This window comes from Yoonia sp. 2307UL14-13, from assembly GCF_037572755.1.
Classification (GTDB): Bacteria; Pseudomonadota; Alphaproteobacteria; order Rhodobacterales; family Rhodobacteraceae; genus Yoonia.
The window spans coordinates 1-54518 of the sequence record NZ_JBBIFZ010000009.1 but is presented as its reverse complement, the minus strand read 5'-3'; the positions used below and the strand labels follow the sequence as shown (position 1 = coordinate 54518).

Annotated in this window: 63 protein-coding genes and 1 tRNA gene (1 of these 64 running past the window's edge); 34 read left to right on the top strand and 30 right to left on the bottom strand. The window is 59.3% G+C overall.

Annotated features, from left to right (window positions below; all coding sequences use genetic code 11):
- The 4 genes from V8J85_RS17840 to V8J85_RS17825 form a co-directional block, all read left to right on the top strand.
- On the top strand, positions 1-111 hold the end of the coding sequence (locus V8J85_RS17840) for a F0F1 ATP synthase subunit gamma (RefSeq protein ID WP_339955132.1). The gene continues 762 nt to the left of window position 1, outside the view; 111 of the gene's 873 nt are visible here — the last part of the coding sequence; its start codon lies off the left edge, out of view; the stop codon is at positions 109-111.
- 18 nt (positions 112-129) lie between these two features.
- On the top strand, positions 130-1554 hold the full coding sequence (atpD, locus tag V8J85_RS17835; RefSeq protein WP_339955131.1) for a F0F1 ATP synthase subunit beta: 1425 nt from the start codon (positions 130-132) through the stop codon (positions 1552-1554).
- A 9-nt stretch (positions 1555-1563) separates the two neighbouring features.
- A complete protein-coding gene (locus tag V8J85_RS17830) occupies positions 1564-2001 on the top strand; it encodes a F0F1 ATP synthase subunit epsilon (protein ID WP_339955130.1) in 438 nt (145 codons plus the stop codon).
- A gap of 117 nt (positions 2002-2118) precedes the next feature.
- On the top strand, positions 2119-2469 hold the full coding sequence (locus V8J85_RS17825; protein ID WP_339955129.1) for an H-type lectin domain-containing protein: 351 nt from the start codon (positions 2119-2121) through the stop codon (positions 2467-2469).
- Positions 2470-2551: 82 nt separating this feature from the next.
- On the opposite strand, the gene V8J85_RS17820 is transcribed toward V8J85_RS17825, so the two are convergent.
- Positions 2552-3571, bottom strand: a complete 1020-nt coding sequence (locus V8J85_RS17820; RefSeq protein ID WP_339955128.1) for a ribose-phosphate pyrophosphokinase — start codon at positions 3569-3571, stop codon at positions 2552-2554.
- Positions 3572-3682: 111 nt separating this feature from the next.
- Between V8J85_RS17820 and V8J85_RS17815 the strand changes: the two genes are divergently transcribed.
- Together V8J85_RS17815 and V8J85_RS17810 are read left to right on the top strand one after the other, a co-directional pair.
- A complete protein-coding gene (locus V8J85_RS17815) occupies positions 3683-4279 on the top strand; it encodes a 2-hydroxychromene-2-carboxylate isomerase (protein ID WP_339955127.1) in 597 nt (198 codons plus the stop codon).
- Positions 4279-5082, top strand: coding sequence for an alpha/beta fold hydrolase (locus tag V8J85_RS17810; RefSeq protein ID WP_339955126.1), 804 nt, complete (start codon positions 4279-4281; stop codon positions 5080-5082). The genes V8J85_RS17815 and V8J85_RS17810 overlap by 1 nt, the downstream gene beginning before the upstream one ends.
- Here V8J85_RS17810 and V8J85_RS17805 read toward each other — a convergent pair.
- From V8J85_RS17805 to V8J85_RS17780, 6 genes are all read right to left on the bottom strand, one after another.
- Positions 5021-6067, bottom strand: coding sequence for a threonine aldolase family protein (locus V8J85_RS17805; protein ID WP_339955125.1), 1047 nt, complete (start codon positions 6065-6067; stop codon positions 5021-5023). The genes V8J85_RS17810 and V8J85_RS17805 overlap by 62 nt on opposite strands.
- The gene (locus tag V8J85_RS17800; protein WP_339955124.1) at positions 6068-6535 is read right to left on the bottom strand and encodes a YcgN family cysteine cluster protein; all 468 of its coding nucleotides are present in this window, start codon (positions 6533-6535) and stop codon (positions 6068-6070) included.
- Positions 6528-7466, bottom strand: coding sequence for a bifunctional riboflavin kinase/FAD synthetase (locus V8J85_RS17795; protein WP_339955123.1), 939 nt, complete (start codon positions 7464-7466; stop codon positions 6528-6530). The genes V8J85_RS17800 and V8J85_RS17795 overlap by 8 nt, the downstream gene beginning before the upstream one ends.
- Positions 7467-7504: 38 nt before the next feature.
- Positions 7505-7948 carry a MaoC family dehydratase gene (locus V8J85_RS17790; RefSeq protein WP_339955122.1) on the bottom strand — a complete coding sequence of 148 codons (444 nt, stop codon included), beginning with the start codon at positions 7946-7948 and terminating at the stop codon, positions 7505-7507.
- A 90-nt stretch (positions 7949-8038) separates the two neighbouring features.
- Positions 8039-8914: a TIGR01459 family HAD-type hydrolase gene (locus V8J85_RS17785; protein ID WP_339955121.1), complete on the bottom strand. Its 876-nt coding sequence runs from the start codon at positions 8912-8914 to the stop codon at positions 8039-8041.
- A gap of 110 nt (positions 8915-9024) precedes the next feature.
- Positions 9025-9942 carry a manganese-dependent inorganic pyrophosphatase gene (locus tag V8J85_RS17780; RefSeq protein ID WP_339955120.1) on the bottom strand — a complete coding sequence of 306 codons (918 nt, stop codon included), beginning with the start codon at positions 9940-9942 and terminating at the stop codon, positions 9025-9027.
- A 270-nt stretch (positions 9943-10212) separates the two neighbouring features.
- Here V8J85_RS17780 and V8J85_RS17775 point away from each other — a divergent pair, with 270 nt between their 5' ends.
- Positions 10213-10386 carry a hypothetical protein gene (locus tag V8J85_RS17775; RefSeq protein ID WP_339955119.1) on the top strand — a complete coding sequence of 58 codons (174 nt, stop codon included), beginning with the start codon at positions 10213-10215 and terminating at the stop codon, positions 10384-10386.
- 40 nt (positions 10387-10426) lie between these two features.
- On the opposite strand, the gene V8J85_RS17770 is transcribed toward V8J85_RS17775, so the two are convergent.
- A complete protein-coding gene (locus tag V8J85_RS17770) occupies positions 10427-11368 on the bottom strand; it encodes a transferrin-binding protein-like solute binding protein (RefSeq protein WP_339955118.1) in 942 nt (313 codons plus the stop codon).
- Positions 11369-11487: 119 nt separating this feature from the next.
- Between V8J85_RS17770 and V8J85_RS17765 the strand changes: the two genes are divergently transcribed.
- Positions 11488-12147 (top strand): DUF2161 domain-containing phosphodiesterase, encoded by a 660-nt coding sequence (locus V8J85_RS17765; protein ID WP_339955117.1) that lies wholly within the window; start codon positions 11488-11490, stop codon positions 12145-12147.
- On the opposite strand, the gene V8J85_RS17760 is transcribed toward V8J85_RS17765, so the two are convergent.
- The 5 genes from V8J85_RS17760 to mutL all read right to left on the bottom strand — a co-directional run bounded on the left by V8J85_RS17760 (position 12148) and on the right by mutL (position 17583).
- On the bottom strand, positions 12148-13140 hold the full coding sequence (locus V8J85_RS17760) for a TraB/GumN family protein (RefSeq protein ID WP_339955116.1): 993 nt from the start codon (positions 13138-13140) through the stop codon (positions 12148-12150).
- Between the two features lie 53 nt (positions 13141-13193).
- Entirely contained in the window at positions 13194-13505 is a 312-nt protein-coding gene (locus V8J85_RS17755) for a hypothetical protein (protein ID WP_339955115.1), read from the bottom strand.
- A 219-nt stretch (positions 13506-13724) separates the two neighbouring features.
- The gene (locus V8J85_RS17750) at positions 13725-14534 is read right to left on the bottom strand and encodes an alpha/beta fold hydrolase (protein WP_339955114.1); all 810 of its coding nucleotides are present in this window, start codon (positions 14532-14534) and stop codon (positions 13725-13727) included.
- Positions 14534-15778, bottom strand: a complete 1245-nt coding sequence (locus V8J85_RS17745) for a DNA recombination protein RmuC (RefSeq protein WP_339955113.1) — start codon at positions 15776-15778, stop codon at positions 14534-14536. Before V8J85_RS17745 ends, V8J85_RS17750 begins: the two co-directional genes overlap by 1 nt.
- Positions 15775-17583, bottom strand: a complete 1809-nt coding sequence (gene mutL / locus V8J85_RS17740; RefSeq protein WP_339955112.1) for a DNA mismatch repair endonuclease MutL — start codon at positions 17581-17583, stop codon at positions 15775-15777. Before mutL ends, V8J85_RS17745 begins: the two co-directional genes overlap by 4 nt.
- Before the next feature lie 90 nt (positions 17584-17673).
- On the opposite strand from mutL, the gene V8J85_RS17735 reads away from it, so the two are divergent.
- From V8J85_RS17735 to V8J85_RS17725, 3 genes are all read left to right on the top strand, one after another.
- Entirely contained in the window at positions 17674-18003 is a 330-nt protein-coding gene (locus V8J85_RS17735) for an ArsR/SmtB family transcription factor (protein WP_339955111.1), read from the top strand.
- Positions 18000-18476, top strand: a complete 477-nt coding sequence (locus V8J85_RS17730; RefSeq protein WP_339955110.1) for an SRPBCC domain-containing protein — start codon at positions 18000-18002, stop codon at positions 18474-18476. Before V8J85_RS17735 ends, V8J85_RS17730 begins: the two co-directional genes overlap by 4 nt.
- Positions 18477-18590: 114 nt before the next feature.
- A complete protein-coding gene (locus V8J85_RS17725; RefSeq protein ID WP_339955109.1) occupies positions 18591-19589 on the top strand; it encodes an NAD-dependent epimerase/dehydratase family protein in 999 nt (332 codons plus the stop codon).
- A 92-nt stretch (positions 19590-19681) separates the two neighbouring features.
- Here the strand turns inward: V8J85_RS17725 and V8J85_RS17720 are convergent, their stop codons facing one another.
- The 7 genes from V8J85_RS17720 to V8J85_RS17690 form a co-directional block, all read right to left on the bottom strand.
- Positions 19682-20989: a M16 family metallopeptidase gene (locus tag V8J85_RS17720; protein WP_339955108.1), complete on the bottom strand. Its 1308-nt coding sequence runs from the start codon at positions 20987-20989 to the stop codon at positions 19682-19684.
- On the bottom strand, positions 20989-22311 hold the full coding sequence (locus tag V8J85_RS17715; RefSeq protein ID WP_445285926.1) for a M16 family metallopeptidase: 1323 nt from the start codon (positions 22309-22311) through the stop codon (positions 20989-20991). Before V8J85_RS17715 ends, V8J85_RS17720 begins: the two co-directional genes overlap by 1 nt.
- Positions 22312-22403: 92 nt before the next feature.
- Complete coding sequence (locus V8J85_RS17710; RefSeq protein WP_339955106.1) at positions 22404-23033, bottom strand: DUF3035 domain-containing protein; 630 nt, start codon at positions 23031-23033, stop codon at positions 22404-22406.
- Positions 23034-23086: 53 nt separating this feature from the next.
- Positions 23087-23572 carry a signal peptidase II gene (lspA, locus tag V8J85_RS17705; RefSeq protein ID WP_339955105.1) on the bottom strand — a complete coding sequence of 162 codons (486 nt, stop codon included), beginning with the start codon at positions 23570-23572 and terminating at the stop codon, positions 23087-23089.
- Between the two features lie 9 nt (positions 23573-23581).
- The gene (purH, locus tag V8J85_RS17700) at positions 23582-25171 is read right to left on the bottom strand and encodes a bifunctional phosphoribosylaminoimidazolecarboxamide formyltransferase/IMP cyclohydrolase (RefSeq protein WP_339955104.1); all 1590 of its coding nucleotides are present in this window, start codon (positions 25169-25171) and stop codon (positions 23582-23584) included.
- A gap of 9 nt (positions 25172-25180) precedes the next feature.
- Positions 25181-26911: a heparinase II/III family protein gene (locus tag V8J85_RS17695; protein WP_339955103.1), complete on the bottom strand. Its 1731-nt coding sequence runs from the start codon at positions 26909-26911 to the stop codon at positions 25181-25183.
- Between the two features lie 54 nt (positions 26912-26965).
- Complete coding sequence (locus V8J85_RS17690; RefSeq protein ID WP_339955102.1) at positions 26966-28240, bottom strand: RsmB/NOP family class I SAM-dependent RNA methyltransferase; 1275 nt, start codon at positions 28238-28240, stop codon at positions 26966-26968.
- Positions 28241-28309: 69 nt separating this feature from the next.
- Between V8J85_RS17690 and V8J85_RS17685 the strand changes: the two genes are divergently transcribed.
- Both V8J85_RS17685 and V8J85_RS17680 read left to right on the top strand, forming a co-directional pair.
- Positions 28310-28483, top strand: coding sequence for a DUF1674 domain-containing protein (locus V8J85_RS17685; protein WP_339955101.1), 174 nt, complete (start codon positions 28310-28312; stop codon positions 28481-28483).
- Positions 28484-28510: 27 nt separating this feature from the next.
- The gene (locus V8J85_RS17680; RefSeq protein ID WP_339955100.1) at positions 28511-28774 is read left to right on the top strand and encodes a hypothetical protein; all 264 of its coding nucleotides are present in this window, start codon (positions 28511-28513) and stop codon (positions 28772-28774) included.
- A gap of 78 nt (positions 28775-28852) precedes the next feature.
- Here the strand turns inward: V8J85_RS17680 and V8J85_RS17675 are convergent, their stop codons facing one another.
- Complete coding sequence (locus tag V8J85_RS17675; protein ID WP_339955099.1) at positions 28853-29782, bottom strand: glutathione S-transferase C-terminal domain-containing protein; 930 nt, start codon at positions 29780-29782, stop codon at positions 28853-28855.
- Positions 29783-29918: 136 nt separating this feature from the next.
- Between V8J85_RS17675 and V8J85_RS17670 the strand changes: the two genes are divergently transcribed.
- The 10 genes from V8J85_RS17670 (at position 29919) to V8J85_RS17625 (ending at position 38188) form a co-directional block, all read left to right on the top strand.
- On the top strand, positions 29919-30257 hold the full coding sequence (locus V8J85_RS17670; RefSeq protein WP_339955098.1) for an ArsR/SmtB family transcription factor: 339 nt from the start codon (positions 29919-29921) through the stop codon (positions 30255-30257).
- Positions 30244-30528 carry an SRPBCC family protein gene (locus V8J85_RS17665; RefSeq protein WP_339955097.1) on the top strand — a complete coding sequence of 95 codons (285 nt, stop codon included), beginning with the start codon at positions 30244-30246 and terminating at the stop codon, positions 30526-30528. Before V8J85_RS17670 ends, V8J85_RS17665 begins: the two co-directional genes overlap by 14 nt.
- Positions 30515-30754 (top strand): SRPBCC domain-containing protein, encoded by a 240-nt coding sequence (locus V8J85_RS17660; protein WP_339955096.1) that lies wholly within the window; start codon positions 30515-30517, stop codon positions 30752-30754. Before V8J85_RS17665 ends, V8J85_RS17660 begins: the two co-directional genes overlap by 14 nt.
- A 161-nt stretch (positions 30755-30915) precedes the next feature.
- Positions 30916-32208, top strand: a complete 1293-nt coding sequence (locus tag V8J85_RS17655) for an ABC transporter substrate-binding protein (RefSeq protein ID WP_339955095.1) — start codon at positions 30916-30918, stop codon at positions 32206-32208.
- Positions 32209-32347: 139 nt separating this feature from the next.
- Positions 32348-33286 carry a carbohydrate ABC transporter permease gene (locus tag V8J85_RS17650; RefSeq protein WP_339955094.1) on the top strand — a complete coding sequence of 313 codons (939 nt, stop codon included), beginning with the start codon at positions 32348-32350 and terminating at the stop codon, positions 33284-33286.
- A 4-nt stretch (positions 33287-33290) separates the two neighbouring features.
- On the top strand, positions 33291-34127 hold the full coding sequence (locus V8J85_RS17645; protein WP_339955093.1) for a carbohydrate ABC transporter permease: 837 nt from the start codon (positions 33291-33293) through the stop codon (positions 34125-34127).
- Complete coding sequence (locus tag V8J85_RS17640; protein ID WP_339955092.1) at positions 34124-34876, top strand: SDR family oxidoreductase; 753 nt, start codon at positions 34124-34126, stop codon at positions 34874-34876. Before V8J85_RS17645 ends, V8J85_RS17640 begins: the two co-directional genes overlap by 4 nt.
- Positions 34877-34881: 5 nt before the next feature.
- Positions 34882-35763 carry an AraC family transcriptional regulator gene (locus V8J85_RS17635; RefSeq protein ID WP_339955091.1) on the top strand — a complete coding sequence of 294 codons (882 nt, stop codon included), beginning with the start codon at positions 34882-34884 and terminating at the stop codon, positions 35761-35763.
- Positions 35760-37172, top strand: coding sequence for a mannitol dehydrogenase family protein (locus V8J85_RS17630; RefSeq protein ID WP_339955090.1), 1413 nt, complete (start codon positions 35760-35762; stop codon positions 37170-37172). The genes V8J85_RS17635 and V8J85_RS17630 overlap by 4 nt, the downstream gene beginning before the upstream one ends.
- Complete coding sequence (locus V8J85_RS17625) at positions 37160-38188, top strand: ABC transporter ATP-binding protein (RefSeq protein WP_339955089.1); 1029 nt, start codon at positions 37160-37162, stop codon at positions 38186-38188. Before V8J85_RS17630 ends, V8J85_RS17625 begins: the two co-directional genes overlap by 13 nt.
- Before the next feature lie 55 nt (positions 38189-38243).
- On the opposite strand, the gene V8J85_RS17620 is transcribed toward V8J85_RS17625, so the two are convergent.
- The 5 genes from V8J85_RS17620 to yidC form a co-directional block, all read right to left on the bottom strand.
- A complete protein-coding gene (locus tag V8J85_RS17620; RefSeq protein ID WP_339955088.1) occupies positions 38244-38858 on the bottom strand; it encodes a hypothetical protein in 615 nt (204 codons plus the stop codon).
- A 141-nt stretch (positions 38859-38999) separates the two neighbouring features.
- Entirely contained in the window at positions 39000-39854 is an 855-nt protein-coding gene (argB, locus tag V8J85_RS17615; RefSeq protein ID WP_339955087.1) for an acetylglutamate kinase, read from the bottom strand.
- A 17-nt stretch (positions 39855-39871) separates the two neighbouring features.
- Complete coding sequence (yihA, locus tag V8J85_RS17610; protein ID WP_339955086.1) at positions 39872-40519, bottom strand: ribosome biogenesis GTP-binding protein YihA/YsxC; 648 nt, start codon at positions 40517-40519, stop codon at positions 39872-39874.
- Positions 40520-40521: 2 nt separating this feature from the next.
- Positions 40522-41259, bottom strand: coding sequence for an MOSC domain-containing protein (locus V8J85_RS17605; protein ID WP_339955085.1), 738 nt, complete (start codon positions 41257-41259; stop codon positions 40522-40524).
- Positions 41260-43059 (bottom strand): membrane protein insertase YidC, encoded by a 1800-nt coding sequence (gene yidC / locus V8J85_RS17600; protein ID WP_339955084.1) that lies wholly within the window; start codon positions 43057-43059, stop codon positions 41260-41262.
- Between the two features lie 204 nt (positions 43060-43263).
- On the opposite strand from yidC, the gene V8J85_RS17595 reads away from it, so the two are divergent.
- The 5 genes from V8J85_RS17595 (at position 43264) to V8J85_RS17575 (ending at position 46889) form a co-directional block, all read left to right on the top strand.
- The gene (locus V8J85_RS17595; protein WP_339955083.1) at positions 43264-43617 is read left to right on the top strand and encodes a hypothetical protein; all 354 of its coding nucleotides are present in this window, start codon (positions 43264-43266) and stop codon (positions 43615-43617) included.
- Positions 43618-43620: 3 nt separating this feature from the next.
- Positions 43621-43974: a hypothetical protein gene (locus V8J85_RS17590; RefSeq protein ID WP_339955082.1), complete on the top strand. Its 354-nt coding sequence runs from the start codon at positions 43621-43623 to the stop codon at positions 43972-43974.
- The gene (locus tag V8J85_RS17585; protein ID WP_339955081.1) at positions 43971-45071 is read left to right on the top strand and encodes a LysM peptidoglycan-binding domain-containing protein; all 1101 of its coding nucleotides are present in this window, start codon (positions 43971-43973) and stop codon (positions 45069-45071) included. Before V8J85_RS17590 ends, V8J85_RS17585 begins: the two co-directional genes overlap by 4 nt.
- 16 nt (positions 45072-45087) lie before the next feature.
- Complete coding sequence (locus V8J85_RS17580) at positions 45088-46140, top strand: hypothetical protein (RefSeq protein WP_339955080.1); 1053 nt, start codon at positions 45088-45090, stop codon at positions 46138-46140.
- A gap of 179 nt (positions 46141-46319) precedes the next feature.
- Positions 46320-46889: a DUF3592 domain-containing protein gene (locus tag V8J85_RS17575; protein WP_339955079.1), complete on the top strand. Its 570-nt coding sequence runs from the start codon at positions 46320-46322 to the stop codon at positions 46887-46889.
- A gap of 14 nt (positions 46890-46903) precedes the next feature.
- Here V8J85_RS17575 and ttcA read toward each other — a convergent pair whose 3' ends face one another.
- A complete protein-coding gene (gene ttcA / locus V8J85_RS17570) occupies positions 46904-47728 on the bottom strand; it encodes a tRNA 2-thiocytidine(32) synthetase TtcA (protein ID WP_339955078.1) in 825 nt (274 codons plus the stop codon).
- 44 nt (positions 47729-47772) lie between these two features.
- Here ttcA and V8J85_RS17565 point away from each other — a divergent pair, with 44 nt between their 5' ends.
- Complete coding sequence (locus V8J85_RS17565) at positions 47773-48342, top strand: DUF1353 domain-containing protein (protein WP_339955077.1); 570 nt, start codon at positions 47773-47775, stop codon at positions 48340-48342.
- 91 nt (positions 48343-48433) lie between these two features.
- Positions 48434-48970, top strand: coding sequence for a DUF3833 family protein (locus tag V8J85_RS17560; protein WP_339955076.1), 537 nt, complete (start codon positions 48434-48436; stop codon positions 48968-48970).
- 12 nt (positions 48971-48982) lie between these two features.
- Here the strand turns inward: V8J85_RS17560 and yidD are convergent, their stop codons facing one another.
- From yidD to rpmH, 3 genes are read right to left on the bottom strand one after another with little or no spacing between them, the layout of a single operon-like run.
- Positions 48983-49204, bottom strand: a complete 222-nt coding sequence (gene yidD / locus V8J85_RS17555; RefSeq protein WP_339955075.1) for a membrane protein insertion efficiency factor YidD — start codon at positions 49202-49204, stop codon at positions 48983-48985.
- Entirely contained in the window at positions 49201-49590 is a 390-nt protein-coding gene (gene rnpA, locus V8J85_RS17550; RefSeq protein WP_339955074.1) for a ribonuclease P protein component, read from the bottom strand. The genes yidD and rnpA overlap by 4 nt, the downstream gene beginning before the upstream one ends.
- A gap of 14 nt (positions 49591-49604) precedes the next feature.
- On the bottom strand, positions 49605-49739 hold the full coding sequence (gene rpmH / locus V8J85_RS17545; protein ID WP_007204042.1) for a 50S ribosomal protein L34: 135 nt from the start codon (positions 49737-49739) through the stop codon (positions 49605-49607).
- 302 nt (positions 49740-50041) lie between these two features.
- Here rpmH and V8J85_RS17540 point away from each other — a divergent pair, with 302 nt between their 5' ends.
- The 4 genes from V8J85_RS17540 to V8J85_RS17525 all read left to right on the top strand — a co-directional run bounded on the left by V8J85_RS17540 (position 50042) and on the right by V8J85_RS17525 (position 53740).
- A complete protein-coding gene (locus tag V8J85_RS17540; protein WP_445285925.1) occupies positions 50042-50764 on the top strand; it encodes a TVP38/TMEM64 family protein in 723 nt (240 codons plus the stop codon).
- A gap of 3 nt (positions 50765-50767) precedes the next feature.
- Positions 50768-52186 carry a dihydrolipoyl dehydrogenase family protein gene (locus V8J85_RS17535; protein WP_339955072.1) on the top strand — a complete coding sequence of 473 codons (1419 nt, stop codon included), beginning with the start codon at positions 50768-50770 and terminating at the stop codon, positions 52184-52186.
- A gap of 15 nt (positions 52187-52201) precedes the next feature.
- Positions 52202-53602: a sensor histidine kinase gene (locus tag V8J85_RS17530; RefSeq protein WP_339955071.1), complete on the top strand. Its 1401-nt coding sequence runs from the start codon at positions 52202-52204 to the stop codon at positions 53600-53602.
- 61 nt (positions 53603-53663) lie between these two features.
- Positions 53664-53740 (top strand) — tRNA-Arg (locus V8J85_RS17525).
- Positions 53741-54518: the final 778 nt, after the last annotated feature.

Below are 54518 nucleotides of genomic sequence, written 5' to 3'. Positions count from 1 at the left end.
CGCAACGCTGGCGAAATGATCGACAAACTGACGATCGAGTACAACCGTTCGCGTCAGGCCGTGATCACCAACGAGCTGATTGAAATTATTTCGGGCGCGGAAGCGCTCTAGACCCCCGGAGAGACACAAATGGCAAACGCAAAAGGCAAGGTCACGCAGATCATCGGCGCCGTCGTCGACGTGCAGTTCGATGACCATCTGCCCGAGATTTTGAACGCTCTGACAACCGACAACAACGGCAAGCTGCTGACGCTGGAAGTGGCGCAGCACCTGGGTGAAAACACCGTCCGCGCCATCGCCATGGACGCCACCGAAGGTTTGGTGCGGGGTCAGGAAGTGACCGACACCGACGGCCCGATCAGCGTGCCGGTCGGTGATGCGACGCTTGGCCGGATCATGAACGTCGTGGGTGAGCCTATCGACGAAAAAGGTGCGATCGAAACCAAAGAGACCCGCACGATCCACGGCGAGGCCCCAACATTCGAGGCGCAGTCGACATCTTCGGAAATTCTCGTCACCGGTATCAAGGTGATCGACCTGTTGGCCCCTTACGCGAAGGGCGGTAAAATCGGCCTCTTCGGGGGTGCCGGCGTGGGCAAGACGGTTCTGATCCAGGAGCTGATCAACAACATCGCCAAGGTTCACTCTGGCTACTCGGTCTTCGCCGGTGTGGGTGAGCGGACCCGTGAAGGCAACGACCTTTACTACGAATTCATCGAATCCGGGGTTATCAACGCCGATGACCTGACCAAATCCAAAGTTGCGCTGGTCTATGGCCAGATGAACGAACCTCCGGGTGCCCGTATGCGTGTGGCCCTGTCCGGTCTGACGATGGCAGAACAGTTCCGTGACCAATCCGGGACAGACGTTCTGTTCTTCGTCGACAATATCTTCCGCTTTACCCAAGCGGGCTCTGAGGTGTCGGCGCTGCTTGGCCGTATCCCATCCGCTGTGGGCTACCAGCCGACGCTGGCGACCGACATGGGCCAGATGCAGGAACGGATTACATCGACCAAAAATGGCTCGATCACCTCCGTACAGGCGATCTACGTACCTGCGGACGACCTGACCGACCCCGCGCCAGCGACATCGTTTGCACACTTGGATGCGACGACCGTTCTGAACCGCGCGATTTCCGAGCTGGGGATTTACCCCGCTGTTGACCCGCTCGATTCCACATCGCGTTTGATGGACCCGGCAGTTCTGGGTGAAGAACATTATCGCGTTGCGATGGATGTGCAGAACACGCTGCAGCGTTACAAGTCCCTGCAGGATATCATCGCCATCCTCGGCATGGACGAATTGTCGGAGGAAGACAAACTGACCGTGGCCCGCGCCCGGAAAATCCAGCGCTTCCTGTCGCAACCGTTCGACGTGGCCGAAGTCTTCACCGGGTCGCCCGGCGTGCAGGTGCCGCTCGAGGATACGATCGCGTCGTTCAAGGCCGTCGTGGCCGGTGAATACGACCACCTGCCCGAAGGTGCGTTCTACATGGTCGGCGGCATCGAAGAAGTGAAAGCCAAAGCCGAAAAAATGGCTGCAGCCGCAGCGTAAGGAGCCGATATGGCAAACCTACAATTCGATCTGGTCTCGCCCGAGCGCCGTTTGGCATCGGTCGAGGCGTCCGAGGTGCAGATCCCCGGTGCCGACGGCGATATGACGGCCATGGCCGATCATGCGCCGACGATCACCACATTGCGCCCCGGCGTTCTGACCGTGGTTCATAAAGGCGGTAGCGACGAATATGTCGTGTCCGGCGGCTTTGCCGAGATTACGGCGGAAAGCGTATCGGTGTTGGCCGAGCAGGCTCTGCCGCGGGGTGAGATGACGCAGGACGTCTTTGACAAAATGCTGGAAGATGCCAAATCGGTTCACAACAAGGCAAAAGAGACGTTCAAGAACGAACCCGGACCGGTGGATGATGCGGCCAAGCTGATTGCGGATATGGTTGCGATGGGTACGCATATCGGTCTGGATCCGAAACAATCCAATTTTGGCTGAACGCCAAAAAATCCGATAGAGGCCTCGCAATGCGGGGCCTTTTTCTTTTGCGGCTTCTTTTGACGCATCAGCTGCGATACACCCGATGCATGAATTGCCAAGGCGACATTTAGGCATATGCGCAGGTTACAGAGTGGGATGGTTGGGGTCGATCACGGCGACGTGGTCATGTTTTCCGACTTCGAGCATGATGGTGCGATGTGGCGCGGTGAAGGGCCGCGGCAAAGTCGTGCGGCTGTGACATTCAGCCAGCCATACCTGTCGCCTCCGCATGTGCAGGTGTCCATTTCGATGTGGGATATCTCGAACAACAGCAATATCCGCGCGGATGTGCAGGCGGAAAACATCACCAATGCCGGTTTCGACATCGTCTTTCGGACTTGGGCCGATACGCAAGTCGCGCGCGTGCGGGTGGCTTGGACGTCGATTGGGGAATTGGCGAATGATGAAGGGTGGGAGCTTTATTAGGCCGCCGCAGTCCCGGACTTGATCCGGGACCCCTTTGCCAACGCAGCTTAAGGTCCCGGACCAAGTTCGGGACTGCGTCACGCTATTCGGCTGCGTAAAGCCCCTCATAAATCGGCCCCAGCGTTTTGTGATCAAACAGCGACGACACCGACGTCCCGTTCCACGTATTCAGGATTGCCTGCGCAAACATCGGGGCGGTTGGGACGATGCGAATATTTTTGCAACCCTTGACGGCCTCGGTCGGTGCGATGGTGTCGGTGATCACGAGGCTTTTCATCACCGATTTCGATACTCGATCCACTGCCGGACCGGATAGGACACCGTGTGTGATGTAGGAATGCACTTCCTTCGCGCCGTTCTCCATCAGTACCTCTGCCGCCTTGCAAAGCGTCCCGGCGGTATCCACGATGTCATCCACGATTACACAGACCTTGTCCTTGACCTCGCCGATCACGGTCATCTCGGCCACTTCGCCGGGTTTCCCGCGTCGCTTGTCGACGATCGACAAAGGTGCCCCGATCCGCTGGGCCAGATCGCGGGCGCGGGCCACGCCGCCGACATCCGGTGATACGATCATCACCTCATCCATCTTGCCGCGGAAATTGTGCATCGCATCAAGGGCATAGATCGGCGACGCATATAGGTTATCGACCGGGATATCGAAAAAACCCTGGATCTGCGTGGCGTGCAAATCCAGGGTCAAAACGCGCTCGATGCCGGACTCGACCAGCATATTGGCCACGAGTTTCGCCGTAATCGGCGTGCGCGCCTTGGACCTGCGATCCTGCCGGGCATAGCCAAAGTACGGGATCACCGCGGTGATGCGTGCAGCCGAGGACCGGCGCAATGCATCGGCGATGATCAAGAGTTCCATCAGGTTGTCATTGGCAGGGTTTGAGGTCGGCTGGACGATGAACATGTCCTCGCCCCGCACGTTCTCGAACACTTCGACGAAAATCTCACCGTCATTGAACCGCTCCACCCGTGCATCGCACAGCCCGACCTCCATCCCCCGGTGCATCGACATGCGGCGGGCAATCCCGTTCGCCAGAGGTTGGTTCGCGTTGCCGGAAATCAGCTTGGGTTCGATGATTGTGGGCATGGGGTCGTCCTTTGGCAGCCGGGCGGGCACATGTAACAGATTCGTGGCGTTGACACCTGCTAGCACAGGGTTACCGTCCCGCAAAGAATGCACACAGCCCCGAGGTGACAAATGGCCCATATTGATTACTACTTCGCGACCCTTTCGCCCTTTACCTACCTGTCGGGGACCCGCCCGGCTGAGATCGCGGCGAAGCACGGGGCAACCATTACGTATAAACCCCTTGATATCATGGCACTTTTTGCACGTACCGGTGGTGTTCCGCCCAAGGATCGTCACCCGAACAGGCAGGAATATCGCCTGCAGGAATTGCGGCGTCGGTCGCAGCTGGCTGGGCTGAAACTCAATCCAAAGCCGGCGCATTGGCCGACTAACGGGGCGCCGTCGGCCTATGCGATCATTGCTGCGCAGAACGAAGGTGGCGATGTCGGCCAACTGGTTCATAATTTCGGTGCCGCCTGCTGGGCCGAGGATCGCGATATCGCTGAAGATACCGTCGTTCGCGACGTGCTCGAAAAATCCGGGTTCTCACCTGATCTGGCCGACAAAGGGCTGATGAGCAGCGCGGATACCTTTGCCAAGAACCTCGAAGATGCGGTCTCTGCCGGGGCATTCGGCGCACCGTTCTTCATCACCGACGGGGATCAACGGTTCTGGGGGCAGGACCGGCTCGACGATCTGGATGCGCATCTAGCGGGCAACATCTAATGTCCGCCAATCCCGTGCATGTGGCGCGCGTTGGGAATGCTGATCAGGCACTGATGATCCATTGCGCATTGGCCCGGCACGAAGCGCTGTTGCCTTTGGCCAACGCGCTGGGCGGTGCTACGCTGTTCGATATGCCGGGACACGGGCTTAGCGTTGATTGGGATGGAAAGACTGAATATCAAGGCTTGGTTGCCGATATCGCGATCTCACTATGTGATGGCCCTACCCACCTGATCGGCCACTCTTTCGGCGCGACAGCCGCACTGCGACTGGCCGTGATACGTCCCGACCTTGTCAGCCGCCTGACTTTGATCGAGCCGGTCTATTTCGCCGCCGCGAAGGGAACAGAGGCGCATAGGGCCCACGCACGGGTCTTCCGCCCTTTCGTGATGGCGATGCTGGCAGGGGATGAAGAGAAAGCCGCGCAGGTGTTCAACGACCTTTGGGGAGAGACGGCGTGGGCTGATCTGTCAGAAAGACGGCGCGCTGACCTGACCAACCGCATCCATCTTATTGTCGCGGGGGCCGCCGCGATCGAAGAAGATGCGGACGGGATTACGTCGGCTGAACGGCTGGCGGAATTGCGGATGCCGGTGACGATGGTCCGCGGCAGTGAGACCCAAGATGTGATTGTGGCCATTCATGAAGTGCTGGCGTCACGTTTGCCGGATGTGACCGATCGTGTTGTGCCCGGGGCGGGGCACATGTTGCCGCTCACTCATACCGAACAGGTCGCCGACATCATCCGCGCAGCAGGTTCAGAAAACCGCCAACCCTATCCTTTGTCACCGACCAATCCGTGACCAACCGACCGGTCAGCATTTCGTCTGGGTCGCCTTCTGACGCATCGCCATCCATCACATAATAGACAGCTCCGCCGCTCAGCATTCGCTGATGCTCGGCTCTTGGCATCTGGAAAAAGATAATGTTGGCCTGTGGGTCGAACAGCACATGCACTGCATTATGGCCGCTCAGACCATCGGCGAGTTGTGCGCATCGCGCGTTCGCCGCGCGCGCCATGTCAAGCCATAGACCATCGGCAAGATAGGCCTGCATCTGCGCTGACAAATAACGGTGTTTCGATAACAGATGCCCGCCACGCTTGCGCCGTAGCTCAAACTCCCACGCGAGGTCCGGGTCAAAGATGACACACGCCTCGACCCCCATGGCGCCGTTTTTCGTCGCGCCAAAGCTAAGCGTGTCGATGCCAGCCTGCCATGTCATCTCGGCCGGTGCGCAATCGAGTGCCACAAGGGCATTGGCAAACCGCGCACCGTCCATATGGGTTTTAAGGCCAAATCCACGGGCAACCGCGGTCAGTGCATTTATCTCATCAACGTCATAAAGTGTCCCCTTTTCCGTGGCTTGGGTCAGCGACAACGGGCCGCGCTGTGGGCCATGCACGCCACGGTTTTCTTCGGCGGTAATTTTGGCATGTAGGGCGTCTGCACTCATCTTGCCGTTTTCTGTCTGTACCAAAGTTAGCTTGGCCTGCGTGTAAAACTCTGGCGCGTTGCATTCGTCTTCGTGGATATGGGCGCAATCGGAACAAAAGATCGTTTGCCATGGCTGCGCCATCGTGGCGAGCAGGACGGAATTTGCAGCCGTTCCGTTAATAATCAGATAAACCGCCGCGGCGGGGGCCTCGAAAATGCGGCGAATGTCGTCGCGCACCTGCTCCATGATTGGGTCCGCACCGTAGGCCATGGCGTACCCTTCGTTGGCGACGCGCAAGGCCTCCATGACATTTGGGTGTGTCGGTCCGCCATTGTCTGAGGCAAAGAACATCTAGGTCGGCTCCTCTATGACGTAATCGTCCCAATCGTCTTCATCGATATCGATCTCGGACACGGTGCGGTTCTGGATCGACACGCCTGCCCGATGGACCGATTGTGGATCGCCAGAGATCAGCGGGTGCCAGTCGTAAAGCTGGCGGCCTTCGTAGATCAGCCGATAGCCGCAGGTTTGCGGCAGCCAATACATATGTTTTTCAAGGTTCTTTGGCGTCAGCGCGATGCATTCCGACACGAATTCATGTCGCATGGTGTAGTTGCTACAGAGGCAAGTTGAGTCGTCCAAAAGGCGGCAGGCAACGCGGGTCAGGGCGACGTCGCCACTGTCGTCATCCTCCAGCTTGTTCAGGCAGCATTTGCCGCAACCGTCGCAAAGGGCTTCCCATTCCCGCTGGTTCATTTGGTCGAGTCGCTTGGTTTCCCAGTAGCGTTCGCCAAGGCCCGTGCGATCGATCTCAGACATCTGCCAGAATCTTTCGTGCCTTGTCGCAATCTGCGTCCATCTGGGTGATCAGGGCGTCCAGACCGTCGAACTTCAGCTCGGGCCGCAGGAAATCGACCAATGCGACCGAAAGCGTCGCGCCGTAAAGATCACCTTTGAAATCAAGGATGTAGGTTTCGCAATTTGGCAGGTTTTCCCCGAACATGGGCCGGACGCCGATGGAGGCTGCCCCGTCATAGCTGCCCTGATGCGGCCCGTCGAGAACGTCGACTTTCACCGCATAGACACCATATTTCGGCGGATGCAGTTCGGTAATGGACATGTTGGCGGTCGGGTAACCAAGGTCTCGGCCGCGTTGGTGGCCACGGATGACCTCACCTTCGATCCGGTGCCAATGGTCCAGCATTGCGGCGGCATCGCGCGGGCGGCCTTCGGTCAGCGCTTGCCTTATCGCGGTTGAGGAAACGGCACCGGTGCCGTTTGTGATAATGTCGGCGATGGTGACGCCGAACCCCATCTGTGCGCCGTAATCCTGCAGATGCTGAGTGGTCCCGGCACGGCCTTTGCCAAAGCAGAAATCAGCGCCGACGACGACATGGGCAAGGCCCAACTGATCATGGATCACTTGCCGCGCGAACTCTTCGGGTGAAAGGCTCGCGAGCGCTTCGTTGAAGGGCACTTCGTAGAGCTTTTCGACGCCGAGCTTTTCCAAACGGTGCGCTTTGGCATCAGCGTTCATCAAGCGGAACGGATTGGAATCTTTCGAGAAATAAGTGCGCGGATGGGGTTCGAACGTCATGATGCCAAGTGGTGCGCCAGAGCTTTCTGCGATCTCGCGCGTCAGGTCGATGACGGCCTGATGACCGATATGCACCCCGTCGAAATTCCCGATCGCCGCCGCTGCGCCGCGGTCGTTCGGGTCCATGAACATGGTGTCTCGGATGATGCGCATGGACCACTGCGTAGCGTGGCCCTTGCGGTGGTGCAAGATCAGTCGAACTTGCGCGACGGGGCGAGGACTGTGGCCTCACCCGCCAGGACCTTTTTGTCATTCACGATGCAGCGCGTGTCCATCTTGACCCGCCGTTTGGCGTGGTCGATTTCCGTCACCTCGACCTCTGCCAGGACCATGTCGCCAGGGCGGACGGGGGCGAGGAATTTGAGGCTTTGCCCAAGATAAACGGTGCCGTGACCGGGAAGTTGTTCACCGATGACCGCGCTGACCAAACCGGCGGTCAGCATGCCATGGGCAATGCGCCCGCCGAATATAGTGTCGTGCGCGTATTCGTCATCAAGATGTACGGGGTTTCGGTCGGTCGAGACCTCGGCGAACATTTCGATATCCCGATCGGTCACGACCTTTCGCAGCGATCGGACCATGCCGATTTCGATATCTTCGATACAGATCGTTCCGCGAGGGGCATTGTCCAACATCTTGTGCTCCGTCAGGTAACAAAAATCCAAAGTCAATCATAAGTTTGAAATTTAATTACTTTGCAAACGCAGAAAGATCAAGTGATTCCGTTAGCGGAGATGTCCGATGGTGTATTGCGGGCTCATCTGCGCGAAATCGAGGTATTTGGTTAATGCATCGGGCTGCGGTTGCCCGTTGGTCTGTGTTTCCTTTGCCGCCAACCCGCCCGAGATGAAAAGCGCGTCGATATCTTCCTGTATGGCGCCAAGGATATCGGTGCCGATCCCGTCGCCGATGGCCACGATACGCGGATCGGATGGGGCATTGGTTAATGCGGCGAGCCTGCGTCGCGCGAGGTCGTAGATGGGCGGGTGCGGTTTGCCGAAATAGAGGCTTTCACCGCCCATTTCGGTATAGAGCGCCGCCAGCGCCCCGGCGCACCATTCCCGCACCTCACCACGGTCCACGACGATGTCGGGATTGGCGCAGAGCAGCTTGAGCCCTTTCTGTTTGGCGTAGAGGAATTCGGGTCGGTTCACGTCCACATCGGCAAGCGGATCGAAGGGGCCACAGCAGACGATGCCTTCGGCGTCTTCCAGCGACACCTTTTGGATATCCACCGGGTCTTCGATGATTTTCAAAGGCTTGAAGAAGTCATCGTCGCGGGGGCTTTCGCCCATGAACCAGATTTTCTCACCCACGATCCCGCGATACATCGCCGCGCGTGCGCTGTCGCCCGACGTCGCGATCGCGTCCCAGGCATCCTCTGGCACGCCGAAACCGTCGATCTGACGGGCCACGGAATCCCAGGGGCGGGGGGAGTTCGTGACCAGCACGACAAGCCCACCATCCTGCCGGTATTTCTGCATCGCCGCGACGGCATCGGGCAAGGCTTGAATGCCGTTATGCATGCAACCCCAGAGGTCCACGAAAGCGGCGTCGTATTGGCCGGAAATCTCGGCGAAATGGGCGATGATCTGGGTCATGCGTTAACCTTCCTTGAGCGCTACACACGGTGTGCAGATGGCGTACACACAGCGTGCACACGCTGTACACACACTTTGCGTGCGGTCCGGTAAGTCCTCATTCAGATCAATTAAGCCTTCAGGTTCGGGATGATCTGCTTTTTCCGGCTCATGATGCCCGGCAGGACCACGCTGTCACCGCTGACTTTCGCGTTGAAAGATTTCTCGGCCACGGTCTTGGTCAGGTCGTTGGGGATCAGCATCGTCGCTTCCTCGGACAGGATATCGACGACGAACAGCAGGACCTGATCCACGCTGTCTTCCTTTGCGACCTCTGGCATCGCTTTCATCAGATCGGCTTTTCGGCTGAGCACAGTTTCGGGAGATGTCGTTTCCAACACGGAGACCCGGAATTTCTTGCCATCCACTTCGTATTCCTTGCTGTCCATGCGAAGCAGCTCGGCGTCGGAGAAGGCAGAGACGTCGGATTTTGCCGCGAACATTTCGGCGGCATAGCCATGCACGTCGATGTCCAGATCCTCGGCCAGCTTCTCGGCCAGTTCCTTGTCCATCGGGGTCGTCGTCGGTGACCGGAACGCCAGCGTATCGGACAGGATACAGGACAACATCAGGCCCTTGATGTTTTTCGGCATATTCGCTGCCTCGGATCCCATCATCTGATGCATGATCGTGGCGGTGCAAGCGAGGGGTCGGATGGTGATGTTGATCGGGTTCGCCGTTTCCAGCCCGCCGGTCAGTTTGTGATGGTCGATGATCGCGATGACCTTGGCGTTGTTGATGTTGTCGGGCAATTCAGCGGGGTTGTTGGTATCGACGATCACGCAAGCCTCGTCATCTTTCACGTCCTTGATGATATCCGGCAGGGTAAAGCCCCACTTTTCGGCGACAAAGACAGCCTCGGTATTGGGTTTGCCGAGCAGGGCGGCCTTTGCATCGATTCCCGTATGGTTCAGGAACCATTCCCAGATCAGGGGTGAGCCGGTGCTGTCGGTGTCGGGGGATTTATGGCCGAAAACGAGGGTGGTCATGGGATCACTTTCCATCTGAACTGAGATTGCTGTGTGTATATTGCCGCACGCGGGGGCTGTCACCCCATGGCGGTTGTTTGACCCTTTGCGGTGGTGATGGTATGCGACCGTCACTCAAAAGGAGGAATCTGACAATGGACAAGCTGGCTTAAACCGCCTTCACCCCGACTTTCCCTTTTGAGAGGAGCACCCTGACAATGGACCATATGCGCTGACCGCATCACGGGCCGTTCGGCCTATCGACCATTTTCAGATCATGAGGTGCAATCCATGCCCCGTAAGACCAAGACACCCCGCAAGCCGGGCACGTTGACCGTGCCCAAGAACCGCCGTACCCGCCCCGAACCGACCGGGCGGCCATCCCATGTGGTCAACAGCCTGAACCGGCAACCGCGCGTGTCGAAGCGACCGCAACGGTTTCCCGGTCGTTTGGGGGGACGATAAGGGGAAAGCCCCGTCGCCATCCGGCGGCGGGGCGCCCGGATTAGTCCTCGTCGCCGAGGAAGGCGCCATAGATATAGGCGTCTTCTCCGCCATCTGTCAGTTCGATCAGGAAGTGCCCGCCAACCGCATCTGCATCGACGCCGTAAAAGCGACCATCGTAGTTGGCCGCATTGACGGTTGTGTCGGGATCTACAGCATCCACAGATGTGTCGTTGGTGAGCGTTCCTGAGAAACCGTTGGCGGTAATGTCCGCATCATTCATTGTCCAAGCGGTTGAACCTTGACCGGTGCCACTCGCGGATATGGCTTCGATAGTCATATTTCCATCAACTCGGCTATTCACGAAATCAGCAGTCAATGTGAACGTGCCATCAGCCGTGGTGTTGATCCCTGGACGGATTGGTGCGTATGAGGCGCGCACGTCTCCGGTGAAGTTCGCGGAACCGCTAGCAGGTATATCGGCGGGATCGGTGTCGAAACCGTAGACGACAAAATTCGGGTGACCACGGACAAAGATCGCGGTGTCGCCTAAAAATGCGAGGCGTGCATCCTGATTGTCCGCGGTCAATACCGGATCGAAAATCGTTACATCAGGACGATCGCCGAGATACCGATCAGTGCCGCTTACACGGTTGAAGCCTGAACCACGATTACCCCTGGTGATGAAAACACGCTCTAAGTCGTCGCTGAAGCTAATGGTGATGGTGTCGTCTTCAACGATGGTACTGGCTGTCTGATCGAAGTAGATGAGGTTTTCGGTTGCGGTCGTGAATGTGGTCCCGCCGTCCGAAAAATCGTTTGTCGCGCTGGCAAAGCCGACGGATGCGATGGGCGCGACCGTCGGTGGGGGTGTCCCGCCGCCACCTCCGGGTGGAGTGCCGCCGGTGCCCGCGCCGCCTCCCCCACCACCACCGCTGCCGCATGCGGCGAGGCCAAGCGCGGCCAAGGTCAGCAAAAGGGTGCGCGTCGCGGGATATGTCATTGGGGCTTCCTGTCATGCGTGAGTGTTTGCTAACCATATCACGCCGTTAGGCGGGTGAAAGGTTAACCCGCCCTTCTGGCGCAACTTTTCCGGGTACCGTGATGGCTTCGCAACCGCCAATGAAAGAAACTGCCCTTTATGCCCCGATCAAGGCGCATCTGCAGCGGCAGGGCTATGACGTGAAAGGCGAAGTCGGGGCGGTCGATCTGGCCGCCCGGCGGGGCGATGAGGCGCCGATCGTGGTCGAGTTGAAGCTGGGGTTTTCGCTGGCGCTGTTTCATCAGGCGGTACAGCGGTTGGCGGTCACCGATCTGGTTTACATCGCGGTGCCCGAAAAGCCGGGGAAGGTATCGCAGCGCGCCTTGCGCGATAATGTGAAACTGGCCCGGATGTTGGGGCTGGGTGTCATTACCGTGCGGTTGCGGGATGGCCATGTGACGGTGCAGGCCGATCCGGGGCCCTATGCGCCGCGCAAGTCGAAGAAGAAACAGGCGCGGTTGTTGCGTGCTTTTGATCGTTTGCAGGGTGATCCGAATGAGGGTGGCGCGACGCGCCATGGGATCGTGACGGGGTATCGGCAGGATGCGTTGCGTTGTGCCCGGTTTTTGGCCGTGCATGGCCCGTCACGAGGTGCGAAGGTCAAGGCATGGGCCGAGGTGCCGGATGCGACCCGGATCATGGCGGCGGATCATTATGGCTGGTTTCGGCGGGTCAGCCGGGGGGTCTATGATCTGACCGAGACGGGCCGCAAGGGGATCGCTGATTACGGCGATGTCTGATTATTGCAGCGGTGTGACGGTCCAGCCATCGTTTTCCAGGAATTGCAGGATGCCCTGTTCGCCGATCAGGTGCGCTGCGCCTGCGGCGATGACGACGTTGTCGTGCTCTTCGAAGGCCGCATTGATCACTGGCATCCAGTTGCGGTTGCGTTCGTTCAACAGGCCTTCCTCTGTCTTTGCGAAGAGGTCCGCCGCTTCGTCCGGTGTGATTCCCGGCATGTCGTTCATCGCGATGCGGGTCATTTCCCAGAGTGTTGCGATGTCGCCGGTGAAATAATTGTCGAGCATCGCGACATGCAGCTGCTGTAGTGTCTCGGGGGCGAGCAGGTTGACGAGCAGCATCGCGATTTGGTCGTCGATTGGTTCATCCTCGAAAATCTCGAACAGGGTCGTGACGGGTTCGAGTGCCTTGAGCGGCACGCCCGCAGCCTGCGCGTCTTCCATCACCATGTGATCGAGCCCAAGCTGACCCTGGATCATGTTTTCCATCGCGCAGGGCGGGATGGACAGCATCAGCGACAGATACCAGGGCTGCATCTTGGCCGCCATGAAGCCGGGGATGGAACGCGCGGTAGAGGCATCGGCGATCATCTCCCAGGTTTCTTCATCGACCAGATCGGGCAGCGTGGGTCCTTCGGTGATGAAAAGCAGATCGGGCTGGGTGACGATCATCTCTTGCAGCGTCTTCTGGTCGTCGAGCGTTGCCTCGACCATCACCAGATCGGCGCTTTGTACTTGATCCTTGATCTTGGCGCGGATCGGCTCGAGCCGCGGGTCGTAGATATGCATCGTGCCCGCGATCGTGGCCGTGTCTTCGCCCTTGGTGGCCGTCCAGAGAAGACCCTTGCCGTAAGGAATTTCGGCTGTTGCGGCGGCGAGGTCGGCCCGTTCCGCCTCGCTCAGCTGATCAAGGTAGCTGTCCCCCACGCAGGCGGCTGTGGCGGGTAGCGCCATCAGGCTGAACATCATCGTGGTGGCAAGGCGTTTGAGCATGATCGATCCCTCTGATTGCAGTCTCAAGGTAAGGATCAGCCGCCCCGGGTCAATCACCCAGGGCGGTTTTGCAAGATCATGCGCTGACCCGTGCGGATCAACCAACGCCCGATCCGATCCCGCAGGCTGGGCCGGGGTGGTGGCACGACCACCAGTTGCGGCTTGAACACCGGCGGTGTCGGCTTTGGCGTCACCGTTTCATGCGGCAAGACCGTTGGTTGCAATGGCACGGGTGGCCAGCCGGGGCTGGCCGGGCGCAGGTCCAGCCGTTCAGGCGCAGCACGCCGCTTGAACGTACGCCGTTCGCCGGAATGATGTATGTCGGGGCCGATCTTGTGATCGACAGGGAAAAACGGGGGATGCATGGATCTGTCCGATCATGACTGAATTTGGGGAGAGGCGGCGGCAGGTCCTGGACCGGCAGCCGAATGCTATGCCGGGACCTAGGTCCGGGGGTGGAGGATATCCTTTCGCATCATAGCATTCTCCTTCGATTCGCTGATCGTGTTCGGGTTGTGTAACCCAAGGTCAGCCGCGCGCCCAAGTGCTTTTTTCAGAAAGTTTGGGATTGGGCGTTTTCGGGGTCAGATGAACCCAGACAGGGCCTTTAGCACTTTGTTAGGCTTTTCGAGTTGTGGCAAATGCCCGACACCTTCAAGTGGAACGAAGTCGCCTTTGCCGATCAGGTCGTGCAGCGCCCTGCCGCGTGCGATGGGAATCCACGGGTCGTCTTCGCCCCAGATCATGTGGACCGGGCAGCGGATTTGGTCGAAAAGCGGTTCGATCTCGGCGGTATAGGTTTCGTCCGCTTGGGCGAATTGACGGTAGAAGCTGTCGGCGCCTTCTTTGTTGAGCCAAGGCGCGACGAGGCTGTCGAAGACCTCTCCGCCGATATCGCTGATCAGCGCGCCTTGGATGTAGGCCGCGACGATAGCTTTGTGGATATGCGGCGGCAGACCTTGGAAGGCTTCGACATGTTTGCCCACATGATCGAAGAAGTCAGAACCCCATGGCCGCATCGCGACCACGTTCATGAGGACATATCGATCGAAATCGCAGCCATGCAGCAGATGCGAGCGCAGGGTCGTTGCACCTCCGAAATCGTGGGCGATGACGGTGGGGTTTTCGAGTTGCCAGATATCGATCATCTCGGCGAAAACCTGGCCTTGCACATCGAGGGATGTGCGTTGGTCGGGGTCTTTGTCGGACTGACCATAGCCTGGCATGTCATACCAGTGGACGTGGTAGTTTTCGGCCAGCGCCGGGATGATCTTGTGCCAGGAATAGGAGGACCATGGCCAGCCGTGGGCGAGGATCAGCGGTGTCCCGTTGCCTGTGCGTCCTGCGGCGACTTTACCTGCGCTGGTGTCGTGGGTCTCAGTCAGTGCCCACATCAGGTCTGGGATTTTGAGGGGACGAGCGGGACGACTTTGGTCTCGTCGTCAGGCGCCAATTCCTCGAAATCGAAATTGTCCAGCCGGTCGGCCCGTTTGCCTGCGCGGGTGGCCGCCGTTAGCACGCCCGCCACGTCATCGCCCGCTTGCCGCAGGTGGGTTTCCAGTTTGCCTGCCTTTTCGCCGATGATTTCGACGTCGCGGTGCAGTTGTTTGAGCGCCTTGCGGATCGCCCCGGTCTGTTCCCGCATGCGGGCGTCCTTGAGGATCGCCCGCATCGTGTTCAGCGTCGCCATGCAGGTTGTGGGCGAGACGATCCAGACCCTTTGGGCGAACCCTTCGCGCACGACTTCTGGCAGGCGCGCGTGTAGTTCGGCATACACGGCCTCGGACGGCAGGAACATGATCGCGCCGTCTGCGGTCTCACCTTCGATGATGTACCGCTCAGCGATATCTTTTATATGTTTGCGAACCGCGGTGCCCAAGTCGCGTAAAGCTGTTCTTTGTTGATCTTGCGTTTCTGCGGCGGCGAGCGCTTCATAAGCCTCGAACGGGAATTTCGCGTCGATGACGATGGGACCCGGCGGGTTCGGCAGATGGATCAGGCAATCGGCGCGGCGGTTGTTGGACAGCGTGGCTTGCAGGGCGTAGCTGTCGGTGGGCAGCGCCTTGGAGACGATGTCGGTCAGTTGGATTTCGCCGAACATGCCGCGCCGTTGTTTGTTCGACAGGATGTCTTGCAACGACAGGACGTCGCCCGACAGCTTTTCGATATTCGTCTGCGCCTTGTCGATGGTGGCGAGCCGTTCCTGCAGTTCGGTCAGGCTTTTGGTGGTCTTTTCGGTACTGCCGGACAGTGTGTCTTTCATCCGCTCTTGCAGGTCCGATAGCGACCGCGCGGATTTCAGCGCGTTGTCGGCCAGCCGTTCGGCCATTTGCGCCTGCACCTCGGCCAGCCGCGTTTCCATGGTTTGGACCATGTGCATCTGCGCGTTGGCTTGTGCGTCGCTGACGGTTTGGATGTTCCCGGCGAGTTGATGCTGACCTTGGCCGAGGGTCTGTATGCCTTGGTGCAAGTTGGTGACTTGGCTGGCGACCGTCTGGACGGCTTCGCTGGCTTTGCCGGCGCGGCGGGCGGTGGTGATGAGCAGGATCAGGATGAGCAGAATGATCGCGCTACCAGCGAGGGTCGCGATGACAAGCGGGTCATCGAAAGCGTAGGTTTGATCGCCGATCTGGATCATGTCCGTCCGAAAAGCCGTTCGATGTCGCTGAGTTTGAGCTCCACGTAGGTTGGCCGCCCGTGGTTGCATTGGCCTGAGAGCGGCGTGGCCTCCATTTCGCGCAGGAGCGCGTTCATTTCCTCGCCTTGCATCCGCCGACCGGACCGGATGGAGCCGTGGCAGGCGACGCGGCTGAGGATAGCCTCGATTTTCGCTTGCAGGCTGGCGCTGTCGCCCTGGTCAGTCAGTTCGTCAAGGATGTCGCGCAGCATCGCCTCGGCATTGATTTCACCAAGGATCGCAGGGGTTTCGCGCACGGCGATGGCGCCGCCGCCGAATGGTTCGATGGTCAGGCCGAGCCGGGCGAGGTCATCGGCGATGGCGAGGAGTTGGGCGGCATCGCCTTCGGACATCTCCACGATTTCGGGGATGAGTAGGGCCTGCGCCGCGACCCCGTTTTCGTCCATTTGTTTTTTGAGTTTTTCGTAGACCAGCCGTTCATGGGCCGCGTGTTGGTCGACGATGACGATGCCGGTTTCGGTCTGGGCGATGATGTAGTTTTCGTGGACCTGCGCGCGGGCGGCGCCCAATGGCAGGTCATTCGGTTCCGCGGTCGGTGGTTCGATCCGGGCGGACGCGGTTTCACTGAAACCGGGGGCCTGCGCCTGGAAGGTCATGGACCGCGCGGTGAAGCTGGGACGGTCCATCTGGTAGACGCGGGCCTGCGTCGGTTCCGGCGTGATCGCGCCGAGCGTGGCGTTGGCGACGGTGGTTGACGCGCGGTGCCCGGCCTCGGCCAAGGCGTGCCGTAGCCCCGAGATGATCAGGCCGCGGACGGTGCCGGGATCGCGAAAGCGGACTTCGGTTTTTGCCGGGTGAACGTTGACGTCGACCAGTGTCGGGTCGCAGTCGATGAAAAGCGCGGCGACGGGGTGCCGGTCGCGGGAGAGGACGTCCATGTAGGCCGCGCGGAGGGCGCCGAGCAGCATCTTGTCGCGGACGGGGCGCCCATTGACGAAGAGGAACTGGGCGACCGCCGCGCCGCGCGAATAGGTGGGGAGCGCGGCATAGCCGGTGAGGTGGAAACCGTCGCGTTCGGTGTCGAGCCGCAGGGCGTTTTCGGCGAAGTCCTTGCCGAGGACGGTGCGCAGCCGTCCATGCAATGCGTCGAACATATCGCCGGTCTCTGCGTCCGCACGGAAGGTCGTGCGCTGGTCGCCGCCGGAGGCGTCTTGCAGGATGAAGGTCGTGAACGGCTCGGCCATGGCGAGGCGTTTGACGACGTCGGTGATCGCTTGGCTCTCGGCCTGGTCGGTGCGCAGGAATTTCAGGCGTGCGGGGGTGGCGTAGAAGATGTCGCGGAGTTCGACCACCGTACCGCCTGATAGGGCGGCGGGGCGCACCTCGCTTTTGCGACTGCCGGAGACGGCGATGCTGTGCGCCTCGGCCCCGGCCACGCGGCTGGTGATGGTCAAGCGCCCGACGGCGCCGAGTGACGGCAGCGCCTCGCCCCGGAAGCCGAAAGAGTTGATTTTGAGCAGGTCGGAGCCGTCGATTTTCGACGTCGCATGGCGCGACAGGGCCAGCGGTAGGTCATTTGCCACGATACCATGCCCATCATCTGCCACCCGGATCAGGGTCTTGCCCCCATTGGCGATAGTGACGGTGATGCGGGACGCGCCTGCATCAATCGCGTTCTCGATAAGTTCCTTCACGGCAGAGGCCGGACGCTCTAACACTTCACCCGCTGCGATCCGGTTGATCGCGGCCTCGTCCAGTTGGCGGATCACCGCATGCGGCTTTATCTGGGGGTCTGCAATGGCCATGGCACAATTTCTAGCATGGTTTACGTCGATTCTGCGAGGGGGTTTGACAGGTCTATTTGTATATTGTTTTAGTTATATAAAGGATTCGTTATGCAGAAAAGCCCTGAAGTCTTCGCAGCCCTTGCCGACCCTACCCGCCTTGGCCTTTTGGGTGCTTTGGCGCAGGGCGAAAAGACGGTGAACGAGCTGGTGGCGCCGTTTGATATGTCGCAGCCGGCGATTTCGCGCCATTTGAAGATATTGGAGGCCGCGGGGCTGATCACGCGCAGGGTGGATGGGACGAAGCGGCCTTGTCGGTTGGCGCCGGAGGGCCTCGCCCAGATCGAGACCTGGGCCAGCATGATGCGCCGCGCCTACGCGGCCAATTATGACCGGCTGGACGCGGTTCTGGCCGATATCTCGAAAGGAGAGAAGGAATGACCAAACTGGTTTTGACTACCGAGGGTGAGCAGCATGTCGTTGTTACCCGCCACTTTGCCGCTGCGCCTGCGGATGTGTATCGCGCGCATGTCGACCCTGAATTGATCCAGCGCTGGATGTCGGGCCCGGAGGGTTGGGTGATGACGGAGTGTGTGTCGGATGCGCGTCCGGGCGGGAAGATAAAGTTTGCCTGGTCCGATGGCGGCGAGGGTGGGTTTTCTCTGACCGGAGAATATCACGAGATCACACCGCAGCAGCGCATCGTGCATGTGGAGCGGATGCATTTGCCTGATCCGACGCCGGATAATCATGTGGAGACGACCTTTGCGGCGGATGGTGTGGGGACGTTGCTGACCGTGCGGATGACTTTGCCCGATGCCGAAACGCGGGCGGCGATGTTGGAGACCGGGATGGAGCAAGGGATGGAGGCGAGTTATGCGCGGATTGATCCATTGTTTGTGGGGGTTGGGTAGGAGGTCCGGGTCGAGCCCGGGACGGGTATGGTTAATGTCGACGCGCCCCAGACTTGATCCGGGGTCTCTTTTGCGTCATTCAATATGTAAGTCTTCACTTACGGAGATTCGATTATGCGTATTCTCGTTATCGGCGGTACGGGTTTCCTGGGTGGTGCGGCGACCCGCGCTGGTTTGACTGGAGGGCACGACGTCACAGTCATGACCCGGAGTGGCCGGAACGTCGCGCCTGGTGCGGCGGTTCTGATCGCGGACCGGATGGGTGATTTGCCCGATCTGACCGGGCAGTTCGATGCCGTGATCGACACTTGTGGTTACGCCCCAGACATGATCGACCGGTTGAAGCTAGTTTTGGGCGACGTGCATTACATTTTTGTTTCTTCGATTTCGGTTTATGATGATCTGTCGTTGCCAGAGATGGATGAAACCGCAGCTGCATCTTCTGCGACGGATGAGGATTTGCAGTTCGCAGCCGATCTGCCGATGGAGAAGCGTGGAAACTCGATGGCCTATGGCGCAGCGTATGGTCGGTTGAAGCGGGCGGCAGAAGAGGCGGTTGTCACGAATTTCGGTGATGAGGCTGCATTGATCCGGCTCGGGTTAATCGTGGGGCCGGGCGATTACATGGATCGCTTTCCCTATTGGGTGCGCCGCTGTGATGAGGACCGTCCGCTGATCGTGCCGGGGCCAGAGAATCGGTTGGTGCAGATTATCGATATCGCGGATGCGGGGGCGTTCATGGTGCGATTGGCTGAGGCTGAGCAGGGTGGTGTATTCAACCTGACGGGCCGTCCGATGCGGTTTCTGGATATGCTGGATGCGATATGTGCGGAAACCAAAGTTGATGTGCCGATAACGACCGCGCCACTTTCGGTCTTTACGGATGTCGGTGCGGAGCCCTGGGGACATTTGCCGCTGGTCCTGCCGGACAAGCCGGAGGTGGCGCATATGTTGAATGTCAGTATCGCAAAGGCGGAGTCGGCAGGGCTGACGTTTCGGCCCTTGGCCGAGACTGTACAGGACGTTTTGGCATGGGATCGGGGACGTCGGGGTATCGCGTTGAAGTGCGGGATGCCGGTGGAGATGGAGGCAGCCGTGCGGAAGGCGGTCTGAGGTCCCGGATCACGTCCCGGACTGCGTCGTAACAAGCTGCTGCAATTGGAATTAAGTAGGCGCAGCCCCGGATGTGATCCGGGGCCTCACTCTCAGTTCGTACTTTCCAAACCTGTCGGCTGACCGACCACCACGAAATGCAGGTTCTCCGGCTGCAGCAACTCGGACGCGACCCGGTTGACCTCTTCCAGTGTCACGCCCTCGATATAGTCGTTCCGGTTCACCACATAATCCGGCGGCAGGTCGATCATCTGCATGCCGACCATGATCTTGGCGATTTCGCTATTGCCATCGAACCGCAGGGGGTATTCGCCGGTCAGATAGGTCTTGGCGCTTTCCAGTTCCTCTGCCGTGAGGCCCTCTTCGGCCATGCGCGCCCATTCGGCGCGGGTGACTTCGATCGCCTCGCCGATGGTTTCATTGGCTGATGCGACGGAGCCGAGGACCATTTCGGCGTGGAATTTCGGGACCAGATACGTCCCGATCCCGTAGGTCAGGCCGCGGGCGACACGCACTTCTTGTGTGAGCCGAGATTCGAAGCTGCCAGCGCCAAGGACGTGGTTCATGATGTAGGCGGCGAAGAAATCGGGGTCGTTGCGTTCGATGCCTTCATGGCCGAAGAGCGCGACAGATTGCGGTGTGTCGTAGTCGATGACTGTGATCCCGCCCTTTAGCCCGAAATCGACGTCGGGCGGCAGATCGGGACCTATGGCGGGCAAGGCGCCGAGGAGGTCGTCGAGCATCGGGCCGACCTCTTCTGCCGTGATGTCGCCGACCACGGACACATAAAGCCTATCGCGGGTCAGCGCGTTCTGATGGGCGGTGAACATGTCTTCTTGGATCAGCCCGTTCACGCTTTCGACGGTCCCGTCGACGGGGCTGCCGTAGGGATGGTCGCCGAAGGCTGCGGCGTCGAGCGCCATGTTGGCGATGCTGTTGGGGTCTTTGGCGTCGCTGGCGATACCGGACAGGACCTGCGCGCGGACGCGGTCGATGGCGTCTTGTTCAAAGGTGGGATCGATGAGGGCCTGGCGCAGAAGCGCGAGCGACTCATCCTGATTTTCCGTCAGAAATTGTGCCGAGATGGACAGCGTGTCGTCAAAGGCGCGGAAGCTGTAGCGCGCGGCGAGCGCTTCGCGTGCGGTCTGGAATTCCTGCGCGGTCATGTCGCCCGAGCCTTCCTCGAGCAGGGCCGCCATCAGGTTGGTCGCCCCGCGTTTGCCGGGCAGGTCGAGCGTCGCGCTGCCGCGGAAGCGGATTTCGAGCGCGATGAAGGGGATGCTGGGTTCCTCGACCACCCAGGCGTCGATGCCGCCGTCTGAAGTCACTTCCTTGATGTCGATTTCCGCATGGGCGGTGGTGCCGATAAGGATCAGGCACAGGGTCAGAAAACGCAGCATTACGATGCCTCCTGGCGGTCGGCGACGACCCAGCCGGTCACGGATTGGTCGCGGTTGAAGACTTTGGCGGCGACGGCTTTGATATCGTCCTCAGTCACCTGTTGCAGCAATTCGGGCCATGCCTGCACGTCTTCGACGGTCAATCCTTGGGTCAGCGCCGCGCCATAGCGGCGGGCGAGGCCGTCGACGTTATCCAGCGCAAAGACCTCGGAGGCGCGCATTTGTGTGCGGATGGCGTCCATGCGTTCGGGGTCGATCGGGTTCTCCATGAAGTCGGCGACCACTTGATCCATCGCGGCCTCTGCATCTGACAGCCTGACGCCTTGCGCCGGCACCACGGCAATGGAAAAGACCGTGTCGTCCAACGAAGAGCCGCTATAGGAGGCGTTCGTGTAGATGGCCGTCTGGCTGTCGAATTGCAGGGCGCGGCCCAGGTCGGATGTAAAGGATGAGCCGCCGAGCAGTTCGGCAAGATAAACAAGCGCCGCCGCCTCTTCCTGCGCGCCGGGATCGCGTTCGGGTGCCAGATAAGTACGCACGAGGTAGGGCTGGCTGACCCGCGCGTCGACATAGGTGAGCCGCCGTTCGGCCCGCTGGGGTGGTTCCTCGGGGCGGATGCGTTCGGGCAACTGGTCTTCGGCGGGGATAACGCCATAATGTTGTTCGGCCAGCCTGCGCACCTCTTCGGGGTCTGCGTCACCGGCCACAACGAGGATTGCGTTGTTGGGGGAATAATAGAGGTCGTAAAAATCCAGCGCATCTTCCTTGGTCAGGTCTTCGATCTCGTGCTTCCAGCCGATGATGGGGACGCCATAGCGGTGGTTTTGATAAAGCGCCGCGCTGATCTGTTCGCGGGCGAGCGCGTTGGGGTTGTTTTCGGTCCGCTGGTTGCGTTCTTCCAGCACGACGTTCCGTTCCGTCACGATATCGGCGTCGGTCAGCACCAGATTGTTCATCCGGTCGGCTTCCATCCGCATCATCAGTTCGAGCCTGTCGGCCGCGACGCGCTGAAAATAGGCAGTGTAGTCGTAACTGGTAAAGGCGTTGTCTGTGCCGCCATTCGCCGCGACCGTGGCAGAAAATTCGCCCGAATCCATGTTTTCGGTAGCCTTGAACAGCAGATGTTCAAGGTAATGCGCCACACCCGATGACCCGACGGGTTCATCGGCGGAACCGACCCGATACCAAACCATGTGGGTGACGGCGGGGGCGCGGTGATCCTCGATCACGACGACCTCCATCCCGTTATCCAGTGTGAAATTGGTGACGTCCCCCGCCTGCGCGGCGAACGCGGTCAGTGTGACGGCCAACGTGGCGAACATCTGTTTCATGGGCACCCTATGCATTGCGTTGTCACAATAACTACGCCGGTGCGTCCGGTGTTCAAGCCACCCTACGCGGATGTGAGCCGTGGTTATTGGTCGCTGTCATCGACCGGTGTACAGACGCGGCGAAGTTCGTTTCCGGGGCCTTCGGTGGTGAACACACAGCTTTGACGGCTGGGGCGCTGGGCCGGTTGAGCCTGTGCGGTGGTCGCTTGGGCCGCCGGTGGTGTTGGTGTGCGGATGCCTGCGGCGCGCAGACGGTTCAGTTCGGCATAAGCGTCAAGTGACTGGCCCGCATAGGCCGGGAAATAGCGATCGCGCCCAAGCGGGTTGAAGACGTTCAGCCGTTTGCGGCGTTCGCGGAATGCCTCGTCAGCTGCTGCGAGTTCGGCACGTACATTGGGATCGACGCCGTTGCGGCTGGCATGGCCTACAAGTGCTGCGTCATTTGCGGGGATGCCGCCTGCGCGCCGTGCGGCGGCTGATCCGCCAAGGGCCGCGATAGCCTCGGCATTGGGATTCGGATCGGCGAGGTTCGTGCCACCGGGTGTCGGCGTCGGAAGACTGCGGTTTTCGGGAATTTGCAGAGGGTTTTGCGGGATGACGGCGAATTCATCAGGGCCGTTCCCGGCCGCACGCAATTCCCGCAAAGGCCGGTCGGTATTCGTGCAGGCGGTCACGGCGAAAAGGGCGATAATGGCAATGAGACGCGCGCGCATCGGCAGTTCCTTTGTCAGTCGTTAGCGTTGTTTAGCCGAGCGATGGGGCGGCGTCACGCATTCTTCTGTGATTTGGTTTTTCCATCATCGGCGAAAATGGCCAAGCCGACGGCGCCGATAAAAATGGCGATGTCTGCCACATTGAATGCATAGGGATTGTTGATCCCGCAGCAGGACATGTTCAGGAAATCGGCGACGGCCCCGTAAAGCAGCCGGTCGATCACGTTGCCCAGCGCCCCGCCGATCAGAAGGCCGCCCGAGATGTAGACCAGCCGGGTGCGGGGTGCCTTGCGCAGCCACCAGATGACGACTGCGGTGATGATCAAGGCGACCCCGATCAACACCCATTTCATGTCGAAATCGGCGAACAGCCCGAAATTCACGCCACGGTTCCAGGCCATCCGGAATTCGAGAAACGGTGGAAATACCTCGATCCGTCCGTCCTGTTCGTGGATCAGACCCAGCCAATGCACGACGTAATACTTGCTGATCTGGTCAAGCATGAAGATCCAGAAACCGGTCCAGAGCATGAGTTTCATCTGCGACCCCTAATGCCTGAAATGCCGCATGCCGGTGAAGACCATGGCGATCCCGGCATCGTCCGCCGCCGCGATGACTTCGTCGTCACGCATCGATCCGCCCGGCTGGATGACGCAGGTGGCGCCTGCTGCTGCGGCCTCCATCAGCCCGTCGGCGAAGGGAAAGAAGGCGTCCGATGCGACGGCGGAGCCTTTGGTGAGGGGTTCGGGCAGGTTCATTACCTCGGCCATGCGTTCGGCCTTTTTGGCGGCGATAAGGGCGCTGTCGACCCGGCTCATCTGGCCCGCGCCGACGCCGACGGTGGCCAGGTCCTTGACGTAGACGATGGCGTTGGATTTGACGTGTTTGGCGACTTTCCACGCGAAGAGGAGGTCGGCCATTTGCGCGTCTGTCGGGGCGATCTTGGTCACGACCTTCAGGTCGTTCAGGCTGACATAGCCGGTGTCCTTGTCCTGCACGAGCACGCCGCCTGCGACTTGGCGGTAGGTGGTTAGTGGCGTCTTCACGTCGGGCAAGCCGTCAGTTGTGAGTAGGCGCAGGTTCTTTTTGGCGGCAAAGACGGCTTTGGCGGCGTCGGATGCACCGGGGGCGATGACGACTTCGGTGAAAATCTCGGTGATGGCTTTGGCGGTGTCTTCGTCGAGCACCTGGTTCAGCGCGACGATCCCGCCGAACGCGCTGGTGCGGTCGCAGTCGAAGGCTTTGGTGTAGGCCTCAGCCAAGGTCGCGCCACGCGCCACGCCGCAGGGGTTGGCGTGTTTGATGATCGCAACGGCGGGGCCGTCGGCGGGACCGAATTCAGCGACCAGTTCGAAAGCGGCGTCGGTGTCGTTGATGTTGTTGTAGGACAGTTCCTTGCCCTGATGCTGCATTGCTGTGGCGACTCCGGGGCGGCCCGTGCCGTCTGCATAGAACGACGCGCTTTGGTGGCTATTTTCGCCGTAGCGCATTACCTGCTTGAAGGTCCCCGTGAAAGAGCGGCGGCGTGGTGTTTCGATCTTGGTTGCCCCCGCCATCCAAGTGCTGACAGCGGTGTCATAGGCGGCGGTGCGGGCATAGGCAGTCTGCGCGAGTCTTTGGCGAAGCCCAAGCGTTGTCTGGCCTTTGTTGGCGTCGAGGTCGGCGAGGACAGCGGCGTAGTCCTCCACATCTGTCACCACCGTGACAAAGGCATGGTTCTTGGCTGCTGACCGGATCATGGCGGGGCCGCCGATGTCGATGTTTTCGATACAGGTGTCGAAATCCGCGCCTTTGGCGACGGTCTCCTCGAACGGGTAGAGGTTGACGACCAGCAGGTCGATGGGGCCGATTTGGTGTTCGTCCATGGCCGCGATATGTGCGTCCAGGTCGCGCCGGGCGAGCAGCCCACCATGCACCGCCGGATGCAGGGTCTTGACCCGCCCGTCCATCATTTCGGGGAAACCTGTGACCTCGGCCACGTCTTTCACGTCCAGCCCCGCATCGCGCAACGCTTGTGCTGATCCGCCCGTCGAGAGTAACTCGACCCCGTGCCCGGCCAGCGCCTTGGCCAGATCGACCAACCCGGTCTTGTCGGAAACGGAAAGCAGCGCGCGGCGGACGGGGGCGAGATCGGTCATGTGGGTCCTTTATTCTGTCACATCCGCCAGATCGGTAACGTCCCGCATAACGTCGGGCGTGTCCGCCGCCTTGGCCAGCGACCAACGGATGCGCGTCGCATAGGACATTGCGCGCCAGGATAAAACCACCTGTTGTGACTGACGCGGCTTTAGCCGCTCGATTTCGAGGTAAACGGACGGGACGAGGGTCATGGCGGCTGTTCCATCATGCTGAAATATCCAGTTTTCGCCGGATTTCAGCTCGATCTCGATCTGGTCTTTGGGGGTGTTGTGGATGGCCTCGACATCGGGGTGGAGGTGAAAGCGGATCGTGAAAGGCAGGCCCGATTGCCCGGCACGGGCGATGGTTTGGTCAAAGCGGTCTTCGTCATCGGCGTCCAGCGTTGCCAGCAGGTCCTCACCCTCGAGCGTGCGGCCATCGACCGACAATTTCAGGATACGGGCATGGGTCAGCCCGAAATCCGCGCGATAGCCGTCATGAGACAATTCGGCGCGGCGCATGCCGTCGGCTTCCGTGGTGCTGAAATGGACCCGCGATGGCACGTCGGACAGACGGTCCTGATGGTCGGTCTTTCGGCTGGCCTGCCCCAGATGCGATGATGATTTGCCTTCGATCCCCAAGGTCGAATGACTTGGCGTCGCCCGGCTGGCGCGCCGCCAATCCGGGCCGAAGCGGCGACCTGATCCGCAATTCACGACGACCGGGCGACGGCCCGAGGTCAGTTCAAAGGCCAGCGTGCTGGCATGGGCATTGGCTGAGGCGGGACCGGATGGTGGCGCTGCCGCATCGGCGATCAGTGTCGTGCGCCCACCGTTCAGCCGCAGATATCCCATCTGCAGGCTCGGCCCGGGCAGGGTCTTGATCCGCGATCCGGCGAGTGCAGCGTCAAGTTGGCCCTCGCGCCCGCGCCCACCACCGTGAAACCGCGCGAGGTTGCCATCGGCATGGCGCAACGCGCGGATGACGGGTGCGATCCGGGCGATGGCATCAAGGATATCTTGCGGGATGTCCTTGTTCGCCTCGCTGAGGGTGTCCACCGTCGCGTTCAGCAGCGTGAGGATGTCCAGCAATTCCTCGGGATTGCGGCTGGACACGGCAGCATCCGGCGTTACGCTGTTTGCGCAATCTGCGGCAAGAGCCTCAAGCGCCGGTTCGGCATGCCGTGCCATATTCTCCAACGCGAGGCTCGCGTGGATAAGGCCTGCCATTGCCTCGAACCGGGGCAGGCCGGTCGGGGCGAGTGACCAGCGACGGGCCAGAAAGGCAGTCTGTGCAGCAAGGCTCTGGTGGAAGGTTTCGATCCTCTCCTGATCCTGTCCGCGCAGGACGAACAAGGCGTGGTTGATCCAGCGTGTCAGGCGACGACCCGTCAGGTCTGGCGTCCAGCCGGGGCCGCGCCCTTTGCCATAGCGGTCGATCCAGTCGCTGATCCAAAGGTAGGCGCGTTGCCGTGCCGCTTCGGTTCCAAGAGCCGCCAGATCATCCAGCCACAGGCATCCCTGCACCTCTTCTTCGACGGCTTCGTTTGTGCCGGGGACGTCCCAGATCGACAGTGTGGGCCCCTGCACGAAATGGCCCGAAAACAAAAAGGTGCCCGCGACCAGTTCCTTTCCCCGGGTGACGCTGCCGATCGTGCGTGGTTCAGGTGTCGTGACAAAGGGGATAGGCACAGCGACCCGCGCGGCGCGACGGGCATGCCAGCGATGCATGAAACGGATCCAGCCTGTCGCTTGTGCCACGTCCTGCTGCCTTGGTTCGTTTTGCGATGATCATAGGAAAGCGTGCGCGCGAAGTCACCCGGCCTTTGTCAAAACCGCCATATAAAACCCGTCCATCCCGCCTTGGTTGGGCCAGTAATCCGGGCGCAACCGGAGGCCGCCTTCGGATGTGATCCAATCGGCGTCGATACCTGGCCGATCCAGGGTGTCACGGTCGGTTGTCAGGTCTGGATGGCGGGCCAACACCTCTTCCACCTGCACTTCGCCTTCATCTGGAAGCAACGAACAGGTGCAAAAGACCAGACGCCCCGCTGGCCGTAGCAAGGTCAGCGCGTGATCCAGCATAACCGCCTGCTGATCGATCAATGCGCCGAATTCCGATCCATTCTTGGCATAGGGCAGGTCGGGGTGGCGCCGGATCGTTCCGGTCGCCGAACAAGGGGCATCTAGCAGGATGGCGTCAAAGCCTGTCTGATCGAACGCAAAGACGTCACTGACGACTGTCTTGGCGGACAAGCCTGTGCGAGTCAGGTTTTGTTCAACGCGCGCCATACGCTTGTCCGAGACATCCACGGCCGTCACGTCTGCGCCACCAGCGGCCAGCTGCAATGTTTTGCCACCCGGCGCCGCGCAAAGGTCAAGCACGTTGAGGCCATGCACATCGCCCAAAAGACGCACGGGCAGCGCTGCGGCGGCATCCTGCACCCACCAATCGCCGCTTTCATAGCCCGGCAGGGCCGAGACCTGACCCGCCCCTTCCAGCCGTACTGACCCGGTGGAAAGCAGTGCCCCACCCAAACGGTGGGCAACGATGGCAGGATCACCTTTCGCCGTGATATCAAGCGGTGCACCTGCAAAATGCGCGGTCTCCATCCCTGTCACCGCATCGCGCCCCCATGCAGCTACGAGAGGTTGCCGCAGCCAGCCCGGGGTAAGCGGCACGGGCCGTTTGTTCCAGCCTTCTGGCCCTTCGTTCGCGATCTTGCGGAGAACGGCGTTGGTCAGACCTTTCATGGATTGGGTACGTTTGTTTCGGGCAACGATTTCGACATAGGCATTCACGACACCATGCGCAGCGGTGCCTGCGCAAAGCTCGACCGTGCCCAGACGCAGCGCATTCATGACATGCGGCGGCGGCGTCTTTTTCAGGTAGGGCTTCAACATCCGGTCCGCCCTGTCCAGTCCGCGCAGCGTATCGGTGGCGAGGCGCTGGGAGCGGGCGCGGTCATCCAGGCCGAGTTTCGCAAGCGCACCGCCAGCTATCAATTCGGGCATCAGCCGCCCCTCACCCGTGATCTGCATCAGCAAATAATGTGCCGCGCGGCGGGCGGGCAGGCCGGTCTGGGACATGAACGCATCCTTGAAGCTGTGTGGCGGCGGGGTATATGAAAGCCAAAGCACCGACAAGGACACCGCGCCATGAGCGATGACAAAGACCTGCCCGACGCCGCGAAACGCGCGCTGGCCGAAGCTGCGGAACGGCGGAAAAAGGCCAAACCGCAGGATTTGCCGCCCGAACTGGGTGGGCGTGACGGGCCCGAGCCGATACGCTATGGTGACTGGGAAAACAAAGGACTGGCGACAGATTTCTGAAAGCCGGTCGAACAAGAGGATGAGAGCATGATTTACCGCGCCATCATTTGCGCACTGGCTATCGGGCTGGCCCCTGCCGCCTATGCCCAGGACAACTGTACGCCTGAGGCGATCCAGACCAAATCGGGCGAGGTTGGCACCGCCCTGCAAACCATCGGCGCCCGCGACCAGGCCCGCGTAGAGGAACTGACCGTCGAGATCGAGGCGCTGATGACGTCGATCCAGAACGGCGGCGACATCCGCACCGTGTGTGCGTTCTTCGACAAGGTGATCGACGAGGCGAATAGCTGAGGCGACCGCGACAACCAGACTTTTACAACGACGATGCCACTCCTGTAAGGGCGTGGTTTTCTGCGGCATGCTTGGCCGTTAATCCGTAAGACCTTCATGGCTTTCCCAATCAATCTCGGGCTGCTGTCCGATGATGCCATGCGGGTTATGATCGCCATCATTGATGTAGTAGCCATAGCGAATCTCCTCGAAATCCACCGTCTGTCGAATGCCTGGCAGCTGAAAGATCCGGCGTGTAAATCGCCACAAACGCGGGTAATCCACCAGCCTTTTCCGGGTGCAGCGGAAATGTGTCGCGTAGACCGTGTCGAAACGGATCAGAGTGGCGAACAGCCTTATATCGGCAAGCGTCAGGTCATTCCCGAACAGAAACGTACTTCCTTCAAGGCGATCCTCCAGTTCGTCCAACGTTCGAAAAACGAGATCGACCGCCTGATCGTATTCCTTTTGTCGTTGGGACTTTCCGGCGCGATAAACCGCATTCGACAGGTCGTTAAAAATATACGAGATCAATTCATCGATTTTGTTGCGTAAGGTCGCTGGGTGAAGGTCGGCCGATTTACTGATGGTGCTGAATGCCACCATGATGTCGGTCGATGAATTTGACAGGATATGGCTTTGCTTTGCATCCCACAGGATTGGAACGGTCGCCCGCCCAGTATAATCTGAAATGGTTGATGTGTAAAACTGATGGACGTGCTGAAATTCGGAACGGTTTGGGAGCGGTCCACCCGGCAAAAGGCCGTACCCCTCGCGCCGCGGCCCACCGGCCCATTGCACCTTCACCGCTTCCTGCAGCCCTGTAAGGACAATCGTGATGACAGCGCCGTGAGACCACGGGCAGCTTGCAGACGCGATTAGGAAGAAACGGTCGTGTTCTTTATCTAATTGCTGGAGGGTATGCGCATCGATTGCTGTTGGCAGCGCGCTTTGCTCTCGTCGGTATGTGCCCGAAACCATGGACCGATCTAGCACATCGTCCCATTTGCCGTTGATCAACATGCCCATGCTTTGAACCGCCTTGGTGTTTGCTTTGACCTTAGTCGTCCACGTAATCCTGTTGATAGCGGATATGGCGCAGTGCTCACAAACACCGTTTAGTGCGAATATTGACGTCACAGCGCAAATCCATAACGATTATGTTATGAATTCGAAAAACCTTGATCTAGTCTTCGCCGCCCTGTCGGACGCGACCCGCCGCGGCATTCTCGCCAATCTGGAGGTCGGGCCGCGGACGGTGCATCAGCTGACGGCCGCATTCGATATCTCGCAGCCCGCTATTTCGCGGCATTTGCGGGTGTTGGACGATGCCGGGCTGGTGCAGCGCGAAAAACGGGGGAGAGAAACCTATGTGACCGCGAATGCGGCGACGGCGGCACAGGCGGCTGATTGGTTGGCGCACTACGTCCGCTTCTGGACCGCGCATTTCGACCGAATGGACCACATCCTGTCAAACCAAAAGGAGGAAAATGATGAGTGTTGAGACCAACTATAGCGACAACACACTGACCGTGCGCAAGACCTTTTCGCAACCGGTTGCGACGGTCTTCGACGCCTTGATTGACGCCGCCAAGACCACCCATTGGTGGGGCTGTGCAAATACGACCAAAGTCGTGTCAGTGGTCGACGCTGAGAGCGGCGGCAGATACTGTCACACGATGACGATCGATGGCGTGGGGAATCATACGATTGCCGGGCGTCTGAATCTTATACGACCCGCCGACCAAGCTGGTCTACACGATGCCGGCCAATGAATTTTCGCCGGAAATGACGGCATCGGTCGACTTCGTCGAGACGGCGGGCGGCACCGAGGTGACGTTGCAGCAATCCCGGATTGACGCCGCGTTGAAAGACGTCGTCGCCGCTGGATGGACTGCCTCATTCCGGCGTTGGCCGGGTTTTTCAATGGCGGACGACGAGTCGCCTGAAGGTGGAGTCAGTGCGTATGCCTGTCGCGTGGCATGCTGCGCTGTTGTTTGATGCCACCGCTACAATACAAATTCTGCACGAAAAAGTCGACATTACGGAAAATCTTGCAAAAAAAATATCACCCATCGGTTGGTTCGTACTAGAGTAGCGCCTGTCTTGATTGCTTTGTTGAAACAGGTGGTGCCAACGCACTAACCATTTGGGAGGACATTATGAAAAAGATGAAAGTGTCAGCGCTTGCGCTGGCGGCTGCCGGGTTTGCGACGACCGCAATGGCCGACGGCCATGCAACCGAATTGACGATCGCGATCGTGAACAACGGCCACATGATCAACATGCAGAAGGTCGCCGAGGCCTATACCGAAGAAACCGGTGTGGCGCTCAACTGGGTCTCGCTCGAAGAAGGCGTGCTGCGCGAACAGGTGACATCCGACACGGCGACCGGTGGTGGCCAATACGACATCATCAATATCGGCATGCAAGAGGCACCAATCTGGGGCCAGGCCGGGTGGATCGAGCCGCTGGAATTCGGCGAGGATTATGACGTAGACGACATGCTGCCAGCGATCCGCAATGGCCTGTCCGCCGACGGCACGCTTTATGCCGCGCCGTTCTATGGTGAGTCGTCCATGGTCATGTACCGCAAGGACCTGACCGATGCGGCTGGTGTGACCATCGCCGACAACGATAGCTGGGATAATATCAAGGCCGCCGCCGAGGCGATCCACGATCCAGCGAACGACGTTTATGGCGTCTGCCTGCGCGGCAAACCCGGCTGGGGCGACAACATGGCGTTCATCACGACAGTCGTGAACTCCTTCGGCGGTTCATGGTTCGATGCCGATTTCCGTCCGCAGCTTGACAGCGACGAATGGAAAGCGGCGATCGAATTCTACGTCGATTTGCTGGGCACTTACGGCCCTCCCGGATCGGAAGGCAATTCATTCAACGAAATCTTGGCGCTTTATAACGAAGGCAAGTGCGGGATGTGGATCGACGCCACCATCGCCGCGTCTTTCCTCGAAGTAGACGGCGTTGCCTACGCGCAATCACCCAATGCCGGCAACCCCGTCGGGGCGAACTGGCTTTGGGCCTGGGCCATGGCTGTTCCGGCGGGTTCGCCCAACGCTGAAGCCGCGATGGATTTCATCGAATGGGCCACCTCCAAAGACTACATTCAGGCCGTCGCAGAGCATCCTGAGTTTGGTTGGGGATCGGTACCGACAGGCACGCGGGCATCGACCTATGCCTATCCTGAATTCCAAGAAGCGGCTGCCTTTGCCGACGCCGAACTGGCGGCCATCGAATCCGCCGCGCCGGAAGCGACCGAATTGAAGCCGTATGTCGGCGTTCAATTCGCGGCGATCCCGGAATTCCCACAGGTGGGTTCTGCCGTCGCTCAGGAAATGGCGGCTGCTTTGTCAGGCGCCAAGACAGTGGACGAGGCGCTTGCCGATGCACAATCGGCGGCTGATGCCATCATGTCCGAAGCGGGCTATTACTAAGCCGTGACCTTCAAGGGGTCCTGCTGAGGCAGGACCCTTTTCCTCCAACCTTATTCGCTGTCTGCCACGGGTCCACCGCCGACCGCTGGCGAACATCGTATGATGTTGGTGACGCACACCATCTTGGGGGATCATACACATGGCTGATCGTTCAGTGCCACGTTTATTGCAAACGCCGTCGGTCATCCTGCTTTTGATCTGGATGATCGTCCCGCTCAGCATGACGCTGTTCTTTTCGTTCATCCGTTATCAGTTGAACAACCTGAACCGGCCCGAATGGACGACGCCATCCTTTTCGAACTGGCGTGGCTTCGGCAACTATTCCTTCGTGTGGAACAATGACGGTTTCTGGCTGGCGATCTACAATTCAGTTCTTATCGTGACCTCGATCCTGTTTTTGACGGTGATCCTGGGGCTCGCCATCGCTGTGTTGATCAATCGCACATTCCCCGGCCGCGGGATCGTTCGTGTCCTGCTGATCTCGCCCTTTTTCGTGATGCCCGCCGTCAATGCCGTTCTCTGGATCAACATGATCCTCGACCCGGTGTTGGGTTTGCAGGGCATCGCCGTCGGCGGACTGAATGACATGATCGACGGGCTGCGCAATTTCCCTGTCTTGGGTGGCTTCTTCTCACTCTGGCCCGAACTTCAACCCATCTCTTTTCGGGCAACCCAGACATCCGCCTATGCCGTGATCATCATGGTCACATGGCAATGGACACCATTTGCCGTCCTGATCTTCATGACGTCATTGCAATCCGAAGACCAACAACAGAAAGAGGCCGCGATCCTCGACGGCGCCAACGCCTGGTCGCAATTTCGCAACCTGACGCTGCCGCATCTGGCCCGTCCCATTGCGATTGTCGTCATGATCCAGGCGATCTTTCATCTGTCGCTTTATGCCGAGATCGAGATCGTCAGTCGGGGCAACGGCAACAAGAACCTGCCCTACCTGATTGGCGAATTCGCCACGAACAATATCGGTGCTGCCAGCGCCACCGGCATCTTTGCTGTCATCCTCGCCAACATTATCGCGATCTTCTTGCTGCGGATGGTCGGCAAGACATTGATGGATTGAAGCCATGGCTATCGTCGCACAACAAACCCGCTTTTCAAAAATCTTCTGGCCCACGCTGGCCTGGATCGTCGCGCTGATCTTCTTTTTTCCGATCGTCTGGATGGTCCTGACCAGCTTTAAGACCGACGCCGACGCCGTGAAGCCGGAAAATCTGATTTTCTTCACGCCGACGCTCGAAAACTACACCAACATGACAGAGAATTACGATTACTGGCGGTTTGCGATCAACTCTGTCATCACTGCAACCTTCGGCACGCTCTTTGCGTTGTTTGTTGGGGTGCCAGCGGCCTATGCCATGGCGTTCAACCCCAGCCGACATACCAAGGATATCCTGATGTGGATGCTGTCCACCAAGATGCTGCCGGCCGCTGCGGTCCTGTATCCGATGACGTTCCTGACCAAGAACTTTCTGGGCATCTACGACACGCATTTCCTGATCATTCTGGTCCTGTGCCTGATCAACCTGCCCATCGTGATCTGGATGCTGTTCACCTATTTCAAGGAAATCCCGAAAGAGATCATCGAAGCGGGCAAGATGGACGGGGTCAACACATGGGGCGAAATCAAGGATATCCTGATCCCGCTGGCCTGGGGCGGAGTCGCATCCACCGCACTCCTCTGCTTCATTTTTTGCTGGAACGAGGCCTATTGGACCGTCCGCCTGACGACGACCGAGGCTGCGACGCTGTCCAAGCTGATCGAAGGGAACCGCGCGCCCGAAGGGCTGTTCTTTGGCCGCCTGTCGGCCGTGTCCACAGCCGCCGTCGGCCCGATCATCGTGCTGGGTTGGTTCTGCCAGAAACAACTTGTCCAAGGCCTGACATTCGGAGCTGTGAAATGATCGATGCCGCACCCACAGATTTGACATGCAAGACCTGCATCGTCACCGGGGCGAATGGTGGTATCGGCCTGTCGATCGCCGAACATTTCGCGGCCCTTGGTGCAAGGGTGCTGACGACCGATCTTGGTAAACCGGATCGTCAGGTGGGTGAAACCCACCGCCCCTTCGACCTGATGAACGATCTCGACGCCGCCTGCGACTGGGTTCGCGCCGAGAAACCGGATGTGCTGGTCAACAACGCTGCCGTTTTCGATATGGGATCGGTTCTGCAGGCCGATCTGGCCCAATATGATCGCCTATTCGCGGTGAATGTCCGCGCGATGTTTGCCCTGATGCAGGCCGCTGGCCAGGTGATGATGGAAATGGGACGAGGGTCCATCATCAACATGGCCAGTCAGGCCGGACATCGGGGCGAGGCCTTGGTGGCGCATTATTGCGCCACCAAGGCCGCCGTGATCAGCTATACCCAATCCGCGGCGCTTGCGCTGGCGCCCAAGGTGCGGGTCAACGCGATCTCACCCGGGGTGATCGAAACGCCGATGTGGAAAGAGGTCGACGCGCTTTTTGCCAAATTCGAAGGCAAGGAACCGGGCCAGAAGAAGCGCGAAGTGGGTGCAGCGGTGCCCCTTGGCTATATGGGCGCCCCAAGCGACGTGGCGCGCGCCGCCGTTTTCCTGGCCTCCGATCAATCGGCCTACATCACCGCTCAGACGCTTAGCGTCGATGGCGGCAACGTCCTAAGGATGTAAGGCCGATGAACACCGTACATGTCGAACTTGAGGTCATTCCGGATCAAAGCCAAAGCCTGATTTTTCTGGAACATGGCTGGCCTGATCCCCTGTGCCGTTGGCACGCCCATAAGGAATGCGAATTGCATCTGATCGTCGCTTCGACAGGGCGGTCCTACATCGGCGACTATATCGGGGATTTCGCAGCCGGGGACCTGTTTCTGATCGGCCCGCATTTGCCGCATAACTGGGTTACGGACGAGGTCTGGATAGATCCCATCGCGACCCGCGACCTTGTGATTCAGTTCGACCAGGACCGCGTGCTTGGCCTGATGTCATCGTTCCCGGAATTCGATGGTCTGCAGCAATTGTTGAATGAAGCGGCGTCGGGTCTGCAATTCAGCGGTTTTGATATTCAAGATGCACAACGGCGCTTCTTGCAAATACGCGACGTTTCGGGCCCGCAAAAGATCATCGCCTTTTTTGACTTTCTTCTTGCGCTGGCCGCCCACAAAGATCGCCATATGCTATCGGCGCAACAGCTATATCATGAAAAACGCAGCAAAACGCAGGAACGCATCTGCGATGTCGTTGATCATGTGTCGCGCAATTTCAGCGATCCGATCTCATTGGACGAGGCGGCGGACATCGCCGGCATGAGCCCCACCGCCTTTGCCCGAAATTTTCAGAAAACGACAGGCAGTCGTTTCAATGAATTCGTCACCAAGGTGCGCATCGGCCAAGCCTGTTCGATGCTGCAGGCGACAGACACCAACATCGCAACGATTTGTCACGATGTGGGCTTTCGAAACCTCGCCAATTTCAACCGGCATTTTCTGAAGGTGAAAGCGATGACGCCATCGGCCTACCGCGGCAAAGCACGCGCCGATTTGGGAGGTGAGATGTGACGGGACATCGGCTGAAAAGCACCACCTATGACCGGACGCAGTGTGATATCGGGATCGTGCATATCGGCTTTGGCGCGTTTCACCGCGCGCATCAGGCCGTCTATATCGACGATTACATGCAGGCGACTGGCGATCTGCGCTGGGGCATCGCCGCCGTCAATCTGCGCGCGTCCGAGTCCGCAGCATTCCGGCAAGCTGCTATGGGTCGCGACGGTTATCTCTTGAAAGCCATTTCCCCGGACGGTGAGGCAGAGTTTCGGTCGGTGCGTTCGCATGTCGCGTTTTTCGATGCTGCGCAGGACATGAACGGTGCCTTGGACCTGTTCACCCGTGCAAGCGTCAAAGCCGCAACGATTACCGTTACCGAAAGCGGTTATGCCTTCACCGATGACTGGCGTCTCGACCTGGCGGCTCCGGCCATCGCGACCGAGATCGATGGCGGCCCGGTCAAGACGATCTATGGCTACCTCACGCAGGGTTTGGCATGGCGTGCGGCGCAACTGGATACCCCGATTAGCTTGATGTGCTGCGACAACATCCGCAGCAACGGGAAGGTCCTGAAAGGCGCGCTGCTGTCCTACATGACCGCGTTGGGCAAGGCCGATCTTGCCGATTGGACGCGCAAGAATGTCTCTTTCCCGTGTTCGATGGTGGATCGCATCACGCCCCGCAGCACACCGGCCCTGCGGGCCGAGGTCGATGCGATCTGGCCGGGCGAAGGCGCCGCCGCGATCCATGCCGAAGATTTCCTGCAATGGGTGTTGGAAGACGAATTCGCCGCCGACATGCCTGATCTGGGCCGCGCTGGGGTGCAGATCGTCAAAGATGTCCTGCCCTATGAAGAGGCCAAAATTCGCATTCTCAACGGCGGACATACGGGTCTTGCCTATTTGGGCGCATTGGCTGGACATGTGACCTTTGACGCGGCGATGCGCGACGCGGCCCCGCGCAAACATTTTGAAACCTGGGAGCGGGACGAAGTTTTGCCCGGCCTTGGCGATGACATCCCGTTCGATACCAGCGCCTATCTGGATGAAATCGCCCGGCGCTTTGAAAATCCGGGCATCGCCGATCAACTCGAACGGATCTGCATGGACGGCTACTCCAAGATGGGCATCTTCATTCGTCCCACGCTAGAGGCTTGTCTGAGCAAAGGGATCACGCCAAGGGCCGGGTACGATTGTGCGGCGTCATGGGTCGTCTATGCCCGCAAAGTCCAGGCTAATACGACAACTATCCCTTATCATGACCCGTTTTGGGACACGCTTGTGCCAATGCTGGCGAAAGGGCAGGAAACGGATATCGCCCAAGATTCCAGCCTATGGGGGGATCTTCCCCAACGTTTTGATACCTTCGTGCCCGATCTCGTGGCTGCAATTCATCGAATGGAAGACCAATGGCAGGACTGACACTTCGCAATATCGCCAAGGAATATGGCACCACCCGCGTCATCGAGGATATCAACCTCGATATCGATGATGGCGAATTCGTCGTCTTCGTCGGTCCATCCGGCTGTGGCAAATCCACCCTCTTGCGCATGATCGCAGGGCTTGAGGATATCTCGGGCGGGCACCTGACCATCGGCGGCAAGGAAATGAACGATATAGCCCCGGCTAAGCGCGGCGTCGCGATGGTGTTCCAGACTTACGCGCTGTATCCGCATATGAGCGTCTACAAGAACATGGCGTTCGGGTTGAAGCAGGCCAAGATGCCGCAACCTGAAATCGATGAACGGGTGCGGGCCGCCGCGCAAATCCTCGATATCACACCATTGCTGGAGCGCACGCCGCGCGCCTTGTCAGGCGGGCAGCGGCAACGGGTGGCCATCGGGCGGGCTATCGTCCGCGAACCGGACGTGTTTCTGTTCGACGAACCGCTGTCGAACCTCGACGCTGCCTTGCGGGTCCAGACCCGGATCGAGATCGCGCGGTTGCACGAACGCCTTGGCACGACGATGATTTACGTCACCCACGACCAGGTCGAGGCCATGACGCTGGCGGACAAGATCGTCGTCCTGCGCGGTGGGAATATCGAACAGGTCGGTAGGCCGATCGACCTTTACAACCGTCCGGATAACATGTTCGTCGCCGGTTTCATCGGCAGTCCCAAGATGAACTTTTTCAACACGTCAGACCTGACCACCGATGGTGCGGCGCTTTTGCAGGGTCAGGCCGATACCCTTGGCATGCGACCCGAACATCTGCTGCCCGCCACCGATGGGGCGCTTGTGATCGCGATCCCCGACCTGATCGAAAATCTGGGTGAATATGCATTGGTGCACTGCCAAACGGCGTCCGGCACCGGGTTCATCGCAAAGACGACCGATATGGATCGGTTCCAAAAAGGGGTTGAAATCGGCCTGACGGCGGATCCCGCGCGGATGCATTTCTTCAACGACGAAACAGGGTTGCGTATCGCGCGGTGACTATCCGCGCGGAGATGCAATGCGATTGCTCGCCAAATCACCATCAAACGATCAGTTATCTGTTCAAAGCAACAGAGCCTACCACCCCATCTTCATTCCCGCCGGCATCGGTGCCGACACCGACATAAGTCGTCACAAAAAACTCGCCCTCGGGTCCTGTAAGACTTCCTGCAAGATTTCCGCTCACCGACCGTGGTTTGTCGTCAAAATCAATGTCTCCGGTGTAGTTCACGCTTATTCGGTAAAAGCTGCCTGACCTCCGAATAGAACCATCGCGAAATGTTAGACTACCTTCAGTCGCGCCGTTGGGAATGCTGTGGAAATTACCGGCCGCACCGTTCACGCTTGCATCTTGGAAATCAATATCCAAATACGCCTGACCCAAGAGCGTTGGCACGTCGGACTCCTGTATACTCATGAACATGATACCCTCATATGTAGTGCTACCGACGGTCGGGACGTTTTCGAATGGTGTAATCGATGCGCCTTCGCGTTCTTCGGCAAGTTCAAATGCAACGTCGAGGATTTCGGCGTGGCTGTTCAGATCAAAACGTGAAACAGGCGCATCAGAGCTGCCGCCTCCGCCACAGGAAGCCAAAAAACTGACACTTAGGACAACCGTGAGGCGGTGGGTGACACTGAATACTCTCATGTATTTCAAACCTTTCATGATTTAATTTGATCGATAATTACCTTCCGCACCAATGTATACATAAAATCGGTGATAGATGAGGTCGCGAATCTGCCAGGTTGAGTTCTTGGCAAAACGGTTCAATCCACAGAAGTAATATCTTGACGAACAATCGCGAGATTAAACCCGTGGCTCGCGGATCAGCGACCCGGCACCGTGGTCGGTGAACAACTCCAACAAACAGGCGTTCGGCGCTCGCCCGTCGAGGATGACGACAGCGCGGACGCCTTCGTTCATCGCGGCAAGTGCGGTTTCCGTTTTTGGGATCATGCCGCCGCCGATGGTGCCATCGGCGATCAGCTCGGGGATTTTACCCGGCGCAATCTCAGTCAAAACCTGACCTGATTTATCCTTCACCCCCGCCACATCCGTCAGCAGCAACAAGCGGTCGGCCTTGAGCGCGCCCGCGATCGCGCCCGCCGCCGTATCGCCGTTGATGTTGAACGTCTCGCCGTTCCGCCCCATGCCAAGCGGTGCGATGACCGGGATCGCGCGCGCCGCGTGCAGGTCGCGCAGGATCGTTGGATCAACCTCTGACGGTGTGCCGACGAAACCCAGCGCCGGATCCGTCTGATCGCAGATCATCAGGTTGGCGTCCTTACCGGACAGCCCTACCGCCTTGCCGCCCTCTTCGCTGATCGCCTGCACCAGCCGGTTGTTCACCTGACCAGAGAGCACCATCTCGACCACGTTCATCGTGGCGTCGTCGGTGACCCGTTTGCCGTTCACAAAGTCAGACTTGATCTCCAGCTTTGCCAGCATTTCGTTGATCATCGGCCCGCCGCCATGGACCACAACCGGGTTCAATCCCACCTGCCGCATCAGCACAACGTCGCGGGCAAAGCTGCGCATCGCTTCGTCACTGCCCATGGCGTGACCACCCAGCTTGATCACTACCGTGGCACCAGCATAGCGCTGCATGTAGGGCAAGGCCTGGCTGAGCGTCTTAGCGGTCGCGATCCAGTCACGGTTCATGTCGTCGTCCCTTGTCTTCATGCGATCCCGGCGATCACCGCGCGCAATGTCGCGATCCCTTCGTTCTTTTCCGACGATGTCAGGATCAGTTCGGGAAAGGCCGCCGGATGCTTGGCCAGCGCCACGCGGGTCTTGTCCAACGCCTCGGTCAGGGCCCTGCCCTTGATCTTGTCGGTCTTGGTCATGACGACCTGAAAGGTGACCGCGGATTTGTCGAGGAGTGTCATGATCTCTTCATCCACCGCCTTTGCCCCGTGCCGCGCGTCGATCAGGACGAACACGCGGCGCAGGGTCTGGCGGCCCGATAAGTATTGCTTGAGCAGACGCTGCCATTTTTCCACCACGGCCACCGGCGCATTGGCAAAGCCATAGCCGGGCAGGTCGACCACATAGATATCACCTGCGGTGAAAAAGTTGATCTCTTGCGTCCGCCCCGGCGTGTTCGACGCGCGGGCGAGCCCCTTGCGCCCGGTCAGCGCGTTGATCAGGGATGACTTCCCCACGTTGGACCGCCCGGCAAAACATACCTCCACCCTGTCCGCAGGCGGCAGACCGTTCATGGCGACGACGCCTTTCAGGAATTCCGTTTCACCCGCAAACAGCTTGCGGCCTTTTTCGAGGCTCGCGTCGTCGGGCGTTTCGACTTCGGGAAAGCGCAGTTCCATCTTCAGATCACCTTCACCGCATCACCCATCGCAACGCGCCCACCTTTGGTGACTGTCGCATTGACGCCAAAATTCTCATGATCCCAGCCTTCACGCAACACGGCCAGCGTATCGGTATCGCGCAAGCCGGTACGTGGGTTGGCCATCGTGTGTTTGCAGCGTTGGATCGGCTCTTCGACATGCAGCAGTGCGTCCCCGATCTGCACATCGTGCCCGACCCATTCGAACTCTTCCCACGGGGCGGTGCCCTCAAGCCAGATATTCCCGCGCCAGCGCTCCATCTCCAACGGGCGCCCCAAACGATCTGCCACAGCCCTATGGCTTGCCTCTGTCATGATGGACACGGTGGGATAGTTGCTGTCGGTCAGGCCGACCGGGGCCGTGACCAGACCGGTTGGTTGAAAACTCTCACCTGCGCAAAGTGGCGCGACCCACGCCAGAAACCGATCTGCCTCGGTCTCGGGATCAAAGCCAATCTCGCCCAGATCGTCATGGCGCAGGGTCAGCCGCCCGGCCGCGTCGTCCAGTTCCGCCCAGATCCCCGCCAGCGCGGGCGTCCGCACCCCGATCATGAAGTTCGCGCAAGACACCCAGCTGCCGTCAAACTTCGTCCGCTCGTGGGTCACTGCCCAATGCCGGTCCCAGGGCATCGTCTGACCCGCGACCAACTCGACCTTCTCAATCCGCTCGCGCCCATGGCTTTTGATCGGATGACGCCACAGGGCCACGACGCGGATCATCTACTTGTCCTTCGACTTGTCCAGCTGAACCGTTTTCTTGCGCTTCACGCTTTGTTTGATGTTGCCGAAGACATCCGGCTTGGCGCCATGGCTGCGCATGATGAAGTATTGCTGGGCAAAGGTGATGATGTTGTTCGCGATCCAGTAGATCACGAGGCCCGAGGCGAACGACCCAAGCATGAACATGAACACCCACGGCATCCACGCAAAGATCATTTGCTGTGTCGGATCGGTCGGGGCTGGGTTCAGCTTTTGCTGCAGCCACATCGACACGCCCAACAGGATCGGCAGGATGCCGATAAAGATCAGGGCGAGGATCGACCCGGGCGTCGGCGCCGCATAGGGCAACAGGCCAAAGAGATTAAAGATCGAGGACGGGTCCGGCGCACTCAGATCGCGAATCCAGCCGAACCACGGGGCGTGGCGCAACTCAATCGTGACGAAAATCACCTTATAAAGCGAGAAAAAGATCGGGATCTGCAGCAGGATCGGCAAACAGCCCGCAGCCGGATTCACCTTGTTGTCCTTATACAGCTTCATCATGCCTTGCTGCATCGCTTGCCGGTCATCGCCCGACTTTTCCTTGAGCGCCTCCATCTCGGGCTGCAGTTCTTTCATCTTGGCCATCGAAACGTAGGATTTATAGGCCAACGGCAGCACCAGCGCCTTGAGGAACACGGTCAGCGCGATAATCGCCCAACCCATATTGCCGATGACTAGGTTCAGGTAATGCAAGACGGCAAAGATCGGTTTGGTCAGGAAAAAGAACCAGCCCCAGTCGATACTGTCGAGAAAACCGCCCACACCACCTTCGTTCTGGTAGTGGCGGATCGCTTCCCATTCCTTTGCACCGGCGAAGAAACGGGTGGTGACAGTGGCGCTTTGACCTGCGGCGACATCCTGTTGCGGCATCAGCGTTTCGGCCTGATAGATGTCGCGGTTCGCCACATGGCGGACGGTCGCGCGGAAGGGGGCCGTCTGATCGGGAATCAGGGTCGTCATCCAATAGTGATCTGTCCAGCCGATCCAGCCACTTTCGGTGACTTCAACCTGGCCTTCGGGGCTGCTTTGGCCGTAGTCGACAATGTCGTCATAGTCGATCTCGGCCAGTTCGCCGTCAGCCATCCGCACAAGACCCTCGTGCAGGATGAAGAAATTCTTCATGTCATCGGGTTCGGTATAGCGGCGGATCAGGCCATAGGGATGCGATGAAATCGCACTATCGCCATTGTTGATGAGCGTCTGTTCAAAGCTGAACATGAACTCATCATCCATCGAAATCGTGGTCTGAAAGACCTGGCCCTGACCATTATCCCATTCCAGCGTGATGGGCGTTTCGGGCGTCAGTGTCTCACCCTCTGCCAGCGTCCATTCGGTCGTGTCGTTCGGGGTCACGCCGGCCTCACCAGTCCAGCCGAACAGCGCGATATAGGCCTCGGGTTCTCCCACCGGGCGCATCAGGTCGACGATCGGGGCGTCCTCTTCGACCGTTTCGCGGTAATTCTTCAGCGACAGATCGTCGACACGACCACCCAAAAGCGAGATCGAGCCGGTCAGGCTGTCGCTTTCGATCGCAACACGCGGTGCCTCTGCCGCCGGTTCGGGCGCGACCGTATTCGGTGTCGCCGTGCTCGTCGGCGTGCCTGCCTCTGGCACGACACCTTCATCACTTGCCGATATCGTGGCCGGGTCGGTCGCATCCTCTGGCAGCGGCTCGGGCGGGAACATCACCGTCCAGAGCATGATCACGGCAAAACTCAGCGCTGTCGCCAGGATCAGGTTCTTGTTCTGGTCGTCCATATGATACCACCCATATCGGTCAAAAAGTCTGGGGGGTGTTCAACCTCCCAAGGGCCAAAAGGTCAAGGCGTTTCACTTGATATAGGGGCAAATGACGTTGTGATGAGGGGGCCAGGATCGAAATATGAAGGTTTCAGGACAACCTGCTTGGTTCGGTTGTGGCTGCATCTTGTCAAGGCGTCACCGACCGGCTAGCGAAGACCCATGTTGATTGTGTCGGCCATCTGTTTTGTTGCGCTCATCATTCTTGCGATTATCGGCGAGGGTATCTTGCCGATATACGGCGGAGATGAACAGCTTGCCGCGCGCGGCTCCAAAGCCAGTTTCGCTTTGCTGGGTGGTATCGCATTTGCATTCGCGCAACCCGCGATCTGGGGTTTCTTCGCCGATACGCTGCAGCGTTTGGTCGCGCGTGGCGACACAAAGTCACCCTTTGCCGATACGGTATTGCAGCCGGGGCTAAAGTCGAACATGCAGGTCGTCGGCATGGTGTTATGTGCGTTGTTCGCGCTGGCCACTTTGTTCTTATCTTTCCAGCTTTGGCGTGGTCGTTTGTAAGCCTTGATCAGATTTTCCAGTAACCAGTTTCGCCAGTTCGAGGTGGCCAAACGAAAGGGTTTCTATGATGCCCTGCGGCGCGATTTGCGTGCCTTCATGGCCAAAACCGACCCAAGCCTGTCGGAAGACCGTGTCGATACGCGGATCACGCAGGCATTCCAGACATGCGCGGATAACGGGTTTCGGACCGAAAAACAGATTACGCGCCTTTGCTATATTCTCGTCACTTTTCCGCGGGATTATCCGGTCCGAGCGAAATATGTTTGGATCGACAAAATGATCAAAGCCAACGCCTCTGCCGATGTGCGGCTTGACCGGATCACGGCGTCGATCAAGGCCGGAGCGTCATCGACATGACCGACGTCATCGAAATTCAGAAGGGCGATACCCTGACCCATATCGCCCGTGATCGCGGAACGTCCGTGGACCATCTGGCGACCACCAACGGGATTTCGAACCCCGACCTGATCTATGCAGGTGACCCATTGGTCGTGCCCAGCCGTCCTGTGGGGCCTGCCGCGATGTCAACGGCGCCCGCCCAACCGGTTGGACCATCGACGCCTGACACCGGCGCACCCGCAGTGCCGACGGCCGAGACAGCGCCGCAAACACCTGAAACACCCGCGCAACCCGAAGCCCCTGCACCCGGTGCGCCACCTGCGGCGCAAGAGGGCGTTGAAGAGGGTGAGAAGGCCGCTGAAGAAAAGTCTGACGAAGAACCGGGCAACGTGGTCTGCAACTGCCCCGCCGACAATATCGACGACGGCAAGCCCCCCATTGTCCGCGCGGGCGGTGACGAAAATGTCGATGTCATTTACGCCGAAGGCGACGCCAACGCCGAGGCGGCTGGCGCTTTGGGCCATGTGGATGCGCAGGCCGAGGTCGGTGCCGTTCGCATGGAGCATGCAGGCACGTTCGGTGACAATCCCGTCGGTGGCTCCCATAACCTGGATGTGGCGACCGCTGGCGCCAAATTCGAAGGCGGGATCGTCAATGGGGCTGGCCTGCAGGCGCAGGCCGATGCGAACGCGATCAAGCAAAGCGGATCGGTTTTCCTCGGCTCGGACGAGAACAACCCGCTGGCCGAGGCTGGCGGCGAATATGCGCTTGGATCGGCTGAGGCCAAGGCCAATGCGCTGTTGGGCAATGACGGGACACGGCGCGGCGTTGCGCTGGGCGGTGGCTTGCAGGCGGCAGCGGCCAAAGGAGATGTTTCTGGTGAAATCAACATTCCGATCCCGTTCACCGATTGGACGATCGGCGGTCGCGCCAAGGTTGGCGGCTCTGCCGGGGCGGTGGGTCTGGGTGGCAACGTTCAGGCGTTGCAAGACCTCGACACGGGGCGCTTCCATCTCGGGGCGGCTGGCGAAGCGGCGCTGCTCCTCGGGCTTGGTCTCGATATCGACCTGAGTATCGGCCCGGCCTACACCGATCGCGATCGGCCCGGTGGATGATAAAGGACGTCACCCGATGAACGATATTACCTTGCTGACCAGCCCCACCCGGGATCGACAAACGATCGAAGCGACGTATCTGGACGCGATCGTGCGCGATGACGTCTTTGCAGCTGGCGCCTTTCAGATGGCGCTGCCCAAGTTGTGGACTGTGGACACATTCGGCGCAGACAATATGCCCAGCGGGGAAAAACCTGTCATCGAACTGGCCCGGGCCCGCCCCGGTGTGCCAGATGCGTTCGGGGCTACGCATGATGCGATCGTGCAGGTTTGGTCGGCGAAGCTGCCACGGGTCATGAACGGCTCTGACTGGTTGTGGCGCTGGGCGGCAACGCAGGGCTACGTCATCCATGCCTTGCGAGAGCTGCCCACGAAAAACGGCATCATGGGCGATGCTGTGCTGACATCCGAAAAAACCGGACGGTTGCACCGTATGGTGACCATGAAAGATGGTGATCTGATCTTCCTTGTCGATGGCTCTGTCGATCCCAGGGGTGCACCGCAGGACCCGAATTTGCAGGAAATCGCGTTACTCGCCGCCATGCGTTTCAAACTGCTGTCCCCGTCCGGGACCCGCTATGCCGAACCGATGTCCGAAGAAACGGTGACAAGCACGCTCGGGCAAATCGGGTTTTTTCTGCCGCAAAGCTGGAATCGGCAAACCGCCGGTGAGGCACCCGAACAGGGTGCTGTCAGCAGCTATGTCACGAAACTGGGTGATGCCGTCGCCGGTACGCTTGTTGTGGCGCTGGGCGGCTATGATACGACCGCCCAACAGCTTGAAGACACGCTTATCGCCAAACTCGAAAACCAAGGGCAAAATTTTGGCCCGGCGACCAAAACGCTCGAGGCCGACAAGCAGGGATACCGGTTTTCGACCTGGCGCCGGGAAGGAACGGTCAGCGGCCAAGGCGATGTCCAACTGCTCACGATGCGCGGCAGTTTCGATGGCTTGCCGGTATCGATCGCAATGCTGACCGCCGTGCCGCAAACCGCATTCGAAAGCTATGCGGTCAACCGGCGCGTTTTCGAAATCGTGGTCGAAAGCCATGCCATTGGTTTGTTGTAAGCCACTACCTTTGCGTTGCGCATGTCGTCTGAAACGGGACATGCATATCAAACCCAATCAGGTCCGCCGGACAAAAAACCGCTACTACCAGACTGCTTTGGTCGGTGACGTCCCATTGATGCCCATATTCCGGCCTAAACCAGTGCCGATATGATTGCGATTATCCGGACCGGAGCATCATGAAACCAGCGAAAGACGGATCATTCAGCGGCAACTTTGTTCTGGTTGTTGTGACGATCGCTTTTGCTATCGGCGTGATCCCCATGGTCAAAATCGCCTTTGGGCCGGTCTTTATGACGATCACATCCAGTGACTGGCGGCAGGTCGATGCCGTTGTCTTGTCCAGTGTCCTCGACCAGCCGGATCGCAGACAATACCGGGTCAAGGCGCGCTATACCTATGATTGGGATGGTGACAGCTACGTCGCGGATCGGGTGTTCTTTGATGACATGGTCGGCGTGCGCCGAACCTATTATGCAAATGTCATTCGGACATTGCTAAGGCATAGCTCGCGTGACAATCCAATCCCGGTATGGGTTGACCCCGACAATCCAAACAGCGCCGTGATCTATCGCCATATCCGTTGGGACAAACTTGCTGGGAATATGTCGCTGTTCGGGATCTGGGCGCTGGTGACGACCGGGCTTGTCGGTGCATGTATTGCAACAGTTCGCGGCGAACCTGAGAAAAATGATGGCAAGCCAGCCGACGAAGCGACCGAATACGACATTGAAATATCCGATGATTAAGGCGCAGATGACCTTTAGGCGTCGCGTTCCAATCCCGCGAAGTCGAACAGCTTGGGGTCCAGCAAATGTGAGGGCCGCGCGTTCATCAGCGCGCGGAACATCACCTGTCGCCTGCCGGGGCTGTTTTTTTCCCAACCGTCGAGGATCAGTTTCACCTGTTGGCGTTGCAAACCATCCTGTGACCCGCACAAATCGCACGGGATAATCGGATAGTTCATCGCTTTGGCGAATTTCTCGCAATCCACCTCGGCCACATGGGCGAGGGGGCGATAGACGAACAGGTCGCCCTCTTCGTTCACCAGCTTCGGCGGCATCGTCGCCAGCCGTCCGCCGTGGAACAGGTTCATGAAAAACGTTTCGAGGATGTCGTCTCGGTGATGGCCCAGCACGACAGCGGAACACCCCTCCTCACGCGCGATCCGATAAAGATTCCCGCGCCGCAGCCGCGAACACAGCGCGCAAAAGGTGCGGCCCTCGGGCACCTTGTCCATGACGATGGAATAGGTGTCCTGATATTCGATCCGGTGCGGCACGCCCATCTTTTCCAGAAATTCCGGCAGGACCGTCGCGGGAAAGCCCGGCTGGCCCTGGTCGAGATTGCAGGCGATCAATTCGACCGGCAGCAGACCGCGCCATTTCAGTTCGTAAAGCGCCGCCAGCAGCGTATAGCTGTCCTTCCCGCCGGACAGACAGACCAGCCACTTTGTGTCCCGCTCGATCATCCCGTATTGCTCGATCGCCTCGCGCGCCTGCCGCACGATGCGCTTGCGCAGCTTTTTGAACTCCGTCGTCGACGGGGCCCCGTGGAAAAGCGGATGGATGTCTGTATCGTCAAGCATATGCGATGCCCTACCGTGCACGGGGCGCGCCGCCAAGAGGGTTGATGATGCTGAAACGTTACGATGGTCCTGCCGCACGGCAAAATCCTTATCCGGACGGGCCTGCGAAAATCACCGATTTTCGTTACGACACCGCGCTTGTCCTGCTGCGGCTGCGCGACGCGCCGCGGATGCGGAACGGGGAGGATGCGGATTACATCGTCGGACGGACCTATCAGGTGTCATGGCGCGACGCGGATCAGGTCTGGCATCCGCTGGTCACACCGCCGGGCCTGCTGACGGACCTTACCAGCGTCCCCAGGCTGTTCAGATTTCTCGTCGGGCGGGTCGGACCATGGCTCGAGGCGGCTATCGTGCACGACTACCTCTACATCGCGTGGCAGGACATCGACGGGCGCGGTGCGCGGGATGCGGATCGTCGTTTCGCCGATGATCTGATGCTGGCGGCGATGAATGCCGCCCGGGTGGCGCTTTGGCGGCGCTGGGCGATCTTTGCGGCTCTCAGGGTCTTTGGAGGGGCAGGGTATCGGCGACGGTCGCGCCAACGCTTTGTCGACGTGACCGACGCCCAGATCATGGACCAAATCCCGCCGTTACCGCCTGCCCGCCGGTAAATGCGGACCGTCATGTCTGGCAGATGTCTGACAAGCGATTTGCCCCCGTTCCGTGGCGCGCTAGCTGGCCGATCAATGAAAAGGAAAACTCATGCGCCTGCTTCTGATACTCGGTTTCGCCCTGCTGACCGCCTGCACCGGCAAACCGTCTTTCAACGACCCCAGCTTCAGCGACCGTAAGCTGAATCTGGAAGAGTTTTTCGACGGTGAACTGGTCGCCTACGGCCAATTTCAGGACATCCTCGGCACCGTCCGGCGCAGTTTCGAGGTGACGATCAATGGTGACTGGGACGGCGAACGACTGCGCTTGGTCGAAGACTTCGTTTACGAAGACGGATCAACCGAACAGCGCATCTGGACACTTAGAAAAACGGGGCCGGATAGTTGGGTCGGCACAGCCCCCGGTGTGATCGGACAGGCCACTGGTCAGGAACAGGACAACCGATTCAACTGGGTCTACACGATCGATCTGCCGATCCCTTCAGCAACGGGCGAGACCGAAAGGATGCGGGTCAGTTTCGATGACTGGATGTGGTTGTTGTCCGAGGATCGGTTGCTCAATCAGGCTTATGTCAAACGGTTCGGATTTGATATCGGGTTGGTGACAATATCGTTCGAGAAGCTTTGAGGCGAAATTTATCTAGTCAGGCACGTTGTCCACGCCTGATCCGCCCCAGGGATGGCATCGCCCGATCCGGCGGATTGTGAGCCACGTTCCCTTGACGCCCCCATGCTTCTCCAGCGCCTCCAGCGCGTAGGCCGAACAGGTGGGATGAAACCGGCAGCCATGCCCGACCCAAGGTGAGCCGATCAGGCGATAGGCGCGAACAGGCAGGGCGACGATATGGGCGAGGGGGCTCATTTGTGGACCTGATCCAAGGCGCGTTTGAAATCGGTCAGTAACGTATCAAAGGACAGGGCTGCCGTCACATCCTTGCGTCCGACCAGTACGTAATCCCAACCTTCGTAGCCATGTTCAGGCAAGACCAGTCGCGCGACTTCGCGCAATCGCCGTTTGGCACGGTTACGGGCGACGGCGTTGCCCACCTTTTTCGAACAGGTGAAACCGACGCGGATGCCGTCCGCCTCACCTTCCGCTCTTTGCCTTGCCTGAAGATGGATGCCGGGCGTCCCGCATCGCCGCCCTTGGGCTGTGCGCAGGAAGTCGGCGCGCTTTTTGAGAACCTCCACGCAAACGGAAACCGCCGGTGTGCCCTCGGGCCCCACCGGCGGTTCCAAAACGGTCAACAGCTTGGGCGCGCTTATGCGCTCAGCTTGGCACGGCCTTTTGCGCGGCGTGCGTTCAGGATCTTGCGCCCGGCCTTTGTGGCCATGCGTGCGCGGAACCCGTGGCGGTTCTTGCGAACCCGGTTGGATGGTTGGAACGTGCGCTTCATCGCGTGCTCTCCGGTTGATTGCGGCCAAACCCATCGGGGATTCGAAGCCAATAAATATGTCAGAGCCGTCGTTTAGAGCGGCATATCCGCTGTGTCAACGTGGATGACGGCGCTTTCCTGCAACATTTGTCGTCAAAAGCGCCGCTCAAATGTTACAAGTTTCGTGATCAGACCCCGCGAAACTGAAACAACCCGGTCGCTTTACATCAATGGGGCGTGAGGTGGGTATCGTTGTCAACCGCTTGCCGTCATCTAACGGTCAACGCAACGCCACCGCTCACAGGACCCGAAAGATGACCGAGATGACAGAAAAGCCCGCCAACCCGCTTTTACGCAATTTGCCCTTGCTGACGATCATCGTGGTCGCGGTGCTGGGCGCCATATACCTGCGCGATTATCTGTCGTTTCAGGCCCTTTCAGAGAACCGCGAAGCGCTGATCGCCTTTCGCGACGACAACTATATCCTGACGGCGCTGATTTTTATCCTCGCCTATGTGGTGATCGTTGCATTTTCGCTGCCGGGTGCCACCATCGCCACGCTGACCGGTGGGTTCCTGTTCGCCACTTTCCCCGGCGCGCTGTTCAACATTACAGGCGCGACGCTAGGGGCCATCGGTATCTTCATGGCAGCCCGCTGGGGTCTGGGTGAGAAACTCGCCGCCAAGATGGAAAGCTCGGAAGGGGCCGTGAAGAAGATCAAGGAAGGCATCGACAACAACCAGTGGGAGATGCTGTTTCTGATCCGTCTGGTGCCAGCCGTTCCGTTCTTTGTGGCGAATCTTGTCCCTGCCTTGGTCGGCGTCCCGCTGTTCCGCTTCGCCGTGTCAACCTTCATCGGAATCATCCCGGGCGCGGTCGTCTACACCTCTGTTGGCGCTGGTCTGGGCGAGGTCTTCGCACGTGGTGAAACGCCAAACCTTGGCATCATCTTCGAACCGGCCATCCTGTTGCCGATCCTCGGCCTCTGCGCCCTGGCCGCGCTTCCCATCGTCATCAAGGCCGTGCGCGGCAAGAAAGGTCTGTAAGTCATGAACCGGATCAAGACAGATATCTGCATCATCGGCGGCGGCTCCGGTGGCTTGTCGATTGCAGCCGGTGCCGTTCAGATGGGGGCCAAGGTGGTCCTGCTGGAAGGGCACAAGATGGGCGGCGATTGCCTGAACTATGGTTGCGTCCCGTCCAAGGCGCTGATCGCCTCGGCCAAGCAGGCCTATGCCATGTCCCACGGGGAAAGCCTTGGTGTGGGCGAGGTGGAGCCGACGATCGATTATGCTGCGGCCAAGGACCACGTGCATGACGTGATCGCCACTATCGCCCCTGTCGACAGCGTCGAGCGGTTCGAAGGGCTAGGCGTACACGTGATCGAAGAATACGGTACTTTCATCTCAAAAACCGAAATGCAGGCAGGCGACAACATCATCGAAGCGCGCCGTTTCGTCGTCGCCACGGGCTCTGGCCCATTCGTGCCGCCAATCCCCGGTCTGGAGGATGTCCCGCACTACACCAACGAAAATATCTTCGACCTGCGCGAAAAGCCAAAGCATCTGATCGTGATCGGCGGTGGCCCTATCGGCATGGAAATGGCGCAGGCCCATCGGCGTCTGGGATGCGAAGTGACCGTCATCGAAGGCATGAAGGCCTTTGGCAAAGACGATCCCGAAATGGCCGCTATCGTACTGGACAAGCTGAAAGGCGAAGGGATCGACATCGTCGAAGACGCCCAAGCCGAGAAGATCAGCGGCAAAGAGGGCGAGATTACGGTTCATACACCAAAGGGCGATTTCACCGGCTCCCATCTGCTCATCGCAGTTGGGCGAAAGGTGAATATCGACAAGCTGGATCTTGAGACAGGCGGGATCGCCCATGACCGAAGCGGGGTGAAAGTCGGGCCCGACCTGCGCTCGACGACCAACAAAAAGGTCTACGCAGCGGGCGACGTGGCCGGTGGCCTGCAATTCACACATGTCGCCGGTTATCACGCGGGCGTCCTCATCCGTTCCATGCTGTTCGGCCTGCCATCGAAACAACGCACCGACCACATCCCATGGGCCACCTATACCGATCCCGAACTGGCTCAGGTCGGCCTGACCGAGGCGCAGGCGAAGAAGAAACATGGGCCCAAGCTCGAGGTCGTCCGGTTCGAATACCATCACAACGACCGGGCCATCGCTGAACGGAAAACCACCGGTTTGATCAAGGTGATGGTCGTCAAAGGCCGCCCCGTCGGAGCCTCGATCGCCGGTCATCTGGCCGGTGAACTGATCGGCATGTGGGCTATGGCCATCGCAAACAACCTCAAGATGTCTGCCATCGCCAACACCGTTCTGCCCTATCCGACCATCAGCGAGGTTAACAAACGCGCCGCAGGTGCCTATTTTAGCCCAAGACTTTTTGAAAGCGATACGGTCAAGCGCGTCGTCGGCTTTGTCCAGCGCTGGATACCGTAAGTGAAGCGAGAATAGATGTTCAACTCTCTCTCAGGCCGGTTTCTGATCCTCACGGTGATTTTCGTGATGCTGGCCGAGGTCCTGATCTTCGTGCCCTCCATCGCGCGTTTCCGCGAGGATTACCTGCTGGCACGGCTCGAGAGGGCACAGATCGCATCGCTGGCGCTGGAAGCCGACGATATGATCAGCCCGGAACTGGAGGCCGAACTGCTGACCAATGCCGAGGTGTACAACGTGGTGCTCCGCCGCGACGAGATCCGGCAACTGGCGCTGTCATCCCCGATTCCGTCACCGATCACCGCCAGCTACGACATGCGCGACCCTTCTGGCATGACGCTAATCGCCGATGCGTTGCGCACGCTGATCAACCCGGAAGAGCGGATCATTCGCGTCCTTGGCAACCCCGTTCGCGAAGGGGGATTACTGATCGAGGTCACGATGGACGAGATGCCCCTGCGGTCGGCCATGCTGGAATACGGGCGGAACATCCTGATCCTGTCGGCCTTCATCTCGATCACGACGGCTGTCCTGTTGTTTCTTGCGGTGCAAATTCTTTTGGTGCGTCCGATCAAGGGCGTCGTATCCCACATGAAGTCTTATGCGAAAGCGCCGGAAGACGCCCGACAGATCATCACGCCGACTGCGGGGGTAAAGGAACTGCGCGATGCGGAAGAGTCGCTGCAGATGATGCAAACGCAACTGACAGGGGCGCTGAAACAGAAGGAACGGTTGGCCCAGTTAGGCGGGGCGGTGGCCAAGGTAAGCCACGACCTGCGGAACATCCTGACCTCGGCCCAGCTCTTTACCGACCGCATCGAAAGCTCTGACGATCCACTGGTAAAACGGATGGCGCCGAAACTCGTGAACTCGATCACCCGCGCGGTCAACCTTTGCGAAACGACGCTCGCCTTCGGTCGCGTCGAAGAACCCGCCCCGCGTCTGAACCGGATCAATATCGGCAACCTCGTCAGCGAAGTCATCGAAGCCGAACGGCTGGCCGTCGGCGATTATGACCTGTCGTTTTCCGAAGACATTCCTGCCACGATGACCATCCGCGCCGATGGCGAACAATTGTTCCGTGTCCTGTTTAATCTGATCCGCAATGCACGCCAAGCCGTCATGGCCACGGGCCAACCCGGCGAGATCGCGGTGCGCGCGGAAGAAAATGATGAGGCATGGTGCCTGACCATCACCGACACCGGCCCCGGCCTGCCGCCCAAAGCGCAGGAACACCTGTTCCAGCCGTTTCAGGGCGGGGTACGCAAGGGGGGATCTGGCCTCGGCCTTGTGATCTCCGCCGACCTGATCCGGGGACATGGCGGTCGGTTGGAACTGCAACGCACGGACGAGACCGGGACGGCCTTCGCGATCCAACTGCCCAAACAGGACGTCGCCCTTGCCCCCGCGGCAGAGTAGCGAAACCCCGGCATTTCGCACTTGCATCACAGGACGGCTGTCGCTAAATGACACGGCACGCGGATTGGTAGCTCAGCTGGATAGAGTACCTGACTACGAATCAGGGGGTCGGGGGTTCGAATCCTCCCCAGTCCGCCACTACTTTCAAAAATGTTAAGCGACACATAGTTCGTCCTCTGGCGACGCATAGCTTTTCCATTTCGCGGTTTTTCTTCTGGTTTTCGCGTCTCATGTATTCCGTGTACTCCGTTTCCCAGTGAAAAAATTGGGGGTGATTTGAAGGTCAGAAGCCGTAGGCGCCCGTTCCTGCAAATCTGCCACGTGGCGAACGCGGGAGGGGGCGAGGCAATGCTATTCGACAGGGTGGTGCGGCCCGCAGGCATCGCCGAGGACACGGCCCTGTCTAATGGGATTGCCCGAGGGGGAGGGCCGCGCCCTCACCCTTTTCTTGGTGGCCCAGCGTTGTGGACGGCCCCAAGCTGCCCTTCGATAGCCCGCTCGGATGCCGCCCTGAGGCTCGCCTAAGTTGCCATTCGCTGCGATTGCAAAATCGGGGAACCAGGTTAACTTAGTTTGACCCGGGCTTACGCCAGTAGCTAGAGCGGTAGATTGAAATGGGCTCACCGCAATATTTCCACGTACGGAATTCCCAGAATCCTGTCGAACCGTCTAGGCGTTCCTTCGTGGATTTGTGGGCTTTGTCGTATACGCTCTTTGTGACAAAGGTTGAGTACTCTCCTTCACGTATGTCGCTCAGCTTTGCCGCAAGATTCGGAGCTCTTCCAATAGAAATCTGAGGTGCCCCTAGATTTGTAGACGCTTTGCCCCCTAACTTTGAGGCGAGGAGGCCGACATGGGGACAAGCAATTACAGCGACGATTTCAAGCGGGATGCGGTGCATCAGATCACGGTGCGG

What these genes read in the sequence shown, in the direction of transcription:
- V8J85_RS17675 (WP_339955099.1), bottom strand. Translation starts at nt 29,782, where the DNA reads ATGGGCATGTTGATCAACGGCAAATGGGACGATGTGCTAGATCGGTCC.
- V8J85_RS17530 (WP_339955071.1), top strand. Translation starts at nt 52,202, where the DNA reads ATGTTCAACTCTCTCTCAGGCCGGTTTCTGATCCTCACGGTGATTTTC.
- V8J85_RS17690 (WP_339955102.1), bottom strand. Translation starts at nt 28,240, where the DNA reads ATGTCCCAGACCGGCCTGCCCGCCCGCCGCGCGGCACATTATTTGCTG.
- V8J85_RS17645 (WP_339955093.1), top strand. Translation starts at nt 33,291, where the DNA reads ATGGCTATCGTCGCACAACAAACCCGCTTTTCAAAAATCTTCTGGCCC.
- V8J85_RS17585 (WP_339955081.1), top strand. Translation starts at nt 43,971, where the DNA reads ATGACCGACGTCATCGAAATTCAGAAGGGCGATACCCTGACCCATATC.
- V8J85_RS17665 (WP_339955097.1), top strand. Translation starts at nt 30,244, where the DNA reads ATGATGAGTGTTGAGACCAACTATAGCGACAACACACTGACCGTGCGC.
- V8J85_RS17685 (WP_339955101.1), top strand. Translation starts at nt 28,310, where the DNA reads ATGAGCGATGACAAAGACCTGCCCGACGCCGCGAAACGCGCGCTGGCC.
- yidD (WP_339955075.1), bottom strand. Translation starts at nt 49,204, where the DNA reads ATGAGCCCCCTCGCCCATATCGTCGCCCTGCCTGTTCGCGCCTATCGC.
- V8J85_RS17820 (WP_339955128.1), bottom strand. Translation starts at nt 3,571, where the DNA reads ATGCCCACAATCATCGAACCCAAGCTGATTTCCGGCAACGCGAACCAA.
- V8J85_RS17540 (WP_445285925.1), top strand. Translation starts at nt 50,042, where the DNA reads ATGACAGAAAAGCCCGCCAACCCGCTTTTACGCAATTTGCCCTTGCTG.
- yihA (WP_339955086.1), bottom strand. Translation starts at nt 40,519, where the DNA reads ATGGAACTGCGCTTTCCCGAAGTCGAAACGCCCGACGACGCGAGCCTC.
- rpmH (WP_007204042.1), bottom strand. Translation starts at nt 49,739, where the DNA reads ATGAAGCGCACGTTCCAACCATCCAACCGGGTTCGCAAGAACCGCCAC.
- V8J85_RS17660 (WP_339955096.1), top strand. Translation starts at nt 30,515, where the DNA reads ATGCCGGCCAATGAATTTTCGCCGGAAATGACGGCATCGGTCGACTTC.
- V8J85_RS17635 (WP_339955091.1), top strand. Translation starts at nt 34,882, where the DNA reads ATGAACACCGTACATGTCGAACTTGAGGTCATTCCGGATCAAAGCCAA.
- V8J85_RS17730 (WP_339955110.1), top strand. Translation starts at nt 18,000, where the DNA reads ATGACCAAACTGGTTTTGACTACCGAGGGTGAGCAGCATGTCGTTGTT.
- V8J85_RS17560 (WP_339955076.1), top strand. Translation starts at nt 48,434, where the DNA reads ATGCGCCTGCTTCTGATACTCGGTTTCGCCCTGCTGACCGCCTGCACC.
- V8J85_RS17605 (WP_339955085.1), bottom strand. Translation starts at nt 41,259, where the DNA reads ATGATCCGCGTCGTGGCCCTGTGGCGTCATCCGATCAAAAGCCATGGG.
- V8J85_RS17715 (WP_445285926.1), bottom strand. Translation starts at nt 22,311, where the DNA reads ATGTTCGCCACGTTGGCCGTCACACTGACCGCGTTCGCCGCGCAGGCG.
- V8J85_RS17655 (WP_339955095.1), top strand. Translation starts at nt 30,916, where the DNA reads ATGAAAAAGATGAAAGTGTCAGCGCTTGCGCTGGCGGCTGCCGGGTTT.
- V8J85_RS17825 (WP_339955129.1), top strand. Translation starts at nt 2,119, where the DNA reads ATGCGCAGGTTACAGAGTGGGATGGTTGGGGTCGATCACGGCGACGTG.
- V8J85_RS17620 (WP_339955088.1), bottom strand. Translation starts at nt 38,858, where the DNA reads ATGAAAGGTTTGAAATACATGAGAGTATTCAGTGTCACCCACCGCCTC.
- V8J85_RS17625 (WP_339955089.1), top strand. Translation starts at nt 37,160, where the DNA reads ATGGCAGGACTGACACTTCGCAATATCGCCAAGGAATATGGCACCACC.
- V8J85_RS17725 (WP_339955109.1), top strand. Translation starts at nt 18,591, where the DNA reads ATGCGTATTCTCGTTATCGGCGGTACGGGTTTCCTGGGTGGTGCGGCG.
- V8J85_RS17800 (WP_339955124.1), bottom strand. Translation starts at nt 6,535, where the DNA reads ATGTCTGAGATCGATCGCACGGGCCTTGGCGAACGCTACTGGGAAACC.
- V8J85_RS17750 (WP_339955114.1), bottom strand. Translation starts at nt 14,534, where the DNA reads ATGTGGGCACTGACTGAGACCCACGACACCAGCGCAGGTAAAGTCGCC.
- V8J85_RS17710 (WP_339955106.1), bottom strand. Translation starts at nt 23,033, where the DNA reads ATGCGCGCGCGTCTCATTGCCATTATCGCCCTTTTCGCCGTGACCGCC.
- V8J85_RS17565 (WP_339955077.1), top strand. Translation starts at nt 47,773, where the DNA reads ATGATGCTGAAACGTTACGATGGTCCTGCCGCACGGCAAAATCCTTAT.
- ttcA (WP_339955078.1), bottom strand. Translation starts at nt 47,728, where the DNA reads ATGCTTGACGATACAGACATCCATCCGCTTTTCCACGGGGCCCCGTCG.
- V8J85_RS17805 (WP_339955125.1), bottom strand. Translation starts at nt 6,067, where the DNA reads ATGTTCTTTGCCTCAGACAATGGCGGACCGACACACCCAAATGTCATG.
- V8J85_RS17680 (WP_339955100.1), top strand. Translation starts at nt 28,511, where the DNA reads ATGATTTACCGCGCCATCATTTGCGCACTGGCTATCGGGCTGGCCCCT.
- V8J85_RS17640 (WP_339955092.1), top strand. Translation starts at nt 34,124, where the DNA reads ATGATCGATGCCGCACCCACAGATTTGACATGCAAGACCTGCATCGTC.
- V8J85_RS17670 (WP_339955098.1), top strand. Translation starts at nt 29,919, where the DNA reads ATGAATTCGAAAAACCTTGATCTAGTCTTCGCCGCCCTGTCGGACGCG.
- V8J85_RS17770 (WP_339955118.1), bottom strand. Translation starts at nt 11,368, where the DNA reads ATGACATATCCCGCGACGCGCACCCTTTTGCTGACCTTGGCCGCGCTT.
- V8J85_RS17795 (WP_339955123.1), bottom strand. Translation starts at nt 7,466, where the DNA reads ATGCGCATCATCCGAGACACCATGTTCATGGACCCGAACGACCGCGGC.
- V8J85_RS17775 (WP_339955119.1), top strand. Translation starts at nt 10,213, where the DNA reads ATGCCCCGTAAGACCAAGACACCCCGCAAGCCGGGCACGTTGACCGTG.
- V8J85_RS17760 (WP_339955116.1), bottom strand. Translation starts at nt 13,140, where the DNA reads ATGCTCAAACGCCTTGCCACCACGATGATGTTCAGCCTGATGGCGCTA.
- V8J85_RS17575 (WP_339955079.1), top strand. Translation starts at nt 46,320, where the DNA reads ATGAAACCAGCGAAAGACGGATCATTCAGCGGCAACTTTGTTCTGGTT.
- V8J85_RS17755 (WP_339955115.1), bottom strand. Translation starts at nt 13,505, where the DNA reads ATGCATCCCCCGTTTTTCCCTGTCGATCACAAGATCGGCCCCGACATA.
- purH (WP_339955104.1), bottom strand. Translation starts at nt 25,171, where the DNA reads ATGACCGATCTCGCCCCCGTCCGCCGCGCGCTGCTTTCCGTTTCCGAC.
- V8J85_RS17810 (WP_339955126.1), top strand. Translation starts at nt 4,279, where the DNA reads ATGTCCGCCAATCCCGTGCATGTGGCGCGCGTTGGGAATGCTGATCAG.
- V8J85_RS17785 (WP_339955121.1), bottom strand. Translation starts at nt 8,914, where the DNA reads ATGACCCAGATCATCGCCCATTTCGCCGAGATTTCCGGCCAATACGAC.
- V8J85_RS17780 (WP_339955120.1), bottom strand. Translation starts at nt 9,942, where the DNA reads ATGACCACCCTCGTTTTCGGCCATAAATCCCCCGACACCGACAGCACC.
- yidC (WP_339955084.1), bottom strand. Translation starts at nt 43,059, where the DNA reads ATGGACGACCAGAACAAGAACCTGATCCTGGCGACAGCGCTGAGTTTT.
- V8J85_RS17790 (WP_339955122.1), bottom strand. Translation starts at nt 7,948, where the DNA reads ATGTTGGACAATGCCCCTCGCGGAACGATCTGTATCGAAGATATCGAA.
- V8J85_RS17650 (WP_339955094.1), top strand. Translation starts at nt 32,348, where the DNA reads ATGGCTGATCGTTCAGTGCCACGTTTATTGCAAACGCCGTCGGTCATC.
- atpD (WP_339955131.1), top strand. Translation starts at nt 130, where the DNA reads ATGGCAAACGCAAAAGGCAAGGTCACGCAGATCATCGGCGCCGTCGTC.
- V8J85_RS17595 (WP_339955083.1), top strand. Translation starts at nt 43,264, where the DNA reads ATGTTGATTGTGTCGGCCATCTGTTTTGTTGCGCTCATCATTCTTGCG.
- V8J85_RS17830 (WP_339955130.1), top strand. Translation starts at nt 1,564, where the DNA reads ATGGCAAACCTACAATTCGATCTGGTCTCGCCCGAGCGCCGTTTGGCA.
- V8J85_RS17580 (WP_339955080.1), top strand. Translation starts at nt 45,088, where the DNA reads ATGAACGATATTACCTTGCTGACCAGCCCCACCCGGGATCGACAAACG.
- mutL (WP_339955112.1), bottom strand. Translation starts at nt 17,583, where the DNA reads ATGGCCATTGCAGACCCCCAGATAAAGCCGCATGCGGTGATCCGCCAA.
- argB (WP_339955087.1), bottom strand. Translation starts at nt 39,854, where the DNA reads ATGAACCGTGACTGGATCGCGACCGCTAAGACGCTCAGCCAGGCCTTG.
- V8J85_RS17720 (WP_339955108.1), bottom strand. Translation starts at nt 20,989, where the DNA reads ATGCTGCGTTTTCTGACCCTGTGCCTGATCCTTATCGGCACCACCGCC.
- lspA (WP_339955105.1), bottom strand. Translation starts at nt 23,572, where the DNA reads ATGAAACTCATGCTCTGGACCGGTTTCTGGATCTTCATGCTTGACCAG.
- V8J85_RS17815 (WP_339955127.1), top strand. Translation starts at nt 3,683, where the DNA reads ATGGCCCATATTGATTACTACTTCGCGACCCTTTCGCCCTTTACCTAC.
- V8J85_RS17745 (WP_339955113.1), bottom strand. Translation starts at nt 15,778, where the DNA reads ATGATCCAGATCGGCGATCAAACCTACGCTTTCGATGACCCGCTTGTC.
- V8J85_RS17535 (WP_339955072.1), top strand. Translation starts at nt 50,768, where the DNA reads ATGAACCGGATCAAGACAGATATCTGCATCATCGGCGGCGGCTCCGGT.
- V8J85_RS17765 (WP_339955117.1), top strand. Translation starts at nt 11,488, where the DNA reads ATGAAAGAAACTGCCCTTTATGCCCCGATCAAGGCGCATCTGCAGCGG.
- V8J85_RS17735 (WP_339955111.1), top strand. Translation starts at nt 17,674, where the DNA reads ATGCAGAAAAGCCCTGAAGTCTTCGCAGCCCTTGCCGACCCTACCCGC.